Origin of the sequence: uncultured Parasphingorhabdus sp. (genome assembly GCF_963677535.2) — a bacterium.
Classification (GTDB): Bacteria; Pseudomonadota; Alphaproteobacteria; order Sphingomonadales; family Sphingomonadaceae; genus Parasphingorhabdus.
Window position 1 is genome coordinate 1 of sequence record NZ_CAXXUT010000003.1, and the last position, 57,671, is coordinate 57,671.

Consider the following 57,671-nt stretch of genomic DNA (forward strand, 5'->3'; position numbering starts at 1 on the left):
CACGCCAGCCATCAGGAACAGATTCTCGATGCGGATGCCGGGCGCGCCGGACATGCGGTTCTCGATCAGCTCGGCGCCCTCGGGCACGCGGGCCATGCGCAGCCGGCCTTCGTTGAGGCCGCCGCGGGTGGCGTAATATTTCTCCAGGATCGCGCGCGCCGTGGGGTGGATCACGACTTCGACGCCCAGAGCCTTCGCAATCGCGTCGACGGTGATATCGTCATGGGTCGGGCCGATGCCGCCGGTGGTGAACAGATAGTCGTTGCGGGCGCGCAATATGTTCACCGCCTCGGCGATATGGTCCATGTCGTCGGCGACCACCCGGACCTCGGCAAGGCGGATGCCCTGGACGTTGAGCCAGCTGGCAATCTGCGCGATATTCTTGTCCTGGGTGCGGCCGGAGAGGATTTCATCACCGATCACGATCAGCGCGGCGGTCCAGATTTTTTCTTTGCTCATACCGCTGCTATAGAGCGATGCCGGGCGCTTTGGGAATATGTTATTTGGTGCTGCCTGTCGCCGGCGCCCGATAGTCGGAGAGCGGCGGGCGGGCGATCTTGTCGAGCGGCACGTGCAGCCACACCGGCTCGCTGCCCAGCCGCGCGTTGAAGCGGGTGTTGAAGGTGAACGGATCGGGTGCGGCGGAAAAAAGATCGGGGCCATAGAGCGGCTCGACCGCGTCCGGCGCATAGCCCATCAGACCGAGCAGGGTCGGAAAGATGCGATAATGCGAGCTCCTGTCCCGGCCCGCTGCCGCCGCCTCTGCCCAGCGCGCACGCGGCTCCCCGTCAGCCACGCCGCCGATCACCACCAGCGGCACAACGCCTTCCTCGATCTGCGGCGCGGGCGTGCAATGGGTCGCCTCGCCGCCACCACCGCGCTCGTGGAAGCTCTGGCCATGGTCGGAGGTGTAGAGGAGCGTCGCGCCATCCGGTCCCATTGACGGCCCGGCCTGCGCGAACAGCCGGTCGAAAAAGCCGCCGACGCTCCACAGCAGCGTGTTGCGATAGCTGTTGCGATAGAGCCGCCAGTTGGCCGCGCGGCCGTCCATCCCGTCCCGCCCCGCCATATCGCTGACATCGGGCATCAGCCCGCGCTTGAGCATCGGCTGATATTTTGCGTGACTCAACGGGAACTTGTCACTGACCGGAAAATGACCACCGACCTTGTTGACCAGAATCAGCTGCGGCTCGCCGTCCTTGAGATAGGCCGCGAGCCGGTCGGCCACCGCATGGTCGCGGTTGACCACCGGCACATCGGCAAATTGCTCCCAGACATCGATCTGCGCGCGTTCGGCATCGTCCATCCGGTTCTGGTAGCGGCCGCCGGTGCGCTGGGCGTCGAGATAGACGGTGCCGAGCCCGGCGCGCCTGGCATAGGCCCAGATCGAGGGACCGCTGCGCACGGTCTCGCGATAATTGTCGCGGGTGCCGCCAAAGCGCAGGGTAACATTGCTGCCGACGCTGCAATGGTTGATCGCGGTCGCCAGCCCGAAATTGTGGACCGGAACATCGCCCGCCGCGCCGTCCGTGCCCAGCCCGGAATAGACACCGTGCGCGCTGTTGATATCGAGATAGGCGCCGGCGATGCTCTCGTCGATGATCAGCACGATATCGCCGCCCGCCTCCCTGCCCTCAGGCTGCAGTGTCACCGCGCGGCGCGGGCTGCGGTCGGTGGTCGCCGTGTCATAGGCATAGAGCAGCGCCAGGCTGGCGCCGCTGTGCGAGGACGGCAGGCCGCTGCTCCCCTCGCCACCGCGGAAGAACAGCAACACCGACAGGCCCAGCATCACCGGCAGCGCCGCCCATCGCGCGCCGCTTGCCCAAAGACCGCCCCCGGCCGCCGGCTGCAGCCCGACGGCGAACAACAACAGCGCCGCCCGGCCCGTCGCCAGCGCCAGCACCCCGCCCTGCTGCGCCACGGCGCTACCGATATCGCCGGCGCTTTCGACCATCGTGACGAAGCTCTCGTAATCCATGAAATCGCCGACCGCCCATTGATAGCCGTCAACCAGCAGCGACCCGGCCGCCAGCAGCAGCGCCAGCGGCCAGCGCAGCCAGCCGTTCCGGACCAGGGCAAAGCCGGTCAGGCTGATCGTGCAGAGAACGAACAATCCGGCAAAGGCGACCAGCCCCGCCGGCTGGATCTCCGGACTCGCCAGCATCGCCAGCCGCCGCCAGATTTCCCCGGCTCCGGCCAGCAGGAACAGGCCCAGCAACAGATATTTTAGGCGGTTTTGCATCAGGCCCCTGAAATCATATTCATAACTGCGCCGGAGCCATAGACCGATCCGGTTAATATCATCCAAAAATCAGCCATATTGGGGTATCGCCAAACCGCGCCGCGATGCCTATATAGGCCGCATGACAGACTATATGACCGTAGAAGACACCACCCCGCAATCCCGCACCGGCGCGATCAAGCTGCACGGGCCGGAAGGTTTTGAAGGCATGCGCAAGGCCGGCCGGCTGGCCGCCGAGATACTCGACAGCCTCGTCCCCCATGTCGTGCCCGGCGTGACCACCGGCGCGCTCGACGACATGGTCCGGCAACAGGCGTTCGCCGCCGGCGCGGTCCCGGCGACGCTCGGCTATCGCGGTTTCACGCACAGCTGCTGCACCTCGATCAACCATGTTGTCTGCCACGGCATCCCCGGCGACAAGAAGCTCAACGAGGGCGATATCGTCAATATCGACGTGACCGTGATCGTCGACGGCTGGCACGGCGACACCAGCCGCATGTATCTAGTCGGCAAGACCCCGATCAAGGCGAGCAAGCTGGTCCAGGTCACCTATGAATGCCTGATGCTGGGCATCGAGCAGGCGAAGCCGGGCAACCGCATGGGCGATGTCGCCCACGCGATCCAGAGCCACGCCGAAGCCCACCGCTATTCGGTGGTCCGTGATTTCTGCGGCCATGGTCTGGGCCAGATGTTCCACGACGCCCCCGAAGTCGTCCACGCCGGCCGCCCCGGCACCGGCCCGGAACTGCGCCCCGGCATGTTCTTCACCATCGAGCCGATGATCAATATCGGCAAATATGCCTGCAAGATGCTGGATGACGGCTGGACAGCGGTCACCCGCGACCGGTCGCTAACCGCGCAGTTCGAGCATAGTATCGGGATTACCGAGGACGGGAACGAGATATTTACGAAGAGCCCGACCGGGCTGGATTGCCCGCCTTATTAGGTTTTGGGCTTGCTGAGAGGTGGCTTTAAAGGCGTTGGTGGATCCAAATAGCCATTGATCTAGACCCGGCACACTATTGCTGTTGTTGTCTACTCGACCAAAGCGATGAGCCTGCGAAACTCCGGAGTTTCCCTGACTCGGGGATCTGTCTCCCCGAGAACGCTTAGGGCGTCCGCAAGCCCAAAGGGTACCGTAATCCGATCGTCACCTGTGATCGCATCAAGTAACTGTATTGCCTCCATTGAATGCTGTTTGGCGTTGCTTTCTTCGGCGTCATTCTCGCGCGAAAGCCTATAGGTAACTTGCCGATGGGACTATTAATTGCCTTTCCGTTTGAAACCTCAGAAGTGACCTGGACCTCTCCAGCAATAGTTGTTTCACCAATGCTGCTTTTCGTGAATGTTGGAGCGGCGTTGAGAAATGGACGTAGGAACCCGTCAAAAATGCTCACTGCCTCAGTCGGCCTTACCCGGTATAAAACCGCTAGATTGGACTGGAGCCAGTCGGCCGAATAATAGCGAAGTTCAAGAGCTTGCTCATCGGTCAAACTTACAATGGTATGAGCAAACATCCGAAACGACAGGGTGGATGCGCAGATTGTCGAAACGCTGCGGCCCTGGCTTTTCAATGGTGCTCTAGATCCATGCTGTGCTGCGGGATGCGCACGACCAGCATCCCGTTCGGGGCATATCTGCAAGAAACGGCATGCGCTCGCTGGCGCCGCGTCTGCTCACCGCCCTGTCCTTTCCCCCCATCCATAATCTCTCCACAATGCGCGGCTAACCCGTCAATAGGGAGGCGACGCAGCAGAGCGGCAAATATGGATGGTGGAAAATACCCCAAGAATTCTCCCCCGAGAACCATCCCGCCGCTTCTCCCTTTGTTGCTCGCCTCCCACTCCCTCCCAATGCCGCCGCGGAATCTGTTACGGCGCACGGATCAATGTCGCGATCCGGCGACAATTTACGACAGTTTTTGCGGCGACGGGCGGACACCCCGCGCCTATCATGATCCCGTAACTACCCCCAACAAGAGGACATATTTATGAAAAAGACGATCTCCACCCTGTGCGCCCTGGCGCTTCTGGCCCCCGCCGGCGCGCTGGCCCAGAAGCAGGACCAGCGCAACGACCACGGCCAGAACACGCAGAGCCACAGCGCCCAGGATGGCCGGCAGAGCAGCCAGCAGTCCGGCCCCAACAGCCAGGCCGCTGGCAACAAGACCAGCAACAGCAAGACCAGCGGCAGCAACACCGGCAGCAGTCGCGCCACGGCTACGCCCCCGAAATCCGCCAGCTCCAGTCATGGTTTCTCGAAGGGCCAGCGGTTCGTTCGCTCCAAGGCGCCGAATTACCGGCGGATCGACTATCGCCAGCACCGCCAGCTGTCGGCACCGGCGAGCGGCTATGTCTGGGTGCGGGCCGGCAATGATGCCCTGCTCGTGCGGCTGAGCAACAATCTGATCGTGCGGATCGTAGCCAATATCTACTGAGTCGCGCGCAACAGTCCGGCGGGGCGCGGGTCGTCAGCACAGCGCCCCGCCGGAGACAATGCAGTGACGGCTACAGGATAACGGCGGAGAGCCCATCGCCAACTTACATTTATCCGATTAATGTAATTGAGTAAATGAATTGGAAATTTCCGGATCGGGGCGGTACAAGCGCTCCACCATCAGAAAGGAAATGACATGACATTGCATATTGGAGACACCGCCCCGGACTTCACCGTCGACACCCAGAATGGCGAAATCAGCCTGCACGACTGGGCCGGCGACAGCTGGGTATTTTTCTTCAGCCATCCGGCCGACTTCACCCCGGTCTGCACCACCGAAATGGGACGCACCGCGCAGCTCGCCGAACAGTTCGCCGCGCGCAACACCAAGCCGCTCGGCCTGTCCACCGATACCGCCGAGGAACATCGCAAGTGGATTGCCGATGTCAACGACACGCAGAATACCAATCTCACCTTTCCGATCGTCGCCGATGCGGACCTGTCAATCGCCAAGATGTACGACATGATCCACCCCGACGAAAGCGAGACCGCTGCGGTCCGGTCGGTGTTCATCATCGATCCCGACAAGAAGATTCGGCTGACCATGACCTATCCGATGAGCGTCGGACGGAATTTTGACGAGATCCTGCGGGTCATCGATGCGCTGCAGCTGAGCGACCGCAAGCGGATTGCGACGCCGGCCGACTGGCAGATCGGCAAGGAAGTGATCATCCCGCCATCGATCAGCAACGAAGAGGCAAAAGGCCTGTTCCCGCAAGGCTGGACCGAGCACCGGCCCTATCTGCGGACCACCGACGTCAGCTAATTGCGCTGACCTGCCCTCCCCGGACAGCGCGACGTCAGCCCGGCGGCCCCGCCTGGCCCATCACCCGGGCTGACGGCCGCCGGGCATGCTTGCCGCAAGAACGCGGCTTCGCAGCGCCGGCAAACTTATGGTTTACAGTCTGCAATATTTAGAATAAACCATTGAAAGGTCGCATATATTTGTTCAGGGGGAGCAAAGGATATGTCTAGCAGAAATCCAGCCGACGGATCGCCCGCCGACCGCCGCCAATCGGATCGCCGTGTCCGCGACGACCCGGACTATAAAGGACCGGAACGCCGCAATGACGAACGGCGCAAGGGGGAGCGCCGGCGCCACCAGCGCTAGGGCACAGGACCGGTCACAGCGCCCGTCGCACCGGCATCTTTCCCCACAAGACAGAATGAAAGCGGGGCAGACATAGCCACCCCGCGCTATCCGTCAGCCCTGCTCAGAGGCCGTCGAGGCCCTTGCTGACCAAGATGTTGACCGCAACACGACGGTTCTGCGCCTTGCCGCTGGCGGTGTCGTTGCTCGCCATCGGGTCGGCCTCGGACATGCCGGTCGGGGTCAGCATGCGATAGGGCTTCCAGCCGCAATTTTGCTGGATATAGTTGACCACGCGGCTGGCGCGTTTCTCGCTGAGTTGCTGGTTATAGTCATAGTCGCCGGTAGAGTCGGTATAGCCGACCACCAGGATCAGCGCGTTGTCCATGTCATCGGCTGCCGCCGTGGTTGCGCACAGGTCGGCCTTGCCATTTGCAGACAGCGCCGCCTTGCCAGTGTCGAAATAGACATTGGTCGTGCCCTTGACATTATACTGGTCAATATCGCTGACCCGGCTGCGCAGCGCTTCGGTTGCGGCAGTTTGCTCGGCAAATCCCTGGGCGGTGGCGTTGTGGATCATATTCGCGGTCTTGAGATCGCTGCCCTTCAGCTTGATCTGGCGCGCGACCAGATCATTGCCCAGCTGCACCGTCTTCACGGTAACCGGCAAGCCATTGAGCAGCGCCTCGCCGCCCAGACTTTCCCGGGCGATGCCGAACAGGCCTTTGCTGGCCCTGATCTCGGTCACTTCATTGAAACCGATGACCGTCCGCACGCCGTCTTCCGCGGTGACCTGCAACCGGTTGTCGCGGCGCGCCGAAATGACGCCTTCAATTTCGGGGCCTGCGGGCGCTTCTGCCATAGCCGTGGCAAAGTCGATTTCCTGCTGGCCGGAAACGACAATATCGCCGGGCGCTTCTTGCTGGGCCAGCACGCTGGCCGGGGTCAAGAAAGCAGCGGAAGCGAGCAGCAGGCTGGCGGTCGCTGGATGGAAATTCGTGCGCATGATTTTCTCCTTCGGTGGAATCTGTCCGGCCTCGCCGTGCCCGTGGCTTTCAGGCTGGCCGGACCTGGGATGATGGGATGCCGCCTGTCAATCTTCCTTTCGGTTTGCGGCATGATCGGGACGGCGCAGACGCCGCCTGTGAACAAGCAGCCGCCGGACTGGCGCGGCCATGCTGTCGCCTCGATGAACATGGCCGCCGGAATCGCCCTTTCTGCGGGCAGCCCGAGCGGGTCCTGCGGCGAGTCGTTATCGGCGGAGCGGCAAAAGCCATCGAAATGGTGCTGACCGCAACCGGCCCGGCCCGAGCCATTGAGTGAAAAATGCAGCGCGCATGTTTCGCCGGCGCCGGAGTCCCTTCCTTCTCCCAACCGATATGCTATCAGCAAATGATGAAGCCCGAACTCCATCCGCAAGAAGCCGAGCGGCTGCGCGAACTGCGCCGCTATGGCATACTCGACACCGAGCGCGAGCAGGCATTCGACGAGATCGTCGAGCTGACCGCGCAATTGTGCGACGCGCCGGTATCGGTAGTCAATTTCATCGACGAGGGAAGACAGTGGTTCAAGGCCGAGGTCGGTCTGGGCGTGCGATCGACACCAATCGACACCAGCCTGTGCGGCCATGTCATCCTGCAGGGTGATTTTGTCGAAATCCCAGACACGCTCGCCGATGAACGGATGGCCGACAATCCACTGTGCACCAGCGATCCCGGGTTCCGCTTCTACGCCGGAGCGATATTGCGAGCCGCCAACGGCCTGCCGCTGGGCACACTCTGCGTGCTCGACAACAAGCCGCGCGTGCTCAGCGACCAGCAGCGCAAGGTGATCCGGATCCTTTCGCATCAGGTGATGCGGGAGCTGGACCTGCGCCAGGCCTTGGAACGCGAACAGGTGCTGCGCCGCGAAATCGACCATCGGGTGAAAAATTCGCTGGCCTCGATCGGCTCGCTGTTTTCAATGAAGGCGCGCGTCGCGCCGGATGAAAAAGTGCGGCTGGCGCTCGAGGATGCAAGCCTGCGGATCCGCTCGCTCTCTTCGCTGCACGCCGAGTTGCACGATCTGGAACAGGGACAGCTGGTCGATCTTGCCTCGCTGTTCCGGCGCGTCAGCCTGGACCTCCAGCAATTGCTGCCCGAGGGGATATCGCTTGCGACCTCGGTCAGCGGTGATCACGCCACCCCGCATCTCGCCAACGGCCTGCTGCTGATTTTCAATGAGTTCGTATCGAACAGCGTCAAGCACGGCCTTTCGGCTGCCGGCGGTGCAATCGAATGCGAGATTGCGATAAAGAATGACCGCTGGTCCATTGTCTGCAAGGATAACGGATCAGCCGGACCGCAGGACGCTGAGCGGGCGGCGGCCAATTCGGGCCTGGGAACCAAGGTAATCAGTTCGCTGGCCACCTCGCTCGGCGCATCGATCGATTGGCGCGCCGAAGGGTCGGGTATGGAATTGCGGTTAGAGAGTAGTGACGGCTAGCGACAGCCGCGGTATCGGAACGGTGTTGGCACAGGCATGAACCGCCGCTTGTCACTCCATTGTCCTTGACCAGCCGCCCAAAGTTTAGCTAGTCAGTTAAATTGCACGGACGGCAGACCGTTCGGCGACTTTTAGGAGACGGGTTATGCGCAGGCTGGGATTTTTATTGGCTCCTCTATTGCTGGTGGCTTGCCAGAGTCAGACCAGCGATCCCGCAGCAAGCGACGCGGTCGTCAACGCCGACTGGGACAATATCGGCTTTGACGCCAAGGAACAGCGGCACAGCCCGCTCAGCCAGATCAACGACAGCAATGTAAGCGAACTCGGCATTGCCTGGTTCAAGGATCTGCCCGACGCCCGTGGACAGGAAGCGACCCCGGTCGTCGTCGATGGCAAGCTCTATATCTCCACCGCATGGTCGAAGGTCTTTGCCTATGACGCCAAGACCGGCGAGGAACTCTGGTCCTATGATCCCGGCGTGGCTGGCGAAAAAGCGGTCGATGCCTGTTGCGACGTGGTCAATCGCGGCGTTGCCATCAATCGCGGAAAATTGTTTTTCGGCACCATCGATGGCCGGCTGATCGCGCTTGACGCGAATACCGGCGCGCGACTCTGGGAAACCCAGACCACCGACAACAGCAAGCCCTATACGATCACCGGCGCCCCGCGGGTGGTCAAGAATATGGTCATCATCGGCAATGGCGGCGCGGAATTCGGCGTGCGCGGCTATGTTTCGGCCTATAATGTCCGCGACGGTCTGCTGAAATGGCGCTTCTACACGGTACCCAATCCGGAAGGAAAGCCGGACAATGCGGCCAGTGACGAGATTTTCGCCAAGGCGGCGAACAAGACCTGGAGTGATGGCGAATGGAAGGAATCCGGCGGCGGTGGCACGGTCTGGGACAGCATCGTCTATGACGAGGACCTCGACCAGCTCTATTTCGGCGTCGGCAATGGCAATCCGTGGAACCACGGGCTGCGCTCGGGCGGCGAAGGCGACAATCTGTTCCTCTCCTCGATTGTCGCGGTCGACCCCGACACCGGCAAATATCTCTGGCATTATCAGGAAACGCCGGCCGAGACCTGGGACTATACCGCGACCCAGCATATCATCCAGGCCGAGCTACCGATCGACGGCAAGATGCGCAAAGTGCTGTATCACGCACCGAAAAACGGCTTTTTCTTCGTTATCGACCGGCTCGACGGCACGCTGATCAGCGCCGAACCCTTTGTCGAGGGAATCAATTGGGCGGAAGGCTATGATCTCGCCACCGGCCGGCCGATCGAAAATCCCGCCGCCCGCTTCTACAAGACCAAGGAGCCGTTTGTCGCGATCCCCGGCGCGCTGGGCGCGCATAACTGGCATCCGATGAGCTATAATCCGAAGACCGGCCTTGTCTATATTCCGGCCCAGCAGATTCCGCAGGGTTATGAAGTTCCGGTTTCGGAGATTGACAAGAAACGCGAACGGCTGGGCTTCAACGTCGGAATCGGCTGGGCCATTGGCCAGTTGCCCGATGACAAGGATGTCTACAAGGCCGCGATTGCCGCAACCACCGGACGGCTGATCGCCTTCAACCCCAAAACCGGCAAGGTCGAATGGGGCGTCGATTATCCGGCGGCCTGGAACGGCGGCACGATGACGACCGCAGGCAATCTGGTCTTCCAGGGTACCAGCACCGGCTTCTTCAAGGCCTATTCGGCCGACAAGGGCACCGAATTGCTGAGCCTGCCGATGCAATCCGGCATCGTCAGCGCGCCCTCCACCTATATGATCGACGGCGAGCAATATGTCGCTTTCCTGACCAGCAAGGGCGGTGCCTTTCCGCTGGTCGCGGGCGTTGCCGGCGGGGTTACCCGCCAGCTACCGAATATTCCCCGGCTGGTGGTGTTGAAACTCGGCGGCAAGGCCGCCTTCCCGCCGCTCCCTGAAAAAGGCGAAGTGGTCTGGGATCCGCCGGTGCAGACCGGCACCCCGGAACAGATTGCCGCCGGTAAAGGCCTTTACGGACGCAATTGCCTCGTCTGCCACGGCGACAGCGCGATCGGCAACGGCTTCACGCCTGATCTGCGGGTCAGCGGCGTGTTGCCCGACACCCAGGCCTGGGCCTCGATTGTCACCGGCGGCGCGCTCAAGCAGCACGGCATGGTGGGCTTCGGATCACAGCTCAGCGACGCGCAGGTGGAAAATATCCGCCACTATGTCGTGAACCGGTCAATCTGGACGAAGGAAAACCTGCCCGAGATGACCGCGCCAACCCCGCGCTGATCTGGCGGCAATTGCCTGCCCAAATATTGGTCATGCATCGTGATAAATGCCTGTTTTTTGAGCAGCATTGTCAGTCGTCCGATAACAGATTAGCAACGTTATCAAGCATTCCGGCGATTCTGTTCGCGAATCGATTCTGGCATGGTAATTGAATAGCAACGGGCAATTGTGCCCGGCCAAGGCGGTCCACTCCTGTTCGGGGGAATTGTCAGGGTAGCGGTACACGGGAACGTAAAAATGAAAAAAATCGAAGCCATCATCAAGCCGTTCAAACTGGACGAGGTCAAAGAAGCACTGCACGAAGTCGGTGTGTCCGGAATTACCGTGACCGAGGCGAAAGGCTTTGGCCGGCAGAAAGGCCATACCGAACTTTATCGTGGCGCAGAATATGTCGTCGACTTCCTGCCCAAGGTGAAGCTGGAAGTCGTCGTTGACGATAATCTGGCCGACCGTACCGTCGAGGCGATTGCCGCAGCGGCCCAGACCGGTCGCATCGGCGACGGCAAGATTTTCGTCATTCCGGTTGAAGCGGCGCTGCGTATCCGGACGGGCGAGCGCGACAACGACGCCATCTGATCTTTCTTTAACAATCATCCAATCACCGAAAAACCAAGGGATTACAATATGGGCAATTCAGCATCCGACATTATGAAAATGATCAAGGAGCACGAAGTCGAATGGGTCGACGTGCGTTTCACCGACCCACGCGGCAAATGGCAGCATCTGTCGATGTGCGCCGAAGTCATTGACGAGGATGTTCTGGAAGAAGGCTTCATGTTTGACGGCTCTTCCATCGAGGGCTGGAAGGCGATCAACGAATCCGACATGATCCTGCGTCCCGACCTCGATGCGGTCTACATGGATCCGTTCTCCGCGACGCCGATGATGATTCTGGTCTGCAATATTGTCGAGCCCGGCGACGGATCCCTCTACAGCCGCGACCCGCGCTCGACCGCTGTCCGCGCCGAAGCCTATCTGAAATCGACCGGCATCGGTGACACCGTCTATGTCGGACCGGAGCCTGAATTCTTCATGTTCGACGATGTGAAATTCGAAGACGGCTATGACCGCTCCGGCTTCCGGATCGACGATATCGAGCTGCCGACCAACACCGGTCGCGATTATGATGTCGGCAACATGGGTCACCGGCCGCGCGCCAAGGGTGGCTATTTCCCGGTTGCGCCGGTTGACAGCTGCATGGACATTCGCGGCGAAATGGTTGCGACCATGCTGGAAATGGGCCTGCCGATGGACAAGCACCATCACGAAGTGGCCGCCGCACAGCACGAGCTGGGCATCACGTTCGGTACGCTGACCGAAACCGCCGACCGTACGCAGGTTTACAAATATGTCGTGCAGCAGGTTGCCCATGCCTATGGCAAGACCGCAACCTTCATGCCGAAGCCGATCAAGGAAGATAACGGCAGCGGCATGCACACCCATATGTCGATCTGGAAAGACGGCAAGCCCCTGTTCGCCGGCAATGAATATGCCGGCCTGTCGGAAATGTGCCTCTATTATATCGGCGGTGTGATCAAACATGCCAAGGCAATCAACGCCTTCTCCAACCCGACGACCAACAGCTACAAGCGTCTGGTCCCCGGTTTTGAAGCGCCGGTGCTGCTCGCTTATTCGAGCCGCAACCGTTCCGCATCCTGCCGTATTCCTTATGGCGCCGGCGACAAGGCGAAGCGCGTCGAATTCCGCTTTCCCGATGCACTTGCCAACCCCTATCTGTCGGCAGCAGCGCTGCTGATGGCGGGTCTTGACGGCATCGAGAACAAGATCCACCCGGGTGATGCCATGGACAAGAATCTCTATGATCTGCCACCGGCAGAGCTGGCCGAAGTTCCGACCGTTTGCGGTTCGCTGCGCGAAGCTCTGGAAGCGCTGGAGGCCGATCACGAATTCCTGCTCAAGGGCGATGTCTTCTCGAAAGACCAGATCGACGCCTATGCCGAGCTGAAATGGGAAGAAGTCAGCCGCTTCGAAACCACGCCGAGCCCGGTCGAGTTCGATATGTACTATAGCAGCTGATCTTTTCGATCAGACTGGAAATACAAGCCCGGGGCGTGAAATCGCTCCGGGCTTTTTTGTTACGGCATGAGCCGCGAGCGACGGCCCGTTTGCCTCCGGAAAATATGTGCGGACTTTGACATCGGGCAGCCGCTGACGGTGACCGGCTGCGCGTTTCTACCGGCGTGAGCCGCCGTTCAACGCCCCATCGCAATCCTCATAATTCTTCCACAATCCGGATTAATGAAGCCTGTTGAATCCCCCATTCAACATGACATCAGGATTGATCCCATTATGCGTATTATCAGAAGTACGACCTGTGCCCTGGCCATTGCAACAGCACTCGCCCACTTGCCCGCCCGCGCCGATACCACCATCGACAGCGAAACATCCGATCCGATCCTGACCTCGATAGACGGCGATATCATCATAACCGACGGCGGCATTCTCGCGATCGATTCGGGTGTGGCGATCACGGTGGACAGCGACAATGACGTGACCATCGAAGGGCTGGACGAAGACGATTCGACCGTCGTCGTCGGCGAGATCAACGTCGGCGACGCGGATGACGCGATCGCCATCCTGGTCGAGACCGGTACCAATGCGAATATTTCCAATGTCGGAACGATTACCGTGTTGGAAGATTTCGTTTCGGAGGATGAAGATGCAAATGCGATTGCCGATGGCCCGATTGCCTCTGCCAGCAACCGTTATGGTATCTACGTTGCCGGCGGTGGCACGGCGAGCGGATCGATCGACAATAGCGGTATCATCACCGTGGAAGGCCTGAACTCCGGCGGTATCGTGGTCGATTCCGCCTATGACGGCTCGATCACCAACACCGGTACGATCACCGTCATCGGCGACAATAGCTATGGCATCAAGGTCCAGGACGTTTCGGAAGACGTCACCGTGCGCGGCAATGTACAGGTGGCCGGCGAAGGCTCTGTGGCCTTTTCCTCGCAGGGCGATATTGACGGGGCGCTGACGTTCCAGGGCGCGGTCCGGCAACTGAGCAGCTATACCAATGACGATAGCGTGACCACAGCTCTGTCCCGGACGGACCTGAGATCCGGCGCGGCGGCGGTCGAAATCAGCGGCAATGTCGGTGGTGGTATCATGGTTGCAATCGCGCCCGATGATGATGACGAGGACAATGACGACGAGGATGGTGACGGCATAGAGGATACGCTGGAAGGCACCGGCTATATCGCTTCGACCGGCAACGGTCCGGCGATGCTGATCGGCGGCGCCGCCGACACCGTCATCGGCACGGTCGCGGACAGCGATGACGGCTATTCACTCGTGATCGACGGGTCGATCGTCAGCAGCGCCGGTTACAGTTCTACCGACTCATTCGGGCTGGTGATTGGTGGACAAGGCGGTTCAGTGGACGTTGCCGGCGGTATCGAACTGAATGGCACGCTGAGCGCCACCAGCTATGATTCCGCGGCCACCGCTCTGCTGATCAACGAGGATTCTGTCGTGGACCGCATTGCGGTTACCGGCTCTCTGTCTGCCAATCTCACGTCCACCGGCGAAGGCGAAGTCTATGCGATCAGGGATCTGTCCGGATCACTGACATCGATCGACAATTCCGGGTTCATAACGACCTCGGCGTCGAGCGAGGACATCCGGCAGGCGATCGCCGCGTCGAGCAACACCACCGGACTGACGATCATCCAGTATCTCAACGACGAGGATGCCGAAACCAAGGCGGATATCGAAGCGGAGCTCGAAGACGGCGAGACCGATGATACCATTTATACCGCGATCATCGGCGATATCGTAACCGGATCGGGGAATGACCTGATCAGTGCCAGCGCCGGCATCATTACCGGCGACACCTATTTCAACGCGGGCAATGATACGCTCACCCTGTCGGACGATGCCGTCTATACCGGCGACGTCTATTTCGGCACCGGCACCGGGCTCATGACCTTGTCCGGCGAATCCGCTTTCGTCGGCGATATCGACGGGGCCGGACAATCCGTGCTGGTAACCGTGAACGACAGCGCGGTCTATACCGGTACCGTGCAGAACGGATCGGGCGTGTCGGTCGTCGTCAACGGCGGAACATTCGGTATCGGCGCCGCCGAAACATCGACCTTTGACAGCCTGACCGTGGGTGCGGACGGTTCGCTCGGTGTCTATATTGACGGCGAGGAAGGCACCAGCTCGCTGTATAACGTGAACAGCGCCACCTTCGAAAGCGGCGCAAAAATCGCCACGACGATTTCCTCGCTCGAGCAAGCCGACGGAACCTATGTGGTGCTGACTGCATCGGAAATCACCGGCACCCCCGACTTTGATTCCGCAACGACGGAGCTACCCTTCATCTTTGCCGGCGAGACCAGCCTGTCCGGCAATGATCTGGTCCTCGACATCCGCCGGAAGGAAGCGGAAGAACTGGGGCTGAGCGGCGCGGGAACATCGGCCTATGACGCGATCATCACTGCGAGCGCGGCCGATGAGACGCTGGCAACGAGCTTCCTGCAGATCGAGGATGCCGAGACACTGCAAAACCAGATCGATCAGTTCCTGCCGGATCATTCCGGCGGTATTTTTGACTTTGCCACCCGCGGGTCGCGACTGGCCGCGCTGCATATCACGGATGATTCCTCCCTCTATGACGTCAGCAATGTCGGCGGATGGATCGAACCGATATTCTGGGGCAATGACAAAGACGCCGGCGATGCCGCGTCCTATAAAACCAGTGGCTGGGGCGTATCCATGGGTCTCGAACGCTGGTCAAAAATAGGAAATCTCGGGCTGTCCTATGCCTATACCAGCGGCGAGATCGAGAATAATGACGGCACGGGTATCGTCGACGCGTCGCAGCACGAACTTGGCGCATTCTGGCGGATGGATAGCGGACCGCTCTACGCGTTCAGCCGGATATCGGCCTCCTATCTCTCCCTGTCCAGCACCCGCACATTGACCGCGACAGCGGATGATACCGAGTATAGCGCCAGCACGACAGCCGACTGGAACGGCTGGATGCTTTCCGGCGCCGGGGGTGTTTCTTACGATCTGGATGTCGGCAGTCGGCTGACATTCCGCCCCAAGGCCACTTTTGATTATTATCGCCTGCACGAAGGCAGCTATGACGAAACCGGCGGCGGCGATAGTCTGAACCTGTATGTCGACGGCCGCACCAGCGACTCCCTAACCGCAGCCACGACCGTGGCCGCTGTCTATCGGCTCGGGAGCAAACGGAAGGATTTCACGCCCCTGACCTTTGAACTGGAGGGCGGGCGCCGGCACCATCTGGCCGGATCTCTTGGCACAACCACGGCCAGTTTTCTTGACGGCGAGGAGTTCAGCCTGACCGCCGACGGGCTGGACAGCAGCTGGCTGGGCGAAGCCCGCATATTGGCGGGCGGGCTGGACTTTACCTGGCAGCTGTCGGCCAGAGCCGAGAAAACGGAGGATGATGTCGGCTATTCCGCCCGCGCCTCGCTAAGCCTGGCATTCTAGGATCCCGCATCGGACAATCCGCCGCGCCTGTCATCATGCATTCACGATGCGCGCTGATGCGCCGGGCCTGCGCCGTCTGATCTTGCGATCTGCCGACCTCTCGGGGTCTATATTATCGGGAAGACCAGCCGGGGCGGCCGCGCGGCATGGCAAGCATATTTCGTGGCATGCTTCGTTTCGCCGCGCGCCGATCTGACGGGTGTCGCGCTTTCCATTCCATCCCCCGTTCCAATGGAAGCAGACCGGCTCAATAATCCTTGCTTACCCGCAAATTGGCGCTGCGCCGGCCGAGCGTCGAGATGCTAGAGAGGATCGATAGCCAGCGGGTGATCTGGAATTCGAGCTGGGTGGCGCTATAGCCCTTGCCGTCGGTGATCAGTTCCACATAGACGCGGCGGGTAATATATTTGCCCGCGGCAATCGAAGTACCGGAACCGGTATCGGTATCGGACGGAAGGATACGCAGGCGATCGAGCCCCACCGCCTTGCGCAATTGATTGATCGGATCGAGTCCGCCACCGCTGTTCAGCGAAGCCACGGCAGCAGCCAGCTGGACCGCCTCCGGGGCGGACAGGTCGGCAATCGAGGCGCCGAACAACACCCGCGACAGCAGTTCGTCTTCGGGCAGGGCCGGAATGCTGGTGAAGGCGATTTCCGGCTTGTTTCCGGTCCCCGTGACATTGATCGTGGCATTGAGACCGGTCAGATCGGCTTCGGCTTCGATATCCAGGGTCGGATTGACCGGCTGGTTGCCGACAAAGCGGATGACACCGCGCTCCAGAGTGAATCGCCGTCCGGCAAAGGTATAATTGCCGCTGATCAGATCGGCGGTGCCAACCATCGCGAAATTGTCGACCGGTCCGGAAATCCTGAGATCGGCCCCCCATTCACTGTCCAGCCCCAGCCCCTCGACCCGTAGACGGTTGGGTGCCCTGGCGGTCAGCGCAAATCGCCAAGGGCGGCTGCGGGTCACGACCGGCCGCTCGTCTGCCCGCCGGTTGATCTCGCGGGTCTTGATATCAGGCAGGCTGGCGGTTGCGCTGGCCCTGCCGAAACGGAAGAAGCTGCGATTAAGCAGCACATCGCCCGAGATCAGTCCGCCGTCGGCCGAGCTGCGGATCTTGATCGGCCCGGTTACCGTGGCGGCAAAATCATCCCGCGCAATCAGCGCCGCCTGCTCGGCATTGACGTCCATCGTGATGCCAATGCCCTCTCCCGGCGCCACGGCGAAATTGAAACTGCCGCTGCCGCTGACTGTACCGCCCCGCGCAGTATTGCCCGTCAATTTCGGCAGCACCAGGCGCGAACCGTCAAACTGGCCCACGGCCTTGATATCGGAAATGACCGTGCCGGTGAGCGGACTTTCGAGCCGCGCGCTGCTGGTACTGACCTGCCCCTTGATTTCGGGATTGGCGAGGCTGCCGCTGACGTCGGCGCTGGCTGCCACCGGTCCGGTCAGATCGAAGGTTTCGACACCGGTGAGACGCCACAGGCTTTCTGCACCGCCGTTGAAACGCGCCTGGGCGAACAACGGCCGGCGCATCAGTTCATCCTGCCAGTTGCCGCTGCCCAGACCGCTCACCCGTCCCTGGAACCGGCCAATGGTCTTGCCTTCAGGTGATTTGATGATTCCGCGTGCTGCAGCATTGCGGCTTGAGAGAGCCATGTTGAGACCGAGATCAACCGGTGTGGACGTCAGGATCAGGCCGGACCGTGTCAGCCCCTTCACCGTCAGCCTGGCTTCACCAACCGGCATCCGGCTGCCCGACTGTTCGAGCTTGACGGTGCCATTGACACTGCCGCCCAGTCCGAGATCGGGATAGCCTATGTCGACGAGCGACAGCGGCATCTTTGTCATCGACAGGTCCAGCCTCGACCGGCCGCTGCCCCAGCGACCGGACAGTCTGGCGCTGCCTCGGCCATAGTTGACCGTGGTTGCCGAAGCGGTCCAGCCATCGCCATCACGGCGTAATTCGAGCGGCTGCGCGAGACGAAGGGTGCGGCCTTCAAACTGGCCGGTTCCCGAAATCCGGTAGCGATCCGGACTGATATCGGCTTTCGCCTGAAACTCGAAGGTGCTGCCGCGCGTCCCGGCGATGGTGAAGGTCGCGCCGCCGCTGCCGTCGGTCAGCTTGGCATTGGCGGCCACCCGGCCGATCATCAATTCGCCGCGGCTAATCCCTTGCGCACGCAGGGTAGCGTCGATATCGGACTGGCCGTCGATCAGCACGATATCAGCATCGACCACGGCCGTCCGTATGTAGATCGGCGGATTGCCGTCGAACCGCGCATTTTCCGCTGTGAGACTGGCGCGGATCAGCTGTTGCCCTGCACCGGGGCGAAACAGGACATCGCCATTCACGCCGCCACCGCTGACGTCCAGCCTTCCGGCAAGGCCATTGGCGGTCGGCCTGATTATGCCGCTGGCCAGCGTGTCGGAGACCAGCAGGCGGTCTACCCGTACCGCTGTATCCTGACCCGGCGTGGTCAGGATCATCCCGTCACTGCTGAACGGCCCGAGCGTCGATCCACCGGACGCGATATAGGAAAAGCCGCCCTTGGACGGATCGAGCTGCAGGCTGACGGCAGAAAGCCCTGCCGCCGGCAACGGACTGTCTAGCAATAACGCGATCTTCGGCCGGTTCAGCGCACCGTCGAGCTTCAGATCAAAACGGCCATAGCTGTCCTGTTTTCCCGACCCCCGGAAGGCAAAGGTCGCCGCGCTGGTCTGACGCCCCGAACCGCGAAAGGAGATTTTCGGAGCAGACAGATTGAGATCGGTGAACCGCAGCAGTCCGTCCGGACCAAGCGCAAGACCGGTCTGCAACTGCGGCAGACCGCCAGCCAGCTCGCGCAAAAAGCCGATATCGAAGCGGCGCAACCGGGCATTGACCTGTCCATCCAGCGCGATTCCGGTGGATGCCGGCCCGATATTGATGGCGGCGATAATATCGGCGATCCCAAGGCCCTGCACCGCGAAACCGGGCGCGTTAGCGTCGACATTGATGGCAAAATCGCCGGTTGCGGGGCGCAATTCCAGATCCAGGGTGCCCTGCGCCGCATCGGTCGCAACCTTCGCCCGCTCCGCAAACAGCAGTTCCTTTTCATAGCGGAGCAATGCGTTCGCGCCGAAACCGGAGAGCAATTGCTTGAGCAATTCGCCATTGCCGATCACGGTTCCGACCGAAAGCGCGACGGGAATATCCCAGCCGCCGGTATCGCGCTGCCCCTCGCCTTCGCCGCGCACATTGGTCAGCAGCGTCTTGCCTAGTGCCAACTGCGGCGCGGTCAGCAGATATTGATAGCGCAACCGGGATATTTTGCCGTTCAGCAACGCTTTCAATTCGAAATCCTGCGCCTTCATATTGGCGGACAGCGCGGACGGATCAACCAACCGTGTTTCCAGACGCATCGCATCCAGACTGTTGCGGGCCAGATCGATCCCGCCGGTCGCGGTCAGAAACAGAGCAGCGGAACGCGCCTCGAGGTCCAGCGCCACCAGCCGGTCTGCGAGGCTGGCCGTACCCTTTATCCGGATTTCCGGCGATCCCAGCTTCTGTGCCAGTCCCCCCGGCAACGCCGCGGCGGTCAGCCTGCCGTCATAGGAGAATAGCCCTTCTTGTGCTTCGATCGTGGCTTGCGTCAACATCTCCTCGTTGCCGAGCGCGATCAGTTCGCCATTCCATTTCTGCCAGCTGCCATCGCCTTTCAGGGTCAGCGCCAGAGCGCGATCCATCCCGAGAGCATTGGCTATTACTCCACTGGCAGGAGCGATAATTTCCGCATCGATATCGAGTTTCTGCCGGCTCGGCTCGGCATTCAGCGCAAGCAGCAATTTGTCGCCGCTGCGCGTTGTCGCGGCATCGAGACGCAGCATCGCGCGACCGGCACGGATGTCGGCGGAGCCGGACAGGTCGGCAAATTGTTCGCTGCCGGCAATGGCTTTTCCGAGCGCAAGATTCTCGGCACGGAAAGCGCCGACATAGATGTCGAAACCAGGGAGCAAGGGATTGTCTTCCCCGCTATCGATCAGTTCGGGCAAACGGTCGAGCCGCGCTTTCAGGACCAGCGCATCGGCAATGTTCAGTTCGTTGAAAATCCAGGCCAGCGGATTCCAGTCGACCGCCACAGTACCGGCGGAGAAAAACGCACCCTCGGGATCAAGCAGCTGCAGCCCCTGCACCCTGGCCTTGCCGTAGATCGACCCGTCGATTTCCGCGATCCGGATGCGCAGACCATCGTCCGGTTCCAGTGCCTCAACCTGGTTGATGATGAAACGATGGCCCGAATCGCTATCCAGCCACATCGCCCCGCCGAACAATCCGAGCAAGACCAGCGCCGCGAGGCCGAGCAGGCTGCGCATCGACCAGCGCCAGATCAGTCGCCTGGGACCGGGCCTGTCATTGGACCCGGCCACCTAGAATGCCTGCCCGAGCGAAACATAGACCGCGATACGCGAATCTCCCGATCGCCTGTTTATCGGTGTACCGACGTCGATCCGGATCGGGCCGAAGTCGCTATAATAGCGGATGCCGAGACCGGCCCCATATTGCAGATTGGACAAATCCGGTGTGCTGCTGGTGTATACATTGCCGGCGTCGATGAACGGCACGACACCGAAATTGCCACCCAGAAGTCCGGTACGGACGCGCGCCTCGAGCGAAAATTCAACCAGCGAACGGCCGCCCACAGGATCATCATTGGCATCCAGTGGTCCGACGGTCTGGTAGCTATACCCGCGCACCGAGCCACCGCCACCGGAATAGAGCCGGCGCGAGGGAGCGATGCTGTTGGTACCGGCACCGGCAATCGTGCCGATACGCGTGCGGCCGGCCAGCACGATCTTGTCCGAGACCGGGAAATAGGCGCTGCCGTCGACCTGGCCGCGGATATAGAAGAAGCTGCCGCCCTGCAGCGATGCTTCAGGAGCGATACGGGCGCTTAGCCGGAATCCACGGGTTGGATCGAGCAGATTGTCGCTGGCATCATAGGTCACCAGTCCCGGCAGGGAGGCGATGAAATAGGTTTCCGGATCGGTCGCGCCAATGTCTCCGGTGACATCGGTTTCCCGCGATGCAATCAGTTCGAAACCGCCCGACCAGTTCCAGCGCTTCTGATAGATCAGATTGCTCTGCCGCTCGATATTCGCGGCGATCGACAGGGTTTCGGCATCATAGGCGGCGCTATCGACCAGACTCAGTGCCAACCGTCCGTTCAATATATTGTCGCGTCGGCGAAAATTGTTGCGGCGGTAGACAATGCTGCCCGATTGTTCCTCTGTGCCGAGCACGCCGGTTAGCCGGATCAGTCCTTCCGGCGGGAACAGATTCCGGTGCTCCCAGCTCACTTCGGCGCGGGCGCCCTCGCCTGTCCCGTAGCCCAGTTCGCCAGCCACGGTTCGCAAGGGTGCCGGCGTCAGTTTCACGGCTATATCCACCGCTTCGGGATCATCGGCCTTCACCGGTTCGATGGCGATGGTCGAGACCAGACCGGTAGCGACCAGCGCCCGGCGCAAATCCTCCAGATCGGAGGCCTGATAGAGATCGCCCGGATCGAAGCGGGCGATCATCTGGACATGGTCTGCATCAAACAGCGCGGTCGGCGCGAGATCGATCGAACCAAAATTATAACGCCCGCCCGGCGTCACCGCCACGGCGAGATCACCCAGCCGCGTCGCGTGATCGATTTCCAGTTCCGGTTCGGCAGTACTGGCGAAAGGATAGCCATTTTCCGCCATTGCGCCGTCGATCCGGCTGATCGCTTCCATGATCCTGTCGCTGTTGACGACATCGCCGGGCTGCAGTCCGAAACTTTCCCGGAAACTCGCTGGATCGGGCGCAACCGCCGTTTCGATTCCGGGCAAGGCAATGGCGTCCAGCTTATATTGCGGCCCAGCCTGCACCCTGATCACGACATTGACCCGCTCCGCTCCGTCGCGCTCGAAACGGGTCTGCACAACCGCGTCATAATAGCCTTCTATGCGCAGCAACCGCTCGACCAGATCGGCATCGCTTTGCGCGCGCCGCCGAATCTGCGCGAAATTGGCATCGTCGCCGCGATATTGTTCCAGCACCGATAAAATTTCGAAGCGCGTGTCAAAAGCTTCTCCGGTCTCTTCGGGCAACCCTTCAAAGCTGATCCCGTAGGCGGTTTCTGCCAGCGCATCGGTCGGTCGATATTCGTTGAGCGGCAATTGTTCTGCCAATAGTTCGGAAGCGGGCTGGATATCCTGGACGCCGGTTCCGTCTCCGGCGGGAGGGTTCGCAGCGCCGGCATCGGCGTTTCCGTCAGCCTGCGGTGCCGCTTCTTCCTCTAGGTCCGGCCATTCGACACCAAAATCCGGAAATTCGGTCAGCGGCTGATCGGGATCGAGCGGCACGTCAAAACCGGGCTCGTCCACCGCACCGCTGGCGGGCTGTTCTGCCGTTTGTGCATCGACCGGCCCGACGGGCAAACCCGTCAGCAACACAACCAGCATGCCAAGGCAGCGACAATATGCGGTCAGACCCATCACCAATCTCTTTAGCTGTGGTTGAATCGCGATGCCAACGAATAAGCGCCTTTTTCCGAAGGGCATTCGCTTTCGCTTGATATTCGGTCCGCCAGCATCAAGCCGCCAATTTCACAGATGATTTTAACCGTATATTAACCATGATCGGCAATATTCTGTCCGGTCAGCACCAGATGCTTTATCTGGTCGGTAATTGTTCAACAGGATCGTCAGAAATGTCCAATATGCGCGTTATTTTGCTCGAAGCGGCTCTGGTAGCCGGTGTCTTGATGACCGGATTGTCGGCATCCCAGATTGCCCGTGCGGCAACATCGTCCGATAATGGCGCAGAAGCGGCAACGGATCCGCGGTCGAATGTAAAAATCGACAGTTCGATCATGATCGAACGCACCACAATATCGGAGAATGGCGAGTCTGTGACCCAGCTTATCAGTCCCTCGACCACCAAGGTTGTTCCCGGCGACAAGCTGCTGATCACCAACAGCTATCGCAATATGGGCGACGAGGCTGTGACCGGCTTTGTGCTCAACAACCCGGTGCACCAGGCTGTTGCCTTCGTCGAGGCGCTTGAAGACTGGGCGCTGGTATCGGTTGACGGTGGCGAGAATTTCGGCACCCTGTCTAAGCTGAGCGTCGAAGATGATACACAGGGCTCCCGCCCCGCCGTGGCGGCTGATGTCACTCACATTCGCTGGGTGCTGCCATCGCCTATCGAACCCGGCGCCACCGGCGAACTGCGTTTTCGCGGCACCGTCAAATAGGCGAACAGACCGCTACGACCGGCCTTCACATTCCCAATGGACATCTGCAATATCAATCAGCCGGGCCAGCCTGATCAGCTCTGCTGCCAGCTTGTCTTGCCGCGTGGCTGACCGGCGCACGCCAGGTTCGGGCCAATGTTGCGTGACCCGCAAATGCCCCGCTGCCCGGTCCGCCTTGATCTCGATCCGGCCGACAAAGCGGTCGCGTTCCAGTAGCGGATAGACATAATAGCCCCATTGCCGCTGCGCGGCGGGCACGAACATTTCATTACGATAGTGGAAGCCAAACAGGGTCAGAAGGCGTTTGCGGTCACGGACAGCCGGGTCAAACGGATTGACGATCCGCAGCCGTGCGGTTGGTCGGGACAGCTTGGCCAGACGGACTTCGATATCGGCTGGTGCCAGGGCCTTGAGCCACTGGCCTTTGTGATTTTCCACCTCGACCGGCACAATGTCGCTGGCCGCAGCGGCCCAGGCCCGCGTTTCCTTTGCGTTCACAGCATCCCAGAAACGCTGAATTTCGCCGAGCGAGCCGAACGCCAGTCGGTCAAGCGCGTTGCGGCAGAGCCAGTCGATCTGGCCCTCGTCGTCATGGATTGGTTCACGATGATGCGGGGGAATCACCCGCTCGCTGAGATCATAATATTTGTTGAAATTGACGCGATGGGAGGTCGCCAGTTCGCCGGCATACCAGAGCTGATCCATCACCCTCTTGTGCGGCGGGCGATCCCACATCTGTTTCTCGCCGCTGACCTTGGTGTCAAAGGCCTGGGTCGACAGCGGGCCCTCTGCCGCAATGCGCGCCTTGATCTCCTCGGCGCCGATTTCGCGCGCTGCCTTTTTAAAGGAGGCATGGCCCGCCACCTTTGCGCCGAGCCGCCGGAACTGCCGCTGCCACATCGGGTAGAATTCCATCGGCAGGACCGAAGCATCGTGGGTGAAATGCTCGAAGACCGCCCTGTCCTCGCCGAGCAGCCGGTCGAGCATCGGCTCGCGGTAATTCTGGTTGCGGCTCCACAAGATGTGATGGTGGGCGCGGGTGACATTCTGGATCGTGTCGAGCTGGACATAGCCGAGGCGGCGGATCGTCTCCGGCAGGTCAAGAGGCCCGGTCGGCGCCTCCGCCAGTCCCTGCGCCTGCAGCCAGAGCCAGCGCGCCTGCCGGTTGCCGATGCGCAGCGCCACCGCGATCAGACCGCAGTGGTTTCGATATGCGCGACTTTCCGGTCCCGCCGGGTCGCCAATATGCAACCGACGACGATCATCGCCGCGCCGGCCACGGTGGTCAGCGTGATCGGCTCGCGGAAGAACAGCCAGCCGAAGATCGCCGCCCAGATGAAGGCGCTATATTCGAGATTGATCAGATTTTGCGCTTCGGCCCGCGCATAGCCCCAGGCGATGAACAGCGAGGAGATCAGCGAGAATATCGCTGCGGCCCCGATATAGGGCAGCGATTCCGCTTCCGGAACGACCGCAAAAAAGGGCGCGAGCAGCAGGAAGGACGACCCGACCACGAGATTCTGGGCAAAGCTGATCTCGATAGGGCCGGCGAGCAGCGCCTGTCGCCGCTGGATCACCAGATTGCCGGCATAGAGAACCGCTGACACAAGTATCGCACCGATGCCGAACAGCGCCTCTTTCTCGAACTCGCCGCTCGCCCTGCCCCATGCGATCACCAGCACCCCGGCAAAGCCCAGCGCGGAGGCGTAAATGGCGTTGCGGTGGATGGTCTCGCCAAGGAACACGGCGGCGAGATAGAGCGCGATAATCGGCGCGATGAAGGACAGCGCGATGGCTTCGGCCAGCGGCACCCGTGCCAGGCCCCAGAAGAACAGATAGGACATGAAGACGATGATGATGCCGCGCTGCAGATGGACCTTGCGGGCGGCCTTGCTCGGCATTCTCGGGCGGCGCACGAAGAAAACCACCGAAACGATCACCAACGCGAGCAGCACCCGCCAGAGGATCGCGTTATAGGCGCCAATCTCGATCGACAGGCTTTTCATCGCCACGTCCATCATCGCGAAGGTGAGCAGACCGAAGAGAACCGACCCCGCCGGCAGCAGGATCGGGCCGTTTTCTGGCGGGCTATTGGCGGATATAAGATCGGGCATATTATATTCCATCAGCCTGACGCTGTTGCCGCACGCGCTGCTGCGACAGGCTCGACGCGAACGGATGACAAGAGGCTCTGCTTATCGCCCGCCAACCGAAAATGGCAAGCGCGATCAGAGGCCCATTTGCCGGACCGCGAGATCGCGCATGATTTCTTCCGAGCCGCCGCCGATCGCCATCACCTTGACCTCGCGATAGAAACGTTCGACCGGATTGCCGCGCAGATAGCCGGCGCCGCCGAGTATCTGCATCGCTTCGCTGGCGCAGAACTCGAGATCCTTGGTGGCGCTGAACTTGGCCTTGCAAATCTGCGCGACCGGCATCTCGCCCTGATCGGCGAGCCAGCAGATCTGGTTGAGCCAGCCGTCGAGCCGGTCGACCCGCGCCGACATATCGGCAATCTTGTGGCGGATCACCTGGTGCCTGATCATCGGCTTGCCGAAGGTCTCGCGCTGCTGCGCATAATCTATCGAATATTCGAGCAAGACCCGCATCATGCCGAGAGACTGGGCGACCATGCCGAGCCGCTCGTAATTGAAATTGTGCATGATCTGGATGAAGCCACGCCCTTCCTCGCCGAGCATATTCTCCGCCGGGACGCGCACGTCGTCAAAATAGAGCGAGGCCTGATCGGAAGCCCACCATCCCATTTTCTTGTCGAGCGCGGCGCGCGAAAAACCCTCGGCGTCGGCGTCGACCAGAAACAGCGAAATGCCCTCCAACCCTTCGCCGCCGGTGCGCGCGCCGATGACATAATGGTCGGCGGTCATGCCGCCGGTGATGAAGGTCTTCGCCCCGTTGATCACCCAGTGATTGCCGTCCTGCCGCGCGGTGGTCTGCATATTGGCGACGTCGGAACCACCGCCGGGCTCGGTAATGCCAAGGCTGGAGCCTTTTTTGCCGAGCACGATATCCTTCAGGATGCGCTCCTTGATATCCTGCGAGGCCAGCTTGTGGATCGGGCCTATCGAGATCGACCGGCCACCGAGCGCCGCCAGCGTGCCGCCATTATGCGCTCTTGCCGCTTCCTCACCCCAGGCCGCGCGCATGAAAATATCGTCCATGCCGAGCCCGCCATATTTTTCGTCAACGCCAAAACCCCAGACGCCGAGCGCCCCGGCTTTTTCGTGAACCTCCCAAGGGATTTCGCCCGCTTCGTCCCACTCATTGGCGAACGGCTGCAATTCGGTCTCGGCAAAGCGCCGGCAGGTTTCGCGGAATTGGCGGCGCTCGTCATTGTCAAAGGGGCGTAGCATCTGTGTCTCTCCAGCGATTTAATCGTCTGGTTAAACTTCTATCGCTTCCAGCGCCGAACGCAAGGGAGATGGAAGAGAAACTGGCCGGCGGGAAACGCGGTCGACATAGACGTGGGTGAAGCTGCCGGCCGCGGAGGCAATATTCTCTTCGCCGCGAAACAGGCCGACGCCATAAGTCACGCTGCTGTTGCCGAGACGGTCGACGCGAATCCGCGCCATGACCTCGTCGGGAAAGGCGATCGGCGCGAAATAGTCGCAGCTCGTATTGACCACCAGACCGATGGTCTCGCCACCGGTAATGTCGAGCGCGCCCCGCTCGACCAGATAGCGGTTTACCGCGGTGTCGAACCAGAAATAATAGATGGCGTTATTGACGTGGCCATAAGGATCATTGTCATTCCAGCGCGTGGTGATCGCCGAGCCGGTGCGATAGTCGCTGCGAACCGGCGGCTGCGCCCGGGGGCTTTTACCAAGCGGCATCATAGATCCTTTGCGCGTCAGCCAGCGTGACCTCTCTGGGATTATTGTCGAGCAGACGCGTCTGTAGCATTGCCGCTTCTGCCAGTTCGGTCGTCGCATCCTGTGCGATACCGATCTCGCGGAGCTTGCGCGGTGCCTGGACTTTGACCGCCAGAGCCTCAAGATAGTCGATCAATTGCTGCGCCCGCGCTTCGCTGCTGTTCTCGCTGCCGCGCGGCAGGTCGAGCGCATCGGCCAGCTCGGCATAAAGCGGCGCGGCGGCTTCCAGATTAAATTGCATGACAAAAGGCATGACCAGCGCGTTGGAGAGGCCGTGCGGGATATGATAAATGCCGCCGAGCGGATAAGCGAGCGCGTGGATCGCGCCGACCGGACTATTGGCGAAAGCCTGCCCGGCGAGCATCGAACCGCGCAACATCGCCTCGCGCGCCTGCATGTTTTTCCCGTCGGAACAGGCGGTTTCGATATGCGTGGTGAGCAGTTTCAGCGCCTCGATCGCCAACATGTCGGAGACCGGGTTCTTGCCGTTGCGGCTGGTGTAGGATTCGACCGCGTGAACCATTGCATCGATGCCGGTCGCGGCGGTGACGCTGGCGGGGAGCCCGGTCGTCAGTGCCGGGTCGAGTAGCGCGACATCGGCAAAAAGATGCGGCGAGATGATGCCCGCCTTGGTGGTTTCGCCGGTGGTCAGGATCGAAATGGCGGTGACCTCCGATCCGGTGCCCGAAGTGGTCGGGATCAAGATGGTCGGCAGGCCCTTGCGCTCCAGCAGGCCGATACCATAGATATCGGAAAGCGGTTGCGCGCCATCCACCGCGAGCGCCGCAACCACCTTGGCGGTATCGAGCGAGCTGCCGCCGCCCAGTCCGATGACGATATCCGCGCCCGCGGCTTTTGCCACTTCTACAGCCTGCAGAACAATCGCCTCCGGCGGGTCGGCGACCACCGCGTCAAATATCGCGACATCAAATCCGGCTTGCCGCAATGTCTGTTCAACCGGCGCGATCAGCCCCGCCTGGACGATACCCTTGTCTGTGACGATCATTGGCTTTGATGCGCGCAAGGCGGTGATCTGTCCGGGAAGTTCGGCGAGGCAGCCGTCACCGAAGTGGAGCACCGGTACAGTCTGGAAGAGAAAGTTTTTCATAATGGCAATCCTTTGCACCAATGGTGCAGCCGCGCAATAAAAAGGGGCCGGAAAACCGGCCCCTGTCCATCTGGTGACTGTTCGTCACCGATATTTCTGTCAGCCTAGAATTTGCCGCGCAAGGTCAGGCCGTAGCTGCGGGGTTCCTGAACGAAGGCCGAGCGCGAACCGGACCGGAGCACGGTATTGAACGTCACACCGCGCGTTATTTCGTTGGTCAGGTTGGTCACGAAGGCCTCAATGCCCCAAGTGTCTTCCTGGCTACCGATACCAGCGCGCAGGTTGATCTTGATATTGCCATCCTGGGTGTCGAACGGAACCGGAATGTTCGCAGCGAGGTCGGCAGGATCAATGGCCTGGGTTGAAGTCCTGCGATCGCTTTCAAAACGCATCTGGGCATTGAGGAAATATTTCAGGTTGCTACCAATTTCATTGGTATAGGTAGCGCCAGCAATACCCACGAGATCCGGTGCGTTGGTCAGCGAATTGCCGCAAAGCGCGACAACGTTCGCCGCGGTCTGCGTACCGGCGCAATCGTCCGGATAATTGGCATCGGTGATCGTCAGAGCAGCGTTGACCGTGAAATGTTCGCTCGGACGGATCGTCGATTCGATTTCAACACCCTGTGTTTCCGCTTTCGGAACATTGAAGGTCTCAAACTGAGCCCCCGTGAATTCCAGAACCTGGAAGTTCTTGAATTCCTCACGGAAGGCAGCCACGTTCAATGTCACCGCATTGTCGAGGAATTTGGCTTTCAGTCCAATTTCATACGCGTTTACGGTTTCCGAAGCAAAGCGCGGATCGGCGCCGCCAGCTGCTGCTGTCGAGTCAAGGTTGAAGCCACCCGATTTATAACCATGGGTAAAGCTCGCATAGATATTGACCGGATCGGCAAAAGCATAAGAAACCTTGCCGGTGTAGATCAGTTCGTTGTCCTTGAACTTGCTATTAAACGTCCGAGGTGAAGGCAACACGGCGGCATATGGCGCATCGGCTGGCGAGGTGAAGGCAAAGCAACCCAGACCGAAGAACGCGTTCTGCAGAGCCGCAGGCAGGCCGCTCAAACCACCGCCGGGAGAAATCTGGCCGACAATTGCCGGGCAAACCGGGTTGTTGTTTCCGCCGCTAGCGAAGCTGCCATCCTTGCTTTCATCCGAATAGCGCAGACCAACGGTCAGCTCCAGGTCGTCGGTAACTTCAAGCGTGTTGTGCGTGAAGATCGACCAGCTTTTGCTGTTTTGCGCATAGAGATTGGTGTTGGTGATCGTCGACGGGTCAAAGCCGGTGATGTTCTGAAGCGGAGTAGCGCCAAAGAAAATCGGGCTCAATGGGTTCAGGCTGGCACCGCCGGTTGCACCGGCAAGGATTGCTCCTACGAGCCCGTCATAATCTGCGCCAAGCGCGAAAGACACGTCCTGAGCGATATCCTCCTTGGAATAATATCCGCCCACGAGCCAGTTCAAAGCCCCGCCAAACGCTTCACCCTGAACGCGCAGTTCGTGGGTCATGGTTTCGATTGACGTGCCGTTGTTGGTCACATTGAAGACATCAAGACCCGAGAAATCGGAATCATAAGCTTCGACCGCATCATACTCACGATAGGAACCGATATAGATCAAGTCGGCACTGTCACCCAAAGGCACTTCGATTTCACCGGTGATGCCCCATTGGTCAAATTTCGTCTGTGGAGCAAAACTGGCTGTCGCGATGCGGTTGTCGGCCGCGATTTCAGCATTTGTTGTGTCGAAAGGATCTGTCGGGACAACCGGCGCTGCCATGCCGCCACGGACACCCAGTCCCACGGCTGCGAACAGACCTGACGTTTCAAGTGGTGATTTCAGGACTTCGACGGCTGCGCAGCAACCAGCGGTGCTCTTGGCATAATCGCCTATCAGACGGCCGCGGATGCCGCTGTCAGTTTCAAAACCGAGCTGCGCACGAACCAGATATTGGTCGGTGCCGTTCGATTCGCCGACTTTGGCACCGGTCTGGTCGACCACGGTCACATAACCATCACGCTCGCGATAAGCGCCGGTGACGCGGAGAGCGAGATAGTCTTTCATGATCGGCACATTGACTGCGCCCTGAACGCTGTAGAGATCGCGATTGCCATAAGTGGCATTGGCGAAGCCGCCAAATTCGTTCAGATCGGGGCGGACATTGGTGATGTTCAACGCGCCGGCGGATGTGTTGCGACCGAACAGCGTACCCTGTGGGCCACGCAACACTTCGACGCGTTCGACGTCGACAAATTCGGAAAGCGCAACACCCGGACGGGACTGATAGGCACCGTCAATAAAAATACCGACAGCCGATTCAAAACCAATATTGTTGGATGTCGTACCGACACCACGTATCCGCAGCACCACGGAACCCGACGCCAACTGAGCGTTCGAGGTCGAGAAGCTGGAAGATACATTGGTGATCTGGCCAACATTGACGACTCCCTGGCGTTCCAGCTGGACCGGACTGACCGCGGTTACAGCGATGGGAATATCCTGAACATCTTCTGCGCGGCGGGTTGCCGTCACGATGATTACATTGTCGTCAAAGGTTTCGGCTTCCTGCGCTGCGTCCTGCGCAAAAGCGGGGGTGGTCATGGCCGTGCTACACAGTGCGGCCATGAGGATTTTGTTGATCATTTTCACATTTACTCTCCCGTTATACTCGCTGCCGCGTCCGCCAATTTCCTGGGGGGATGGCTTGTTTTTCTCGGCAGCTGCGTTTGCGTCAGTCGATTAATTGATCCATTAAATCAAGCGGTGACGGACAGCCACAGACCGATTTCGCGAAAATCGTTGCAATTATGTAACAATCATAGCGGATCGACGCGAGGGGAAGGCAGATTGAACGGCTCGGTGGCCAGGTGTAAGACCGAACAGGCCGGGCCCCCGCACATCGCTATCACGAAACGCCGGATATGGTGCAATCCTAGAACTGGCTGCGCAGGGTCAATCCGTAGCTGCGCGGTTCCTGGACGAAGACCGACTGCGAACCGGAGCGCAGAATCGTCGCAAAAGTGACGCCCCGCGTCACTTCGTTGGTCAGATTGGTCACAAAGGCCTCGATGCCCCAGCCCTTGTCCTGACTGCCGATACCCGCGCGCAGGTTGATCTTGATATTGCTGTCCTGGACGACAAACGGCAGCGGGGTTGCCGCGGCCAAATCCGTGGTATCAATGGCCTGGGTCGATGTCCGGCGATCACCTTCGAACCGGACCTGCCCGTTGAGGAAATATTCCAGATCGGTACCGATATCATTGCTGTAGGTAGCCCCGGCAATGCCGACAAAATCCGGCGCGTTGGTCAGCGAATTGCCACATAGCGCAACCACATTGGCTGTGGTCTGGCTACCGGCGCAATCTTCCGGATAATGGGCATCGGTATAGGTCAGCGCGGCGTTGACCGAGAAATGGTCACTGGGCCGCAACATCGTTTCGATCTCGACACCCTGAGTGACGGCTTTCGGGACATTGAAGGGCCGGAACTGCGTACCGATAAATTCGAGAATCTGGAAATTCGTGAACTGCTCCCGGAATGCCGCCAGGTTCAGCGTCACGCTGTCCTGCAGGAATTTTGCTTTCAGTCCCATTTCATAGGAATCAACTTCCTCCGACTGGAAGCGCGGATCGCTGCCCCCGGCGGTAGCGGTGGAATCAAGATTGAGTCCCCCCGATTTGTAGCCATGCGTGAAGCTGGCATAGATGTTGACCGGATCGGCAAATGCATAAGACAGTTTTCCGGTATAGATGAGTTCGCTGTCGCGGAACTTGCTGCTGAACGTGCGCGGTGTCGGCAGAACAGCTGCGAAGGGCGCATCGGCCGGAGCGGTCAGCGCGAAACAGCCGAAACCGAACAGCGCGTTCTGCAGGGAAGCCGGCAGTCCGCTCAGCGATCCGCCAGGAGAAATCTGCCCGACGATCGCCGGGCAAACGGAATTGCTGGTGCCGCCGCTGGCAAAGCTGCCTTCCTTGCTTTCATCCGAATAGCGCAGGCCTATGGTCAGCTTGAGCCCGTCGGCCACTTCCAGCTCATTATGGGTAAAGATCGACCAGCTCTCGCTATTTTGCGCGTACAGATTGGTGTTGGTGACGGTGGCCGGATCGAAACCCGTGATATTCTGCAGCGGCGTCACCCCCAGGAAGACCGGACCAAGCGGGTTCAGGGTAGCCCCGGCGGTTGCGCCCGCAAGCGTGGCACCAACCACCTGATCATAGTCCTCGCCCAGTGCCAGCGACAGGCTCTGGTCAATATCCTCGCGGGAATAGTATCCACCGACGAGCCAGTTCAGCGCGCCGTCGAACACATCGCCCTGAACCCGCAGCTCATGGGTCATGGTGTCGATCGCGGTGCGATTGTTGGTCACGTTGAACAGATCGAGGTCCGAGAAATCATTGTCGTAAGCCTCGGTCGCATCATATTCGCGATAGGAGCCGATATAGATCAGGTTTGCGCTGTCGCCGAGCGGTATTTCGATCTCGCCGGTGACACCCCATTGGTCAAAGCGCGTCTGAGGCGCAAAGCTGGCAGTGGAAATCAGATTGCCGGCAGCGATTTCCGCCGTGGTCGTATCGAACGGATTGACCGCGACGTCGGGCCCGGCCATGCCGCCACGCGGCCCCAGCCCGACAGCGGCGAACAGACCAGCGGTTTCGAGCGGTGATTGCAGCACTTCGATTGCAGCGCAGCAACCGGCCGTGCTCTTGGAATAGTCGGCGATCAGCCGTCCCTTGATCCCGCCATCGGTTCCGAAACCCAGCTGTCCGCGAACAAGATATTGGTCGGTGCCGTTTGAATCGCCGATCTTGCTGCCGCTGCCATCGACGACGGTTACAAAGCCGTCGCGTTCCCGATAGGCACCGGTGACACGCAGCGCCAGTTGCCCCTCGACGACCGGAACATTGACCGCGCCCTGCACCCCCATCAGGTCACGATTGCCATAAGTCGCATTGGCAAAGCCGCCGAACGCATCCAGATCGGGCCGGACATTGATAATATTGAGGGCGCCGGCGGAGGTATTCCGGCCGAAAAGCGTTCCCTGCGGGCCGCGCAGAACCTCGACCCGCTCGACATCGACCAGCTCGGAAAGCGCGACACCCGGGCGCGACTGATAGGCGCCGTCGATGAAAATGCCGACCGCCGATTCAAACCCGATATTGTTGGACGTCGTGCCGACGCCGCGGATTCTCAAAACCACCGACCCGGAGGCAAGCTGGGCGTTGGAGACCGAATAGCTGGCGGAGACATTGGTCAGTTGCCCGACATTGACGACCCCCTGACGTTCGAGCTCCGTTGGATTGATCGCGGTAACGGCGAGCGGAATATTCTGGACATCCTGCGAACGGCGGGTCGCCGTCACGATAATGACATTGTCATCGAAGGTCTCGGCTTCCTGCGCATTATCCTGCGCGTAGGCAGGAGTCGTCAGGGCGGTGGCGCAAAGCGCTGCCGCAAGCAGTTTGTTCACTTCGTTCACTAATCTTCTCCAGTTTGAAGCACGGTCGTCATTTTTGATTGCACAGAGAGTTTGGGGGATGACTGTTTCCCGCTTACTCCCATTTCCTTGACATAAGTTTACGATTGGCAATCAATCTGCTGAAGGGGGCGGGACAAAAAAAGGGGGCAGCAGCATCTGCGCCATGCCAACCTGATGATCTCTGCCCGAAATCGCTCTTGGCGACCTCCGTCATCGCCGCTAGAGGAAGGGGAAACATAAATTTAAGGACCTTCAATGCCCCAACTCATTCTGCTTCGCCACGGCCAGTCGCAATGGAATCTCGAAAACCGTTTCACCGGCTGGTGGGATGTCGATGTTACGGAAAAGGGCATTGAGGAAGCCAGAGCGGCTGGACAGCTGATGAAGGAACGCGGCATTGATCCGAATGTCTGTTTTACCAGCGTCCAGACCCGGGCGATCAAGACGCTCAATCTGGCGCTGGAGGAAATGGGGCGCCTGTGGCTACCGGTGGAAAAAAACTATCGGCTGAACGAGCGCCATTATGGCGGTCTGACCGGTCTCAACAAACAGGAAACCCGCGACAAGCATGGCGACGAGCAGGTTCATATCTGGCGGCGCAGCTTTGACACGCCACCACCACCCATGGCGTCGGACAGCCCCTATCAGATGTCGAGCGATCCGCGCTACAAGGGGATCGAAGTGCCTGCGACCGAAAGCCTGAAGGACACCATCGCGCGCGTTCTGCCTTACTGGAAAAGCCGGATCGCACCGGAATTGCAAAATGGCAAGAAAGTGCTGATCTCGGCCCATGGCAACAGCCTGCGCGCGCTGGTCAAGCATCTCTCGAAAATTCCCGATGACGAGATTACCGGTCTGGAAATTCCGACCGGCCAGCCGATCATCTATGAACTGGACGATGATCTGAACGAGATCGAGCGCTATTATCTTTCCGAACGATAGGCTGGGGGGCGATGGTCATGCGCCTTGGCCCGGCTTGTCTTTTTCCCGGTACATCGCGGCATCGGCGCGGGACATAAGGCCGTCGGCCGTGTCCTTGGGCCCGACGAAACAATAGCCTATCGACGCACCAAGATGCAGCTTTCTTCCTTTATGGACGAGATTTTCCCGCGCCAGTTTCTGGAGTAGAAAGCCGATTTTGTCCGCGACCTGATCGCCGTTCATATTGTCGAGCAACAGGCCGAATTCATCGCCGCCAATTCGCGCGACCACGTCGGTTGTGCGAATATTGGATTTTAGTATTTTCGCAAGGCGCACCAGCAACGCATCCCCGGCAGCGTGGCCATATTCGTCGTTGATCGTCTTCAGCTTGTCGACATCAAGAAACAGCACAGCACAATTGTGTCCATATCGCCGGCTTCGCGCGACGCGATCCTCCAGGCTTTCCACAAATAGGCGACGATTTGAAAGCCCGGTGAGTACGTCATTATAGGCGTGCTGCTTCATTTCGGCCAGCTGCCTCTGCAGAGAAACTATTTTCTGCTTCAATATATTACATTTGGCGCAATGTTGGTTACCGGATTCACGATGCTTTTGCATTTTATTTGATATCCCCAAATCCTGCTTCCATATATATTTATATCTATTTGCCAGCACAACCGGATTATTCGGACGACCAGCGGCAGATATCTTTTGTCGATATCCGGTTTTTCCTGCGCGGAATCATTGCGTCGCTCTCGCCAGGCGCCGGTGACAACGAAAATTGCTGACAACCACATGTGTCATTGCGTCTGCACGATTTCATGACTAAACCGCATTGCTTCCGTAGCATTTGTCAGGGACGAAAATGGCCGAAGCATCTCCTCCTGTTGGTATTATCATGGGCAGCCAGTCCGACTGGGCGACGATGAAGCTCGGCAGCGATATATTGGATCAGCTGCAGGTGCCCCATGAACAGAAGATCGTGTCGGCACACCGGACGCCCGGCCGGCTCGTTGACTATGCCACCTCGGCAGCGGATCGCGGACTCCAGGTAATTATCGCCGGCGCTGGCGGCGCCGCCCATCTGCCCGGCATGGTGGCCTCGATGACCCGGGTACCGGTGCTCGGCGTGCCTATCCAGTCGAAGGCTCTGAGCGGCATGGACAGCCTGCTCTCGATCGCGCAAATGCCTGCGGGTATCCCGGTCGGCACATTGGCGATCGGCGACGCGGGCGCGAAAAACGCGGCGTTGCTCGCAGCCGCCATTCTGGCCAACGGTGACCCGGCTCTGGCGCAGCGGCTGGATGCATGGCGCGCGGCCCAGACCGACGCCGTCGCCGACGAGCCGGAATAAGCAGACGCCATGAAGACACTCGCTCCCGGATCCACCATCGGTATATTGGGCGGCGGCCAGCTCGGCCGGATGCTGAGCGTAGCGGCGGCCCAGCTCGGCTATCGCTGCCATATCTATGCGCCCAATGCCGATAGCGTGGCAGCGGAAGTCTCGGCCGAATTCACCTGCGCCGAGGACGACGATGTGGCATCCCTCACCCGCTTTGCCGAAGCCTGCGACGTGCTCACCTTCGAATTTGAGAATGTTCCGGTGGACCCGCTCCACCAGATAGAAGACTGCGCCCCGTTGCACCCGCCGATCGCGGCACTGGATATCGCGCAGAACCGGGTTGCGGAGAAAAATTTCGCCCGCGACCATGGCGGCACAACGGCGCCTTTTGCCGAAGTGACCGACCGGGACGGGTTGGACAAGGCAATTGCCGAAATCGGCGCACCGGCGATCCTCAAGACAATCCGCATGGGCTATGACGGCAAGGGCCAGTCGCGGATCCGGCCCGGCGAGGATCTTGACCAGCATTGGGAAGCCGTGGCGCAGCAACCCTGCGTCGCCGAGGGCTTTGTCACCTTCGACCATGAATTTTCGGTGATATTGGTGCGCGCCCGGAATGGCGAGATCCGCTTCTGGGATACGCCGCACAATATCCATGTCGACGGCATATTGTCGGTTTCCAGCGCACCCGCTCCAACAGAGATTTTGGCACAGCAGGACGACGCCCGCGCGCTCGCCGCCAAAATGGCCGAGGCGATGGATTATGTCGGCGTGCTGACCTGCGAATTTTTCGCCACCAGCGATGGACCCGTCTTCAATGAAATGGCGCCGCGCGTCCACAACAGCGGCCACTGGACGATCGAGGGTGCGGTCACCAGCCAGTTCGAAAATCACATAAGGGCGATTTGCGGATTGCCGCTGGGCGACACCGGGCTGGCGGCGGAAAAGGTCGAGATGCACAATCTGATCGGCGCGCAAGCCGACGATTGGCAAAACCTGCTATCCGATGGTGCAAACCATCTTCATCTCTACGGCAAGGGCGAGAGCCGGCCGGGTCGCAAAATGGGTCATGTCACCAAATTATATTTCTAATTTGCAGTGCGCCGGAACTGCGCTAGGCATCGCCCATGAATCATCCTGAAATCATCCTCTTTCTTGCCCGCGCCGACAATGGAGTGATCGGCGATGGCGACCGCATTCCATGGCGTTTGCCGGAAGACCAGCGGCGTTTCAAAACGATGACCATGGGCAAGCCGATGATCATGGGCCGCAAGACTTTTGACAGCCTGCCCGGACTGTTGCCCGGACGGCGTCATATCGTCCTCACCCGGGATCCGGAATGGGAGGCCGATGACGCGGAAATCGCGGACAGTGTGGAAAGCGCGCTGAAAATCGCCAATTCACCGCATATAGCGGTGATCGGCGGCGCGGAAATCTACAAGGCCTTTCTTGACCGCGCAGACCGGATCGAACTGACAGAAGTGCATAGCGAGCCAAAGGGCGACATCAGCATACCAGCCTTTGACGATAATATCTGGGAAGAAGTGGCGCGCGAGGATCATGCCCCAAAAAATGAAAGGCCCGGCTTCAGCTTCGTCACCCTGAAGCGAAAACTTCCATGAAGAAATTCGCGCTGGCACTTCTGAGTATCGTCGTGATTGCTATCGTCGCCTTTCTGATTTTCGCGCCGGCCGAGTTCGAGAAGCAGACCAATATGGTCGACGGAAAGCCGCTACCGGCGATCCGCCCCGAGGCGCAGAAATTGCATGACAGCCTGATGATCGTCGACCTGCACGGCGACACCTTGCTGTGGAAGCGCAAGATTACCGACAGCGTGGATCGTGGCCATATCGATCTCGACCGGCTGCAGGCGGGCAATATCGGGCTGCAGATTTTCTCCAGCGTGACCAAGACGCCCAAGGGCCAGAATTACGACAGCAATCGCGGCGATACGGATAATATCACCCTGCTGGCGATCACCCAGATGCAGCCGGTGCGGACCTGGTTCTCGCTGCTCGAGCGGCAACTCTATCATGCGCAGAAGCTGGACCGCGCGGTAGCCGTGTCGGCGGGCGCGATGATGCCGATCAGCCAGCCCGGCCATCTTGACACGCTCGCGGCTGCGCGGAATCAATCAGACGGCCCGATTGGTGTGTTATTCTCCGCCGAAGGCCTGCAGACGCTGGAGGGCGAGCGGGCCAATCTGACAAAGCTCTACGCCGCGGGCATGCGCATGGCGGGGCTGGTGCATTTTTTCGACAACGAGCTGGCCGGATCGATGCATGGCATGGAAAAAGGCGGGCTTACCGATTTTGGCCGGACGATTGTCCGCGACATGGAAGACATGGGCATGATCGTCGATATCGCCCATAGCAGCCACGCGACCGTTGCCGACATTCTAAAGATGGCGCGGCGTCCTGTGGTCTCCAGCCATGGTGGTGTTCAGGCGGTGTGCGGGGTCAACCGCAATCTGACCGACGCAGAGATCAGGGGCGTGGCCGCGACCGGCGGGATCATTGGTCTGGGCTATTGGGACGGCGCGATGTGTGACACCAATCCCGCAACCGTGGCGAAAGCGGCGAAACATGTCCGCGATCTGGTCGGCATCGAGCATGTCGCGCTGGGCAGCGATTTTGACGGCGCGGTGACGACGCGCTTTGATACCAGCGGAGTGGTTCAGATCACCCAGGCGCTGATGGACGCCGGCTTCAGCGAAGCGGAAATCCGGGCGGTGATGGGGCTGAATGCGTTGCGGGTGATCAAGGCTGGACTGGTGCCATTGTCGAAGACCGCAGCCCCGGCGCAGGCCGGGGTCCAGCCCGGTGGTAATACCCGCACTTCGCGTGCGGGTTAGGCGTCAGCCTTCACTGACATGACGAATTTGTTGAATGATACGCAAAATCCCGCAATAGCGATTCGATGATCAGACTGAACGGAAAAGACCGGATCGAAGGCGAGCTGCGCGGGGCGATCATTGCGCTGGGCAATTTCGACGGCTTTCATTTCGGCCATCAGGCAGTCGCCGGCAAGGCGCTGAACTGGGCCCGGGACGAGGGTCGTCCGGCGATCATTGCGACTTTTGATCCGCATCCGGTGCGCTTTTTCAAGCCCGATGTGGCTCCCTTCCGGCTGACCAGTCTCGATCAGCGCCAGCGGCTGTTCGCCGATGCGGGCGCGAGTGCGATGCTGGTCTTCGCATTTGACGCGGGTCTGGCAGCCACCACGGCAGAGGATTTCATCGCCAAGCTGCTGGTCGAGCGCTTTGGCGCAGCCGGCGTGGTCACCGGAGCGGATTTCACCTTTGGCAAGGGCGCGAAAGGCAATATCGACGTATTACGCGAAGTCGGCGCGGCGCATGGACTGAAAAGCGAAGCGGTCAGCGCGGTCAGCGACAGCGACGACGTCATCTCCTCGAGCCGCATCCGCGCGGCGCTGAAAGAGGGCCATTGCGAGGAAGCGAACCGGCTGCTCACCCGCCCGTTTGCGATACAGGGCGAGGTCATCCACGGCGACAAGAATGGCCGGATATTGGGCTATCCGACCGCCAATATCGATATCGGTCAATATCTGCGTCCCAAATATGGCATCTATGCGGTCAAGGGGCGCCTGCCCGACGGCCGCGTGCTGAACGGCGCGGCCAATCTGGGCATACGCCCCAGCTTCGACCCGCCCAAGGAATTGCTCGAGCCTTTTTTCTTTGATTTCAGCGAGGATCTTTACGGCCAGACGATCGAGGTCGAACTGCACCATTTCCTGCGCGGCGAGCAGAAGTTCGATGATCTCGCCGCGCTGAAGGTCCAGATGGAAAAGGATTGCGACAAGGCGAAAGCCTTGCTGGCGTGAGCCACCGTTCGTCATTGCAAGCGCAGCGAAGCAATCCGTAACGCCACTCCCCCGCACTGGATTGCCACGGGCTTCCAGCCCTCGCAATGACGGGTAGATTGCAAGGCTCGCGCGTGGCACAAATCCCGCTTGCACCCAAGGCCCGCGTCCCCTAATCCCCGCGATCATGACCGATCCCAAAGCAGATTATAAAGACACGGTTTTCCTGCCGAAAACCGATTTCCCGATGAAGGCTGGCCTTGCGAACAAGGAACCGGCGATTTTGGAACGCTGGGAGAAGATTGGTCTCTATGAAAAGCTGCGCGAAGCCCGCGCCGGCCGCGAGAAATTCATCCTGCATGACGGCCCGCCTTATGCCAATGGCAATATCCATATCGGCCACAGCCTCAACAAGACGCTGAAAGATCTGGTCGTCCGATCGCAGAGCCTGCTCGGCAAGGACGCGCCTTATGTGCCCGGCTGGGATTGCCACGGCTTGCCGATCGAGTGGAAGATCGAGGAACAATATCGCAAGAAAAAGCGGAACAAGGACGAGGTTCCGGCCAGCGAATTCCGCGCCGAATGCCGCGACTATGCGGATAAATGGGTCAATGTGCAGCGCGAGGAGTTCAAGCGGCTCGGCGTGATGGGCCAGTGGGACAAGCCCTATCTGACGATGGACTATGACGCCGAAGCGGCGATTGTCGCCGAGCTGCTGAAATTCGCAGAAGCCGGCCAGCTCTATCGCGGCGCCAAGCCGGTGATGTGGTCGCCGGTCGAGAAAACCGCGCTGGCCGAAGCCGAGGTGGAATATGAGGATATTGTCTCGACGCAGATTGATGTGGCGTTCGAGATTGTCGAAGCGCCGAATGCGCCGGAACTGGTCGGTGCCCACGCGGTTATCTGGACGACGACGCCTTGGACGATACCGGTTAATCAGGCGTTGGCTTATGGGGCGGATGTTGAATATGTCTTGGTAGGCGAGCATCAAGGGCCAAAATATCTGGTTGCCAAAGCTTTGGTAGAATCCGGTGCATTGTATGGCCGTTTCCTAGCTCAAGAGGCGACCGAAATCTTCTGGCAAGGCAAAGGCTCTCAACTCGCCGGAGCCACCGCCAAACACCCGATGGCCGACAAATTCCCGGACAGCGAATTTTACACCAAGCCGCGCCCGTTCCTGGATGGTTCGCATTTTGTCACCACCGATGCCGGTACTGGCCTCGTCCATATGTCACCCGATCATGGCGAGGATGATTTCGATCTCTGCAAGGCCAATGGCATCAATCCGGTGTTCGCGGTCGATGCCGATGGCGTCTATCGCGAGGACTGGGGCTGGCTGCCGCGCGGTGACGAGCGCGCCGGCGGAGTGATCAACAAGAATTTCAACGGTCCGGACGGACCGATCTGTTCGGACCTGCGCGAAGCGGGTGCGCTGTTGTCGGCCAGCGCCGATTTCAAGCATAGCTATCCGCACAGCTGGCGCTCGAAAGCGAAGATTATTTACCGCTGCACACCGCAATGGTTTGTGCCGATGGACTCCCCCCTCCCGCTTGCGGGAGGGGCCGGGGGTGGGCCAGAAGATGGTCCAAACCCACCCCTAACCCCTCCCGCAAGCGGGAGGGGGACCTTGCGCGAAGTCGCGCTGGACGAAATCCGCAACAAGGTCCGCTTCGTGCCGGAACGTGGGCGGCGCCGTCTCGAATCGATGGTCGAGGGCCGTCCCGACTGGGTGCTCTCCCGCCAGCGCGCCTGGGGCGTGCCGATTGCGCTTTATGTCGACCGCAAGAGCGGCGAATATCTCAATGATCCGGCGGTCAATGCGCGGATCATCGCAGCGTTCAGGACCGGCGGGGCCGATGCCTGGTTCAATGCCGATCATCAGGAATTTCTCGGCAACGCCTATGCGCTCGAGGATTATGAAGTGATCACCGATATTCTCGACGTCTGGTTCGACAGCGGCTGCACCCATGCGTTCGTGCTGGAAAGCGGCAAATGGCCGGAGCAACAGAGCCCGGCCGATCTCTATCTGGAAGGCAGCGATCAGCATCGCGGCTGGTTCCAGTCGAGCCTGCTGGAAAGCTGTGGCACCAGAGGCCGCGCGCCCTACAAGGCGGTGCTGACCCACGGCATGACGCTCGACAAGAACGGCAAGAAAATGTCGAAGTCGCTCGGCAACACGCTTGATCCGAAGAAGATCATCGATGTGCAGGGCGCGGATATCTTGCGGCTGTGGGCGGCGAGCGTCGATTTTACCGAGGATCACCGGATCGGCGATGAAATCCTGAAAGGGGTTTCGGACAGCTACCGCAAATTGCGCAATACCTTCCGCTATATGCTCGGCGGGCTTGGCGACTTCACCGATGCCGAGCGCGTGGCGGTGGCAGATATGCCGGAACTGGAACGCTATATCCTGACGCGATTGGCGCAAGTGAATGATGAACTGAAGCAGCATATCGATGATTTTGCCTTCGGACCATATATGCGTACTTTGACAGCATTTGCACAGGATGACCTAAGCGCTTTCTACTTCGATATCCGCAAGGACTGCCTCTACTGCGACGTCAATCCTGCGACGGGTGTTCAATCAGACAAACGTGCCGCCTATCGAACCGTGATGGATATCTTGTTCCACGCCCTTACCCGCTATATCGCGCCGGTGCTTGTGTTTACTGCTGAAGAAATCTGGCAAAATCGGTTCCCGGATGAGACTGACTCAATCCATTTAAAAGAATGGCCCAAGTTTGATTTCGATCTGCGCGATTCCAAAGTCTTCTTGAAGTGGGCAGACGTTCGGCCAATTCGGCGAGCGATTACTGAGGCTGTGGAGCCTTTAAGGCGCGACAAAAAAATTCGGTCCAGTCTTGAGGCTGAAGTTGTTGTCCCGATTTCTGGTGGCGGTAGCTTTGAGAGAGATATTCGTGCGTTAGACCTTACCGAAATTTGTATGGTTGCCAAAGTCGACTTTGTAGAAGCAGAGGCAGATGTGCTTATAGGTGAAATCGCCGTCACCAAGACCGACAACCACAAATGTGGCCGCTGCTGGCGGTTGCTGCCGGAAGTAGAAGAAGATGGCGCCTTGTGCGACCGTTGTGCGGAGGTGTTGGCGTGATCGCTGCTCTCTCGCTCGTCATCCTGAAGCGGAAGCTCGTCATCCTGAACTCGTTTCAGGATCTCCCGCGGCAGAGCGCCAAGCCCGGCGGGATCCTGAAACAAGTTCAGAATGACGACTCCCTCTCTCACCATTGCGCTGCTCGGAACGGAATTTGATATGACCGATAGCAAGCAAGTCAAATACTACCGCCGTATCGGCCTGGTCATCGCCTTTCTGATCTTCATCCTCGATCAGGCGAGCAAATTTGTCGTGATGCAATTGCTGCAGCTGCCGTCCAGAGGCCAGATCGAACTGATCCCCTTTTTCAACCTGACCTGGGCGGAAAATTACGGGGTGTCGATGGGATTTCTGACGGCGTCGTCCGAATTCCAGCGCTGGGCCCTGGTCGCGCTGACCGGACTGATCGGTTTTGCGGTCTTCATCTGGATGAACCGCGAAAAGGCAAAATGGGACATTATCGCTTTGTCCATGGTCCTCGGCGGGGCGTTGGGCAATATCGTCGACCGCGCGCGGCTCGGCTATGTCGCCGACTTTGCCGATCTGCATATCGGAGATTTTCGGCCGTTTCTGATTTTCAATCTTGCCGACGCCTCTATCAGCATCGGTGTGGTGATCCTGCTTGCACGCGCGCTGTTAATCCGCGAAAAGAAGGCCGAGTGAAAAGACGACGTTCAGCTTGACGAAAGTTGACCTGTGACAGGAGCGCGCTATCAGGCTCCGTAAGAGATTTTTGAGGGACAATAAAATGCGTAAATCGACCGTCGCCATCAGCCTTGTTTCGCTGGCCAGCCTGACCGCCTGCGGTTCAAGCGGGCTGTTCGACCGCGAGCGGCCGGATGAATTCGCAGTTTCGCGCCAGCCACCGCTAGTCATTCCGCCCGATTTCACGCTCACCCCGCCCCAGCCAGGCCAGCCGCGCCCGCAAACCGGTGGTTTGCAGCAACAGACGCTGGAAGCCCTGTTCGGCGGACCACAGGCGCGCAGCGTGACCGAAAATGCGGTTGTCGGCCTGGCCGGTGAGTCCGATGCCGGGATTCGTTCTTCGGTCGGCGATCCGGATACTTATACCGTCGACAAGGGCAGCGTCACCCGCGACATCATCGCCGCTCCCGAAGGCGACGGCCAGAACGCCCAGGCCGCTACGCCGGATTGATGCTGGGGCTCCGCCCTTGAGGCGGAGCTTTTTGACGACCTGTCACGCTTTATAATACAGGGCTCCTTATCAAGTGCGGAGCACAGTGGTGAAGTGATTGTTCCCCTGCGCAGGCAGGGGTCCATCTGTCGCCCTACCAACTTCATATCCGGGCAGCGAAAACAGCGCACTGCTGAATCGCGCGCTTGAACGCTCCAACCGTTGTCATGACCTAGATTTCAGGAGATAGGCCCCTGCCTTCGCAGGGGCACACCGCCCTCTCCCGTAAAGGAGAGGAAATGTTCAACCAGGAACCGAGATTACCTTCGTTCTTGCATTGCCGCCCCGCACAATCTCCAGCGATGTCCTGGGCAGCCCGAGCGCTTTTGACAGCAGTCTCAACACGGCGGCGTTGGCCTTGCCGTTCTCCGGCGTAGCGGTGACGCGGACCAGCAGCACGCCGGCGGGCCCCGTTGCGCCCGGCAGGCTGATGCTATTCTCACTTGCATTGGGCGTGACTTTCACCGTCAGTTCGCCACTCTCTATGAACGAGAACATCTCGGACCGGGGCGGGAATGATGTCTTTCTTGCCATTGTCTAACTATTTCCCTTCTCCCATGAGCGAGAAGGATAGGGAGCCTTATGCGCGAAGTGGATTAGGCGGACTTGGATGAGGGTGTTTTTCAATCTGAAGCGCAATACACCCTCACCCAGCTGCGACTAGCAAACAAGTTTGCAAGTCTGCGCGACCCTCTCCCTTAAGGGAGAGGGAAGAACACCTAGTGCCGGAAATGCCGCATCCCCGTGAACAGCATCGCCAGACCCGCTTCGTCGGCCGCCGCAATCACTTCGTCATCGCGGATCGAACCGCCGGGCTGGATCACTGCGGTTGCGCCCGCCTCGACAGCAGCCAGCAGGCCGTCGGCGAAGGGAAAGAAAGCATCCGAGGCAACCGCCGAACCGATGGTCCGGGCTTCGTTCCAGCCGGCTTTTTCCGCTGCATCCTTGGCTTTCCACGCGGCAATGCGCGCCGATTCGAGCCGGTTCATCTGCCCGGCGCCGACGCCCGCTGTGGAGCCATCCTTGGCGTAAACAATGGCGTTGGATTTGACATGTTTGGCGACGGTCCAGGCGAACAGGCAATCGGCCATTTCCTGCTCGGTCGGCTGGCGCTTGGTGACGCACTTCAGATCAGTCTGGGAAATCTGGCCATTGTCGCGCGACTGCAGCAGGAAGCCGCCGGCGATCGATTTAAAGCCCATGCCGGTGCGGGCCGGGTCGGGCAACTCGCCGGTGAGTAGCAGGCGCAGGTTTGTCTTCTTGGCGAAAATCGCCTTGGCTTCCTCATTGGCACCGGGTGCGCATACAACTTCGGTAAAGATGCCGGTCATCGCTTCCGCGGCCGGGCCATCGAGCGGCCGGTTAACCGCGATGATGCCGCCAAAGGCCGAAACGCTGTCGCAAGCGAGCGCGGCCTTATAGGCGTCGAGGATATTGTCGGCGCTCGCCACTCCGCAAGGATTGGCGTGTTTGACGATCACCACGGTCGGCGGACCGTTGCGGAATTCGCTGACCAGTTCGAGAGCGGCATCGGCGTCATTATAATTATTATAGCTGAGCGCCTTGCCCTGCAGCTGCTCTGCCTGGGCAATCCCGCTCGCGGACGGGCCGTCGGGCAAATAGAGCGCCGCGCTCTGGTGCGGATTCTCGCCATAGCGCAGCTCGACCGGGCGGCTCATGGTGACCGGCAGCACATCCGGAAACATTTTGCCCTGATCGGCAAAGCCGAACCATTGCGCGATCATGCTGTCATAGCTGGCGGTGGCGGCGAAGGCCTTGGCGGCCATATTCTTGCGGAAGGCCAGCGAGGTGCCGCCATCGTTCTGCTGCAATTCCTCAAGCAATGTCGCATAGTCGGACGGGTCGGTAACAATCGTCACAAAATCGTGATTCTTCGCCGCGCTGCGCACCATCGAAGGCCCGCCGATATCGATATTCTCGATAATCTCGTCGCGTTCCGCTCCTTTGGCGACGGTCTGGGCGAAGGGGTAGAGATTGACGATCACCAGATCGATCCCGGCGATATCATGTTCTTCCATCGAAGCGACATGGCCGGCATCATCGCGCCGGGCGAGCAGGCCGCCGTGGACCTTGGGGTGGAGGGTCTTGACCCGGCCGTCCATCATTTCGGGGAACTGGGTGACATCGCTGATATCGGCAACCTCGAGACCCGCTTCGCGCAAGGCCTTGGCCGTACCGCCGGTCGAGATCAGCGCGACACCCATCGCCGCCAGCTGCTTGCCGAGATCGGCGAGGCCGCTCTTGTCCGAAACCGACAAAAGCGCGCGTTTGATTTTGATATTCTCTGTCATTCTTACCCCATATGTTTGAGCAGCCAGCCGGTGGCGCCGCCGCCCCTGCCCACTGCTCCGGAAATCACCATCTGCATGACATCATGGCCTATGCCCATGCCGTCGACCCAGACGCTCTCTTCCAGTTTGATTTCTCCGCTGGTCGAGCGGAATTGCCACAAATTCCCGTCCTTCAGACGCAACAAGACGCCCTTTCCTTCCGAGATCAGGTCGGTTTCTATATCAGGCCCGAGATGGAAGCGCAGCGCATATTCGATATCATTTTTGCGCCGCCTCCGTTTTCTGCCATCCGGGATTAGCATATCCTCGCCGCGCAGCTCCAGCCCGTCCGAGCGGACCAGCAGCAACCGTTTGTGGAGCAAGCCAAAGCGCCGAACATAGCCATCGTGGCTGGCCTCCAGCCGGGTGGCATTTTCGACGTCGCGGCGGAACAGTTCGACTTCGCTGACGCCGCGGCCGAGCTTGCCGTCCGGAAGGATCGAGGTGCTGTTGCTGTCGGCGATACATAGGGTGCTGTGAGCAGCAGTGGTGCGCAACCCGCGCGCGAGCGCCGCCGGGATGGTTGCCCCAACCAGCCCCGCCCCGCCGCAATTGCTGATGATCCGGCAGTCGCCGTTGGAAAATTCAAAGGCCAGTGTCGAGGCGCAGCCGGCCACCGCCATGCGCGCGATCGGCGGCGGCGCGGCGTCGAGAACCAGCACGGAACGACCGGATGAGACCCGCTGATAGCCCCATTCATGCGCCTGCCGTAGCGGTCTGGCCCGAACACCGCTGGCTTCCACCACTTGCGCGATCTGCCCCGCCGCGGTGGCGCCGCTGCCCTGCCAGTTGCCGAGGGTTCCGTCAAAATGGGTGAGCGCGGTGAGCGGCGGTACTGCCTTGTTGAGCGCTTCCTCAAGAAAGGCCGGGGCGTCTTCCTTGCGCGCAATATAGACCTGTTTCAGCATCGACAGCAGGATGACCGCATCGATCTGGTTGAGCGGCGAACGCGAGACAGAACCGCCGTCGGCAAAGAAAAATTCACCCATCGCCTTTTCCAGCCCTGCTTCTCCGACGATCTGGCGGACCCGTCCCTCGGGCAGCAGCAGCGATGCCGCAACGACACCGCTCCACGCAACCAGCCTGCCGAGGCTGCTGTTGGCCTTGTCCGCGGTCCGGTCGAGATGACGGGCGGTGCGAGCGATATTGTTGAGCAGCTTGGAGCGGTAGATCAGATCCCGCGAGGACAGGATGAGCGGCGCATGACTGGCCCAGATCAGCAATCGCCAGCCGCAATTGTCGGGCCGCCAGGCCGGCTGGCGAATCGTGTCGCCATTGGCATCGAGCCACTGGTTCATCAGCATTTCCGCCACCGGCACTGCCTGATCGCGGGACGCCGCCGTGTCGAGATCGCGCAGCCACTGGAAGCGGTGGACATAATCCTCGAATTGCGGCGGCAGCTTCAGTTCGGCAAAATCGATCTTCTCGTGTTTTTTCTTGAGGCCACGAAAGAGAAAGAAACCGGCGCGCACCGCCATGCCCTGGACCCGGTCGCCCTCGACCGGATCGACCGGCACCGCCAGCAGCCGCAGGGGCAGTTTTCCCGAAAGACGGAGCCGGTGCAGCGGCATCCGCCAGGTCATCCGGTAATAGAGCATTGTCGCTTGCTGGGCGAGCGACTGGCCGCGGTCGCGGTCGTGGCGCAATGTGAGGCTACGGCCTTCGCCTATCGTATCATTCTCATCTTCAATTTCTGGCTGTTCCGGGTCGCCGTCACCCAGATCCAGCCGGTCGGATCTGCTGGTGGTCATTCACCCCTCAAGCCGCGAATATTGGCGGCATATTGATCCGGGCCGCCGCGGAAGGTTGCGGTGCCGGCAACCAGCGTATCGGCCCCCGCTGCAATCGCTCTCGGTGCGGTCTTGAGATCAATACCGCCGTCGACTTCCAGCCGGATATCCCTGCCGGTGGCGTCGATCCGCTTGCGGATTGCCTCGATCTTGCGCAATTGGCTGTCGATGAAGCTCTGGCCTCCGAAGCCCGGGTTGACACTCATCACCAGAATCAGATCGAGATCGTCAATCAGATAGTCGAGAATATCCAGCGGAGTTGTGGGATTGAGCACCAGACCGGCCTGCTTGCCGAGCGACTGGATCGTCTGCACCGTACGGTGCGGGTGTGGGCCGGCTTCCGGATGGAAGGAAATGATGTCCGCGCCCGCCTCGGCAAAATCCTCGAGAAACTGGTCGACCGGCGATATCATCAGATGGACGTCGAATGGTTTGGCACTATGCGGTCGCAGCGCTTTGACGACCGCCGGCCCGATGGTGATATTGGGAACGAAATGGCCATCCATCACATCGACGTGCACCCAGTCACAGCCGGCCTTGTCGATGGCCTGCACCTCTTCGCCCAGCCGGGCGAAATCGGCAGAAAGGATGGAGGGGGCAATACGAATGCTGTCGGACATGGCGCTTCCTTAAACTATGCCCGGCAGTAGAATTTTTGAACCGGGCAAGCAAGACGCTATTATGGCAGTGCCACAGTCCCTTGTGGACAGATTGGGGACAGGTTCACAATATATAGAAAATCAGCTTTTGCGAACCAGCCGGGCAATGAAGAACCCATCCACATGGCCCTGTTCGGCGAGCGTATCGGGCAGCGTCCGGACACAGCCGGATTCGGCTGGCGCGACACCCGCGGGCAGCTCTTCGGCACGGACGGGATCGATAGCAAATTCGTCGTGGCGCTCGAGAAAGGCCTCGATCTGCTCCTCGCCCTCTTCCGGCTCGAGCGAGCAAACGGCGTAAACCAGCAGCCCACCAGGCTTCACCCAAGCGGCTGTGCGGTCGAGCAAGGCGCGCTGCACTTCGGCGCGGTCCTCGATCTGGCGGGAGCCGATGCAGTGCAGCACATCCGGGTGACGCCGGTAGATGCCGGTGGCGCTGCACGGCGCATCGAGCAGGACCGCGTCGGCGGGCTCCGCCGGCTCCCACCGCATCAGATCGGCGATGATTTGCTCGGCCTGCAACCGGGTGCGTTTCAGATTGTCCTGAAAGCGCTCCATTCTTTTGGCGCTATTGTCGACCGAGACGGTTTTCCAGCCGGCGCTGGCCAGCTGCATGGTCTTGCCGCCGGGGGCTGCGCAAAGGTCGAGAACCGTGCTCCCCTCGCCCTCCCCGAGCAGACGCGCAGGGATAGAGGCAGCGAGATCCTGTACCCAGAAAGCGCCGTCATCAAAGCCGTCGAGCGCCGTAACTGGAACAGTTGGAAGCATCCTGAGATGTTTCGGGGCAAGCTTTTCACCCTCCAGCGTGCCGATATCACCGGACCGGAAGCTGAGGTCGAGCGGCGCAGGCTGTGCCCAGGCCCGGCACGCGGCATTGGCCACATCTTCACCCCATTTGCTGGTCCAGCGGTCCAGCGTTTCCCCGGGAATTTCCGGATATTCCGGCAGTTTCAGCTTGCCCGATTCGATCCCGCGCATGACGGTCGAAAAGACACCGTGCACCAGCCGGCGCGGGCCGCCATGGACCAGCGGCAGGGCGGTCGAAATCGCGGCATGTTGCGGCGTGTCGAGGATCAGCACCTGCGCCAGCGCGATGCGCAGCGCCATCCGCGCCTTCGCGTCGTCGGCCAGCCGGTTGCGGGTCGCGCTGTCGATCATCGCGTCGAGCGCGCTCATCCAGCGCAGCACATTGGCGGCGATATTATGCGCCAGCGCCTTGTCCGACGGATTGGACAATTTGCCCGTAGCCGCAGGCATCGCCTGATCCAGCGTCTCGCCGCGCCGGCAGACGGCGTCGAGCAGGCGAATGGCGGACTGTCGCGTAGCGAGGCCGGGGACTTTATTGTTGGGCTGGTTCATGTTCATTCCGCGATAATTGGGCTTGCAGAACCCGGATGGTTCGCTCTGCCCCACCGCATAGACCTTCCCGCGTTTCGATCAAGCTTTTGGGTCGAGCGCAGCCGCACCGATAGAACGCAATGATGAATAGACGAAGCTAGAAATCGGCGATGAGCGCGAGTCCGTCCATCCTTGTCGGAACATCACGATACACCTTGTCCATGAGGTTGTGATCTACATCACTCTCCCGCTCGCGAGTCACGCTAGGTCGACATCTGGATTGGTTCAGGGGGCCTGCAACGATGACTATCTCGCTCAACGCGGCTGCGCTGCGTTCGACCGCAAGCGTGCCGCGAGAAAATTATCGGGAAAGGCAACGGATGGACCGATCCGCAATCTCGCCGATGCCAAATCAGTGAACAAACCACGTCCGTTGCCGGAATCTGGCGCGTTGCCAGCAAAGGCGGCACTTCATTCAAAAAAACAGGAACCACATATGAAAAATTCAATTGCGACCTTGACAGTTTTTGCCAGCGCTCTGGCTCTCAGTGCGTGCGGTAGCAGCAACGAAACTTCGGAAGCTTCGGAAACTGCCGCAACGGAAGAAACTGCGGAAGCAGCGACCTCGGAAGCTTGTAGCCAGGACGACATGATGGCCAAAGCCACGAAACTGGGCGAGAAAATGCAGGCTCTGGCGAGCGATCCGGAAGCGATGCAGGAAATGACCGGCAAGATGCAGGAAGTTCAGGAAAAGTTGCAAAAGGGCGCGGCGGACGGAAGCTACGGTATTGCTGAAGCTTGCGCCGTCTATGACGAGATGCTGGCCGAGTAGATCATATCAGGCGATCTGACAGGGCGGGCCAGCAGGGTTCCTCTGCCCTGCATTCGCTGAACACGGGAAAAGGGCCGGATTTCTCCGGCCCTTTTCTATGCGTGCAGAGAGCAGCAGCCAGACAATGCGATCGGCCTGTTTAGCGCGCCGCCCCGATAGACGGTATGGGCGCCCACCGATCGACGCTGATTGAATATGCCGATCAATGTGATCGCCATAATTATCCGGAAAGCCCGCGATTGGCTGTTGAATAGTGGTCCGCCACAACATATTTCAAGCATCTCAAACAGAAGGACAATTGCACGTCGAAACTGGCATGCAACAAACGCTCAAACGAAAGAAAAGGACCACCAATGGCTACCATTAACAGCAAGATTTTGCCTTTCTCCACCGAAGCATTTTATCGCGGTGAATTCGTCAACGTGACGGAAGAAGATGTCGCCGGCAAATGGGCCGTATTCTTCTTCTACCCTGCGGACTTTACCTTTGTATGCCCGACGGAACTGGAAGATCTGGCCAACCAGTATGACGCGCTGCAAGCCATGGGCGTTGAAGTTTACTCTGTCTCGACTGACACGCATTTCAGCCACAAGGCATGGCACGCAAGCTCCGACGCGATCGGCAAGATCAACTTCTATATGCTTGGCGACCAGAATCACACGATCAGCAACAATTTCGGCGTATTGCGGGAAGGCCAGGGCCTTTCGGACCGTGCGACTTTCGTTGTCGATCCCGACGGCGTCATCCAGGTCATGGAAATCACCTGCGAAGGCGTTGGCCGGAACGCGGCTGAACTGGTCCGCAAGATCAAGGCAGCGCAATATGTTCGCGCCAATCCCGGTGAAGTTTGCCCGGCAAAATGGGAAGAAGGCGAAAAAACACTCGCCCCTTCGATCGAGCTCGTCGGCAAAATCTAACCGCGACCCAATACCAACGAAAAATGCAGTGACCGGCTTCGTGCCGGTCACGCTCCCCCTTGGCTTCGACCTAATGCCAGCGAGCCTATAGCCCTGCCCTGGTCATATGAGAGAAATATCATGCCCATCATCGATCAATCCACCGCCGATCAGCTGAAAGCCTATCTGGTCAACCTGCGCCGCCCGATCCGGCTGGTCGCCACTCTGGACGACAGCGCGAAATCGGCCGAGATGAAAGAATTGCTCGAGACGATCGCCCCGATGTCCGATCTTGTGGAAGCGGATCTTAACGGGACATCAAAGCGCGTACCCTCCTTCCTGATTTCCGCGGACGACGGCAAATCCGAAGTCGAATTTGCCGGCCTGCCGCTGGGGCATGAATTTTCCTCGCTGATCCTCGCCTTGCTTCACGTCGGCGGCCATCCGCCGAAAGAGGATGAGGAGCTGCTTGAAAGCGTCGCATCGCTGGAAGGCGAATATCATTTCGAGACCTTCTTCTCGCTTTCCTGCCAGAATTGCCCGGACGTGATTCAGGCGCTCAACATCATGGCTGCGCGCAATCCCAATGTCAGCCATGTTGCGATTGACGGCGCGCTGTTCCAGGACGAAGTGGAGGAGCGCAAGGTCATGGCGGTGCCAACCGTCTTTCTGAACGGCGAGCCCTTTGGTTCGGGCCGGATGAATCTGGCTGAAATCATGGCCAAGGTCGACACCGGCGCTGCCGAGAAAGCAGCCAGCAAACTGTCGGCCAAAGAGCCTTATGATGTTCTGGTAGTCGGCGGCGGTCCCGCCGGCGCGGCTGCGGCCATCTACACGGCGCGCAAAGGCATCCGCACCGCCATCATCGCCGAACAGTTCGGTGGCCAGTTGATGGATACGATGGGGATCGAGAATTTCATCTCCGTGCCTTATACCGAAGGCCCCAAGCTGACCGCGGAACTGCAGCGGCATGTGAACGAATATGATCTGGAAGTGTTCAGCCAGCAGCGCGTCGCGGATCTGGCCCGCCCGGGCAGTGAAGGCGATCTGTTCGCGCTCACAACCGAGAGCGGCGGGTCGCTGAAGGCAAAGTCGGTCATTCTGGCAACCGGTGCGCGGTGGAAAACCATCGGCGTGCCCGGCGAAGCGGAATATCGCAACAAGGGCGTGGCCTATTGCCCGCATTGCGACGGGCCCCTGTATAAAGGCAAGCGCGTCGCGGTCATCGGCGGCGGCAACTCCGGCGTGGAAGCGGCGATCGACCTGGCGGGCATCGTCAGCCATGTCACCCTGATCGAGTTTGACAATGCAATGCGCGCCGATGCCGTGCTGCAGAAGAAAATGAACAGCCTGCCCAATGTGACCGCCATCGTTTCGGCGCAAACGACCGAAATTACAGGCGACGGCGAGAAGGTCACCGGCCTGCGCTACAAGGATCGCAACAGCGGTGAAGAGCATGACGTCGCGCTGGAAGGTGTGTTTGTCCAGATCGGTCTGATGCCGAACAGCGAATGGCTCGGCGACGTGGTGAAGAGATCTCCATACGGCGAGATCGAGATCGATCACCGCTGCGAAACGTCCGTTCCCGGTATCTTTGCGGCAGGCGACGTTACCACTGTTCCTTACAAGCAGATCGTCATCTCGATGGGCGAAGGGGCAAAAGCCGCGCTGTCCGCCTTTGACTATCTCATCCGGGCGGACGGCTAAGCCGGAGAATCGTTTCTCCGGCTTCCCGCCGACTGCTATCGCGTTGGGTCCAGCGCGCTCGGCTTGTGCCGGCGCTCGCTATCGCCGGTTGCCGCGGGCCGGTCCGACCACCCGCTGCCGCCGCCGTGCGCCATCGCCTCCAGCGCCGCGATCCGGTCTTCGGTGGCAGGGTGGGTGGAGAACATCTGGCGGACGCCGCCGGGCACAATATAGAGCTGGGATGCGGCCGGATTGCGCTCTGCAACCGGGTTGGGAATGCGGGCGGCCTGGCCGGAAATCTTGGCCAGAGCGGAAGCCAGCGACAGGGGCTTGCCGCTGATCTGCGCGGCGGCGGCATCGGCACCGAATTCGCGGGTACGACTGATCGCCATCTGCACGATCATCGCGGCAAAAGGCGCGATCAGCACGGCCATGAGACCGGCAACGCCGGCGTTGCGGTCACGGAAGAACATACCGAAATTGGCCAGCATCGAGACAGCGCCGGCGATCGTCGCGACCATCGTCATGATCAAGGTATCACGGTTCTTCACATGGCCCAGTTCGTGTGCCATCACGCCTTCGATTTCGTCGTGGCTGAGCATCTGCAGCAGGCCGGTGGTCGCCGCCACCGCCGAATGTTCGGGGTCCCGGCCAGTGGCAAATGCGTTGGGCTGGGCCTGGTCGACAATATAGACTTTCGGCATCGGCAATCCGGCCCGTTTCGACAAATCTTCTACCATTCTGTAGAATTCGGGGTGACTTTTGCCATCAATCTCTACCGCATTGTGCATTTTCAGGACGATTTTGTCGGCGTTCCAGTAGGTGAACAGGTTCATCCCCGCTGCCACCATCAGGGCGATGATCGCCCCGCCGCTGCCGCCCAGCGAATAGCCCAAGACCATGAACAGCGCGGTCAGCGCTGCCAGCAGCATGGTTGTCTTCATGAAATTCATCGTCTCTACTCGCTTGAATATGATCTTTATGGTCTCAATATAGGGTCTGCAGCGGCACGATTCAATTTGGCGGACGAGCGAAAATATGACCGATAGCGATAGAAAACCCGGCGAACGCCCTGCCCATGTCAAGGCGCCCGCCTATCTCACCCCGAGCGAGCCGGTGCCGGAACCCGATCCGCTGGAAAAGGCCGACGAAATTGCCGCCGACAAGGGCCCCACCCGCTATGGCGACTGGGAGCACAAAGGTATCGCGGTCGATTTCTGACGGGCCGCGGGGCTGCCCCCGGACGCTGCATCCCGTCCCCTTCGCCATTTAACCCTTTGCCCCACCGCGCTTTTATGGAAGGATTGCTGGCCGAAGACGGATGCGGAGCGGGAGCGATAATGTGAGCAAGGACAAGCCGGGCGCGGAGGGTGCCGAAACCATCGCCCCGGAAAACAGAAATGTCCCGACCGATGTCGCGCCGGACGCTGCCACCGAGGCGGGCAATATCGATATCAGCTTCTCGCCGGGGCTAGCTTCCTTCCTGAAAAGCAACAATATCTCCATCGGCTTTACCTCCTACCAGACCGGACGGCTCTATCTGATCGGCCATGGTCCGGACGGCAAGCTGGCGCTGCACGAAGCGGTCTATCCGCAGGCGATGGGAGTGACCGGCGATGCCAGCCGCATCTATCTCGGCACGCTGACCCAGATCGTCCGGATGGAAAATGTTCTGGCTTCCGGCCAGACCGCCAACGAGGTGCACGACAAGGTCTATGTGCCGCGCAATCTGCAGACAACGGGCAATGTCGACATTCACGAAATCGGGATACAAGAGAACGGACGGATCCTGTTCGTCAACACCCGCTTCAACTGCCTGTGCGAGCCCAGCCTGACGCACAGTTTCAGGCCGGTGTGGAAGCCCGATTTCATCAGCGAGATTATCGCCGAGGACCGCTGCCATCTCAACGGCGTGGCGATGGTTGGCGGCCGGCCAAAATATGTCAGCGCCGCCGCACGCTCGGACACTGCGGGCGGCTGGCGGGATCACCGGGACGATGGCGGCCTGATCATCGATGTCGAAAGCCATGCCATCATCGCCGAAGGCTTGTCGATGCCGCACAGCCCGCGCTTCCACGACGGAAGGGTCTGGCTGCTGAATTCGGGCAGCGGTGAACTGGGCTGGCTGGACCCGGCCGATAACAGCTTCGTGCCGCTGGCCTTTTTCCCGGGCTTCTTGCGCGGCCTCGCCTTCCACGGAGACCATGCCTTCGTCACCCTGTCGAAACCGCGCAAAGGCCATTTCGAGGGACTGGCGCTCGATGAACGGCTTGAGAATGAAAGCGAACCAGCCTGGTGCGGCCTACAGATTGTTTCGCAGGCAACCGGCGTGCCAGCGCAATGGCTGCGTTTCGATGGTGCGATTACCGAATTGTTCGATGTCTGTGTCTTGCCGGGGGTCAGGAACCCGATCACCCTCGGCCCGAATTCAGTCGAGATCCGCGATTTTCTCACGGTCGAACCGCCAGCAGGCTAATGCCCGCAGCGCCGCCTCGGGCAATTGATGCTGATAAAGGGCACAGTCCTGATCGCAGAAAAGGTCTGGCTGCGCCTATTGACCCGCCTGGGTTACATGATGCGGAAGACCGAGAATGACAGAGGATGAGTGCATTAAGCAAACTATCACCGTAATTGCAGATCAACAACGCCTGATGCAATCCGACCGACAGCGCCCGCCACGAGAGCTGTGCCGCCAAACAGCAGCCCCCCCCTGCTCCAGTAGGAGCAGTTATCAACCTTAAGCCAGCGGCACCAATAGCCACACCATCAGCGACGTCTCCGGTGGTTTCCGCATAATTGGCGATCGTCTCCCACATATTTCCATTTCCAGGACACGGCGTTTCATTTTGCGGCGAATAATTATTCAGCCAATCCATTTCCACGCGAAGCGCCGCACTTCGGACACCGAGGTTTGACTGGTTTGAGCAAGTGCACTCCGCTGATATTCCAAGTGCGTAAGGCTGCATCGCAGTAGTAGTAGCTCACGCCGCAATACTTGCATCGTAGAGCAAAGACGCCCCATACAAACGGCAGCGTCGCCGCAAGTGAGATACCCATCCCGACGACGCCACCATAGCCCGAGTAGACCACGGCCAAGAATATCAATCCGGTGACCCAGAAACCACCCTGAACAACTCGTGCGGCGACGAACTTATCGACCACGGCACGCTCCCGTAAGATCAGGCGTGGGCGGAGTGCTATACTTACCAGATACGCCGCCCCATGCACCTAACTGAGGCCCAAGCTTGCATGCTCTTCCTCCGGCTCATCAGTCTTTAGCACCGCATTTTTGACAGGATGCTTTAAAGGGCCAATATGAAAATATGTAGTCGAAGTATCTCTCCCCACATGCGCCGCACTTCCAAAAGACGGTCATAAGGATGAGGGCCACTTGACCCACAAAGACGCTCGCAACCCCAGCAATTATCAAAAGGACAAGGGCTGAAGCAAATTCAGTCGCATGTAATCCTACAATTAGAGCAGCTGTAAGTACAAGAATTGGTGCCCCAAAAATAGCGAGCGTTACCCACAGCCGTGCTTGTTCATGACTCATCACTCGCACTCCAAGTCAGCAATCGTGAAGGTCTCATTTCTCGTCTCGCCAAAGCCGAGATACCCGCCTAGCGAACCCACATTAGAACCCTTTCCTTGAGCTCCCCCAATGAGGGCAGCACCTGGAGAGAAAGCGGCTACGATGCCGGATTCATAGGTTATTCCGTCTGTCGGCTCGGGAGAAGACTGCCCGGCAACCGAAGGGCCGATGATACCAGCGCCGAAACCTGCGATGAGAGATGTGCTAATGGATATCCTCCCGGCGTCCGATGCTCGCACGCTCGAACTTCCGACGAACAGAAAGCCTAGACCGCCCCCGCCTCTCAAGCCTAGCCGCAAACCGTCACTTGGCAAAG

The 57,671-nt window shown here is 59.9% G+C and carries 45 protein-coding genes (1 of these 45 running past the window's edge); 25 read left to right on the plus strand and 20 right to left on the minus strand.

The genetic code is table 11. The features are described 5' to 3' along the window. Window positions 1–459, minus strand: a 459-nt coding sequence (locus ACHZCJ_RS06995) for a competence/damage-inducible protein A (RefSeq protein ID WP_321325083.1), incomplete at its 3' end; no start/stop codon positions are given. 40 nt (window positions 460–499) lie between these two features. Further along, window positions 500–2,242 carry a sulfatase-like hydrolase/transferase gene (locus ACHZCJ_RS07000; protein ID WP_321325085.1) on the minus strand — a complete coding sequence of 581 codons (1,743 nt, stop codon included), beginning with the start codon at window positions 2,240–2,242 and terminating at the stop codon, window positions 500–502. 121 nt (window positions 2,243–2,363) lie between these two features. Here ACHZCJ_RS07000 and map point away from each other — a divergent pair, with 121 nt between their 5' ends. From map to ACHZCJ_RS07020, 4 genes are all read left to right on the plus strand, one after another. Then, window positions 2,364–3,188 carry a type I methionyl aminopeptidase gene (map, locus tag ACHZCJ_RS07005; protein ID WP_159640491.1) on the plus strand — a complete coding sequence of 275 codons (825 nt, stop codon included), beginning with the start codon at window positions 2,364–2,366 and terminating at the stop codon, window positions 3,186–3,188. Between the two features lie 1,044 nt (window positions 3,189–4,232). Then, window positions 4,233–4,679 (plus strand): RcnB family protein, encoded by a 447-nt coding sequence (locus ACHZCJ_RS07010; protein WP_321325088.1) that lies wholly within the window; start codon window positions 4,233–4,235, stop codon window positions 4,677–4,679. Between the two features lie 195 nt (window positions 4,680–4,874). Beyond that, window positions 4,875–5,504: a peroxiredoxin gene (locus tag ACHZCJ_RS07015; RefSeq protein WP_159640485.1), complete on the plus strand. Its 630-nt coding sequence runs from the start codon at window positions 4,875–4,877 to the stop codon at window positions 5,502–5,504. A 201-nt stretch (window positions 5,505–5,705) separates the two neighbouring features. Continuing rightward, window positions 5,706–5,849 (plus strand): hypothetical protein, encoded by a 144-nt coding sequence (locus tag ACHZCJ_RS07020; RefSeq protein WP_321325090.1) that lies wholly within the window; start codon window positions 5,706–5,708, stop codon window positions 5,847–5,849. 103 nt (window positions 5,850–5,952) lie between these two features. On the opposite strand, the gene ACHZCJ_RS07025 is transcribed toward ACHZCJ_RS07020, so the two are convergent. Continuing rightward, a complete protein-coding gene (locus tag ACHZCJ_RS07025) occupies window positions 5,953–6,834 on the minus strand; it encodes an OmpA family protein (protein WP_321325092.1) in 882 nt (293 codons plus the stop codon). Between ACHZCJ_RS07025 and ACHZCJ_RS07030 the strand changes: the two genes are divergently transcribed. From ACHZCJ_RS07030 to ACHZCJ_RS07055, 6 genes are all read left to right on the plus strand, one after another. After that, window positions 6,817–7,119, plus strand: coding sequence for a hypothetical protein (locus ACHZCJ_RS07030; RefSeq protein WP_321325094.1), 303 nt, complete (start codon window positions 6,817–6,819; stop codon window positions 7,117–7,119). The two genes, ACHZCJ_RS07025 and ACHZCJ_RS07030, sit on opposite strands and share 18 nt — an antisense overlap. 101 nt (window positions 7,120–7,220) lie before the next feature. Continuing rightward, entirely contained in the window at window positions 7,221–8,312 is a 1,092-nt protein-coding gene (locus ACHZCJ_RS07035; RefSeq protein WP_394700064.1) for a sensor histidine kinase, read from the plus strand. Window positions 8,313–8,457: 145 nt separating this feature from the next. Beyond that, window positions 8,458–10,581, plus strand: coding sequence for a PQQ-dependent dehydrogenase, methanol/ethanol family (locus tag ACHZCJ_RS07040; protein WP_321325098.1), 2,124 nt, complete (start codon window positions 8,458–8,460; stop codon window positions 10,579–10,581). A 237-nt stretch (window positions 10,582–10,818) separates the two neighbouring features. Continuing rightward, window positions 10,819–11,157 carry a P-II family nitrogen regulator gene (locus ACHZCJ_RS07045; RefSeq protein ID WP_159640473.1) on the plus strand — a complete coding sequence of 113 codons (339 nt, stop codon included), beginning with the start codon at window positions 10,819–10,821 and terminating at the stop codon, window positions 11,155–11,157. Window positions 11,158–11,205: 48 nt separating this feature from the next. Next, a complete protein-coding gene (gene glnA, locus ACHZCJ_RS07050; RefSeq protein WP_159640470.1) occupies window positions 11,206–12,618 on the plus strand; it encodes a type I glutamate--ammonia ligase in 1,413 nt (470 codons plus the stop codon). Window positions 12,619–12,891: 273 nt separating this feature from the next. Next, entirely contained in the window at window positions 12,892–16,077 is a 3,186-nt protein-coding gene (locus ACHZCJ_RS07055) for an autotransporter domain-containing protein (protein WP_321325104.1), read from the plus strand. A 247-nt stretch (window positions 16,078–16,324) separates the two neighbouring features. Here ACHZCJ_RS07055 and ACHZCJ_RS07060 read toward each other — a convergent pair whose 3' ends face one another. Together ACHZCJ_RS07060 and ACHZCJ_RS07065 are read right to left on the minus strand one after the other, a co-directional pair. Next, window positions 16,325–20,494 (minus strand): translocation/assembly module TamB domain-containing protein, encoded by a 4,170-nt coding sequence (locus ACHZCJ_RS07060; protein ID WP_321325106.1) that lies wholly within the window; start codon window positions 20,492–20,494, stop codon window positions 16,325–16,327. Beyond that, the gene (locus ACHZCJ_RS07065; protein WP_321325107.1) at window positions 20,495–22,588 is read right to left on the minus strand and encodes a BamA/TamA family outer membrane protein; all 2,094 of its coding nucleotides are present in this window, start codon (window positions 22,586–22,588) and stop codon (window positions 20,495–20,497) included. 215 nt (window positions 22,589–22,803) lie between these two features. On the opposite strand from ACHZCJ_RS07065, the gene ACHZCJ_RS07070 reads away from it, so the two are divergent. Then, window positions 22,804–23,349, plus strand: coding sequence for a hypothetical protein (locus ACHZCJ_RS07070; protein WP_159640461.1), 546 nt, complete (start codon window positions 22,804–22,806; stop codon window positions 23,347–23,349). Window positions 23,350–23,361: 12 nt separating this feature from the next. Here ACHZCJ_RS07070 and ACHZCJ_RS07075 read toward each other — a convergent pair whose 3' ends face one another. From ACHZCJ_RS07075 to ACHZCJ_RS07105, 7 genes are all read right to left on the minus strand, one after another. Then, complete coding sequence (locus tag ACHZCJ_RS07075; RefSeq protein ID WP_394700065.1) at window positions 23,362–24,534, minus strand: winged helix-turn-helix domain-containing protein; 1,173 nt, start codon at window positions 24,532–24,534, stop codon at window positions 23,362–23,364. A gap of 5 nt (window positions 24,535–24,539) precedes the next feature. After that, a complete protein-coding gene (locus ACHZCJ_RS07080) occupies window positions 24,540–25,463 on the minus strand; it encodes a DMT family transporter (RefSeq protein ID WP_321325113.1) in 924 nt (307 codons plus the stop codon). 114 nt (window positions 25,464–25,577) lie between these two features. Beyond that, window positions 25,578–26,720 carry an acyl-CoA dehydrogenase family protein gene (locus ACHZCJ_RS07085; RefSeq protein WP_321325115.1) on the minus strand — a complete coding sequence of 381 codons (1,143 nt, stop codon included), beginning with the start codon at window positions 26,718–26,720 and terminating at the stop codon, window positions 25,578–25,580. A 30-nt stretch (window positions 26,721–26,750) separates the two neighbouring features. After that, entirely contained in the window at window positions 26,751–27,200 is a 450-nt protein-coding gene (locus ACHZCJ_RS07090; protein ID WP_321325117.1) for a thioesterase family protein, read from the minus strand. Continuing rightward, entirely contained in the window at window positions 27,187–28,347 is a 1,161-nt protein-coding gene (locus ACHZCJ_RS07095) for an iron-containing alcohol dehydrogenase (protein ID WP_321325119.1), read from the minus strand. Before ACHZCJ_RS07095 ends, ACHZCJ_RS07090 begins: the two co-directional genes overlap by 14 nt. Before the next feature lie 104 nt (window positions 28,348–28,451). Beyond that, the gene (locus tag ACHZCJ_RS07100) at window positions 28,452–30,989 is read right to left on the minus strand and encodes a TonB-dependent receptor (protein WP_321327741.1); all 2,538 of its coding nucleotides are present in this window, start codon (window positions 30,987–30,989) and stop codon (window positions 28,452–28,454) included. A 289-nt stretch (window positions 30,990–31,278) separates the two neighbouring features. After that, entirely contained in the window at window positions 31,279–33,822 is a 2,544-nt protein-coding gene (locus ACHZCJ_RS07105) for a TonB-dependent receptor (RefSeq protein ID WP_321325121.1), read from the minus strand. Window positions 33,823–34,077: 255 nt separating this feature from the next. On the opposite strand from ACHZCJ_RS07105, the gene gpmA reads away from it, so the two are divergent. Next, complete coding sequence (gene gpmA, locus ACHZCJ_RS07110; protein ID WP_321325123.1) at window positions 34,078–34,764, plus strand: 2,3-diphosphoglycerate-dependent phosphoglycerate mutase; 687 nt, start codon at window positions 34,078–34,080, stop codon at window positions 34,762–34,764. A 15-nt stretch (window positions 34,765–34,779) separates the two neighbouring features. Here gpmA and ACHZCJ_RS07115 read toward each other — a convergent pair whose 3' ends face one another. Next, window positions 34,780–35,268: a GGDEF domain-containing protein gene (locus ACHZCJ_RS07115; RefSeq protein WP_321325126.1), complete on the minus strand. Its 489-nt coding sequence runs from the start codon at window positions 35,266–35,268 to the stop codon at window positions 34,780–34,782. Window positions 35,269–35,608: 340 nt separating this feature from the next. Between ACHZCJ_RS07115 and purE the strand changes: the two genes are divergently transcribed. The 8 genes from purE to ACHZCJ_RS07155 all read left to right on the plus strand — a co-directional run bounded on the left by purE (window position 35,609) and on the right by ACHZCJ_RS07155 (window position 44,172). Continuing rightward, entirely contained in the window at window positions 35,609–36,097 is a 489-nt protein-coding gene (gene purE / locus ACHZCJ_RS07120) for a 5-(carboxyamino)imidazole ribonucleotide mutase (protein ID WP_159640434.1), read from the plus strand. A gap of 9 nt (window positions 36,098–36,106) precedes the next feature. Further along, window positions 36,107–37,177, plus strand: coding sequence for a 5-(carboxyamino)imidazole ribonucleotide synthase (locus tag ACHZCJ_RS07125; RefSeq protein ID WP_321325128.1), 1,071 nt, complete (start codon window positions 36,107–36,109; stop codon window positions 37,175–37,177). A 35-nt stretch (window positions 37,178–37,212) separates the two neighbouring features. Further along, window positions 37,213–37,707 carry a dihydrofolate reductase gene (locus tag ACHZCJ_RS07130; RefSeq protein WP_321325130.1) on the plus strand — a complete coding sequence of 165 codons (495 nt, stop codon included), beginning with the start codon at window positions 37,213–37,215 and terminating at the stop codon, window positions 37,705–37,707. Beyond that, complete coding sequence (locus ACHZCJ_RS07135) at window positions 37,704–38,939, plus strand: dipeptidase (protein ID WP_321325132.1); 1,236 nt, start codon at window positions 37,704–37,706, stop codon at window positions 38,937–38,939. The genes ACHZCJ_RS07130 and ACHZCJ_RS07135 overlap by 4 nt, the downstream gene beginning before the upstream one ends. Before the next feature lie 65 nt (window positions 38,940–39,004). Beyond that, window positions 39,005–39,928: a bifunctional riboflavin kinase/FAD synthetase gene (locus ACHZCJ_RS07140; RefSeq protein WP_321325133.1), complete on the plus strand. Its 924-nt coding sequence runs from the start codon at window positions 39,005–39,007 to the stop codon at window positions 39,926–39,928. Between the two features lie 166 nt (window positions 39,929–40,094). Beyond that, window positions 40,095–43,016 carry an isoleucine--tRNA ligase gene (ileS, locus tag ACHZCJ_RS07145; protein WP_321325135.1) on the plus strand — a complete coding sequence of 974 codons (2,922 nt, stop codon included), beginning with the start codon at window positions 40,095–40,097 and terminating at the stop codon, window positions 43,014–43,016. A 159-nt stretch (window positions 43,017–43,175) separates the two neighbouring features. Further along, on the plus strand, window positions 43,176–43,679 hold the full coding sequence (gene lspA, locus ACHZCJ_RS07150; RefSeq protein WP_159640416.1) for a signal peptidase II: 504 nt from the start codon (window positions 43,176–43,178) through the stop codon (window positions 43,677–43,679). 85 nt (window positions 43,680–43,764) lie between these two features. Then, entirely contained in the window at window positions 43,765–44,172 is a 408-nt protein-coding gene (locus ACHZCJ_RS07155; protein WP_159640413.1) for a DUF3035 domain-containing protein, read from the plus strand. Window positions 44,173–44,454: 282 nt separating this feature from the next. On the opposite strand, the gene ACHZCJ_RS07160 is transcribed toward ACHZCJ_RS07155, so the two are convergent. The 5 genes from ACHZCJ_RS07160 to ACHZCJ_RS07180 all read right to left on the minus strand — a co-directional run bounded on the left by ACHZCJ_RS07160 (window position 44,455) and on the right by ACHZCJ_RS07180 (window position 50,370). Next, window positions 44,455–44,745 (minus strand): DUF167 domain-containing protein, encoded by a 291-nt coding sequence (locus ACHZCJ_RS07160; protein WP_159640410.1) that lies wholly within the window; start codon window positions 44,743–44,745, stop codon window positions 44,455–44,457. A 185-nt stretch (window positions 44,746–44,930) separates the two neighbouring features. Then, complete coding sequence (gene purH / locus ACHZCJ_RS07165) at window positions 44,931–46,523, minus strand: bifunctional phosphoribosylaminoimidazolecarboxamide formyltransferase/IMP cyclohydrolase (RefSeq protein WP_321325140.1); 1,593 nt, start codon at window positions 46,521–46,523, stop codon at window positions 44,931–44,933. 2 nt (window positions 46,524–46,525) lie between these two features. Continuing rightward, on the minus strand, window positions 46,526–48,313 hold the full coding sequence (locus ACHZCJ_RS07170; RefSeq protein WP_159640404.1) for a heparinase II/III family protein: 1,788 nt from the start codon (window positions 48,311–48,313) through the stop codon (window positions 46,526–46,528). Further along, on the minus strand, window positions 48,310–48,972 hold the full coding sequence (gene rpe / locus ACHZCJ_RS07175) for a ribulose-phosphate 3-epimerase (RefSeq protein WP_321325143.1): 663 nt from the start codon (window positions 48,970–48,972) through the stop codon (window positions 48,310–48,312). The genes ACHZCJ_RS07170 and rpe overlap by 4 nt, the downstream gene beginning before the upstream one ends. Before the next feature lie 120 nt (window positions 48,973–49,092). Beyond that, window positions 49,093–50,370: an RsmB/NOP family class I SAM-dependent RNA methyltransferase gene (locus tag ACHZCJ_RS07180; RefSeq protein WP_321325145.1), complete on the minus strand. Its 1,278-nt coding sequence runs from the start codon at window positions 50,368–50,370 to the stop codon at window positions 49,093–49,095. Between the two features lie 475 nt (window positions 50,371–50,845). Between ACHZCJ_RS07180 and ACHZCJ_RS07185 the strand changes: the two genes are divergently transcribed. The 3 genes from ACHZCJ_RS07185 to ahpF all read left to right on the plus strand — a co-directional run bounded on the left by ACHZCJ_RS07185 (window position 50,846) and on the right by ahpF (window position 53,784). After that, window positions 50,846–51,181 carry a hypothetical protein gene (locus tag ACHZCJ_RS07185; RefSeq protein ID WP_321325147.1) on the plus strand — a complete coding sequence of 112 codons (336 nt, stop codon included), beginning with the start codon at window positions 50,846–50,848 and terminating at the stop codon, window positions 51,179–51,181. 353 nt (window positions 51,182–51,534) lie between these two features. Then, entirely contained in the window at window positions 51,535–52,098 is a 564-nt protein-coding gene (ahpC, locus tag ACHZCJ_RS07190; RefSeq protein WP_159640392.1) for an alkyl hydroperoxide reductase subunit C, read from the plus strand. 120 nt (window positions 52,099–52,218) lie between these two features. Continuing rightward, window positions 52,219–53,784 (plus strand): alkyl hydroperoxide reductase subunit F, encoded by a 1,566-nt coding sequence (gene ahpF / locus ACHZCJ_RS07195; protein WP_394700066.1) that lies wholly within the window; start codon window positions 52,219–52,221, stop codon window positions 53,782–53,784. A gap of 35 nt (window positions 53,785–53,819) precedes the next feature. Here the strand turns inward: ahpF and ACHZCJ_RS07200 are convergent, their stop codons facing one another. Further along, a complete protein-coding gene (locus tag ACHZCJ_RS07200) occupies window positions 53,820–54,716 on the minus strand; it encodes a M48 family metalloprotease (RefSeq protein WP_321325150.1) in 897 nt (298 codons plus the stop codon). A gap of 85 nt (window positions 54,717–54,801) precedes the next feature. Here ACHZCJ_RS07200 and ACHZCJ_RS07205 point away from each other — a divergent pair, with 85 nt between their 5' ends. Together ACHZCJ_RS07205 and ACHZCJ_RS07210 are read left to right on the plus strand one after the other, a co-directional pair. Then, on the plus strand, window positions 54,802–54,984 hold the full coding sequence (locus ACHZCJ_RS07205) for a DUF1674 domain-containing protein (RefSeq protein ID WP_159640383.1): 183 nt from the start codon (window positions 54,802–54,804) through the stop codon (window positions 54,982–54,984). 121 nt (window positions 54,985–55,105) lie between these two features. Then, the gene (locus tag ACHZCJ_RS07210) at window positions 55,106–56,239 is read left to right on the plus strand and encodes a TIGR03032 family protein (RefSeq protein ID WP_321325153.1); all 1,134 of its coding nucleotides are present in this window, start codon (window positions 55,106–55,108) and stop codon (window positions 56,237–56,239) included. A gap of 1,076 nt (window positions 56,240–57,315) precedes the next feature. Here ACHZCJ_RS07210 and ACHZCJ_RS07215 read toward each other — a convergent pair. Continuing rightward, window positions 57,316–57,671: the 3' portion of a hypothetical protein gene (locus ACHZCJ_RS07215; protein ID WP_321325155.1), read on the minus strand. 247 nt of this gene lie beyond the right edge of the window; only the last 356 of its 603 coding nucleotides appear in the window; the start codon falls outside the window, past its right edge; it ends in the stop codon at window positions 57,316–57,318.

Coding starts and splice junctions, on each gene's coding strand:
- ACHZCJ_RS07000 (WP_321325085.1), bottom strand. CDS start 2,242: ATGCAAAACCGCCTAAAATATCTGTTGCTGGGCCTGTTCCTGCTGGCC.
- map (WP_159640491.1), top strand. CDS start 2,364: ATGACAGACTATATGACCGTAGAAGACACCACCCCGCAATCCCGCACC.
- ACHZCJ_RS07010 (WP_321325088.1), top strand. CDS start 4,233: ATGAAAAAGACGATCTCCACCCTGTGCGCCCTGGCGCTTCTGGCCCCC.
- ACHZCJ_RS07015 (WP_159640485.1), top strand. CDS start 4,875: ATGACATTGCATATTGGAGACACCGCCCCGGACTTCACCGTCGACACC.
- ACHZCJ_RS07020 (WP_321325090.1), top strand. CDS start 5,706: ATGTCTAGCAGAAATCCAGCCGACGGATCGCCCGCCGACCGCCGCCAA.
- ACHZCJ_RS07030 (WP_321325094.1), top strand. CDS start 6,817: ATGGAAATTCGTGCGCATGATTTTCTCCTTCGGTGGAATCTGTCCGGC.
- ACHZCJ_RS07025 (WP_321325092.1), bottom strand. CDS start 6,834: ATGCGCACGAATTTCCATCCAGCGACCGCCAGCCTGCTGCTCGCTTCC.
- ACHZCJ_RS07035 (WP_394700064.1), top strand. CDS start 7,221: ATGATGAAGCCCGAACTCCATCCGCAAGAAGCCGAGCGGCTGCGCGAA.
- ACHZCJ_RS07040 (WP_321325098.1), top strand. CDS start 8,458: ATGCGCAGGCTGGGATTTTTATTGGCTCCTCTATTGCTGGTGGCTTGC.
- ACHZCJ_RS07045 (WP_159640473.1), top strand. CDS start 10,819: ATGAAAAAAATCGAAGCCATCATCAAGCCGTTCAAACTGGACGAGGTC.
- glnA (WP_159640470.1), top strand. CDS start 11,206: ATGGGCAATTCAGCATCCGACATTATGAAAATGATCAAGGAGCACGAA.
- ACHZCJ_RS07055 (WP_321325104.1), top strand. CDS start 12,892: ATGCGTATTATCAGAAGTACGACCTGTGCCCTGGCCATTGCAACAGCA.
- ACHZCJ_RS07065 (WP_321325107.1), bottom strand. CDS start 22,588: ATGGGTCTGACCGCATATTGTCGCTGCCTTGGCATGCTGGTTGTGTTG.
- ACHZCJ_RS07070 (WP_159640461.1), top strand. CDS start 22,804: ATGTCCAATATGCGCGTTATTTTGCTCGAAGCGGCTCTGGTAGCCGGT.
- ACHZCJ_RS07080 (WP_321325113.1), bottom strand. CDS start 25,463: ATGCCCGATCTTATATCCGCCAATAGCCCGCCAGAAAACGGCCCGATC.
- ACHZCJ_RS07085 (WP_321325115.1), bottom strand. CDS start 26,720: ATGCTACGCCCCTTTGACAATGACGAGCGCCGCCAATTCCGCGAAACC.
- ACHZCJ_RS07090 (WP_321325117.1), bottom strand. CDS start 27,200: ATGCCGCTTGGTAAAAGCCCCCGGGCGCAGCCGCCGGTTCGCAGCGAC.
- ACHZCJ_RS07095 (WP_321325119.1), bottom strand. CDS start 28,347: ATGAAAAACTTTCTCTTCCAGACTGTACCGGTGCTCCACTTCGGTGAC.
- ACHZCJ_RS07100 (WP_321327741.1), bottom strand. CDS start 30,989: ATGATCAACAAAATCCTCATGGCCGCACTGTGTAGCACGGCCATGACC.
- gpmA (WP_321325123.1), top strand. CDS start 34,078: ATGCCCCAACTCATTCTGCTTCGCCACGGCCAGTCGCAATGGAATCTC.
- ACHZCJ_RS07115 (WP_321325126.1), bottom strand. CDS start 35,268: ATGAAGCAGCACGCCTATAATGACGTACTCACCGGGCTTTCAAATCGT.
- purE (WP_159640434.1), top strand. CDS start 35,609: ATGGCCGAAGCATCTCCTCCTGTTGGTATTATCATGGGCAGCCAGTCC.
- ACHZCJ_RS07125 (WP_321325128.1), top strand. CDS start 36,107: ATGAAGACACTCGCTCCCGGATCCACCATCGGTATATTGGGCGGCGGC.
- ACHZCJ_RS07130 (WP_321325130.1), top strand. CDS start 37,213: ATGAATCATCCTGAAATCATCCTCTTTCTTGCCCGCGCCGACAATGGA.
- ACHZCJ_RS07135 (WP_321325132.1), top strand. CDS start 37,704: ATGAAGAAATTCGCGCTGGCACTTCTGAGTATCGTCGTGATTGCTATC.
- ACHZCJ_RS07140 (WP_321325133.1), top strand. CDS start 39,005: ATGATCAGACTGAACGGAAAAGACCGGATCGAAGGCGAGCTGCGCGGG.
- ileS (WP_321325135.1), top strand. CDS start 40,095: ATGACCGATCCCAAAGCAGATTATAAAGACACGGTTTTCCTGCCGAAA.
- lspA (WP_159640416.1), top strand. CDS start 43,176: ATGACCGATAGCAAGCAAGTCAAATACTACCGCCGTATCGGCCTGGTC.
- ACHZCJ_RS07155 (WP_159640413.1), top strand. CDS start 43,765: ATGCGTAAATCGACCGTCGCCATCAGCCTTGTTTCGCTGGCCAGCCTG.
- ACHZCJ_RS07160 (WP_159640410.1), bottom strand. CDS start 44,745: ATGGCAAGAAAGACATCATTCCCGCCCCGGTCCGAGATGTTCTCGTTC.
- purH (WP_321325140.1), bottom strand. CDS start 46,523: ATGACAGAGAATATCAAAATCAAACGCGCGCTTTTGTCGGTTTCGGAC.
- ACHZCJ_RS07170 (WP_159640404.1), bottom strand. CDS start 48,313: ATGACCACCAGCAGATCCGACCGGCTGGATCTGGGTGACGGCGACCCG.
- rpe (WP_321325143.1), bottom strand. CDS start 48,972: ATGTCCGACAGCATTCGTATTGCCCCCTCCATCCTTTCTGCCGATTTC.
- ACHZCJ_RS07180 (WP_321325145.1), bottom strand. CDS start 50,370: ATGAACCAGCCCAACAATAAAGTCCCCGGCCTCGCTACGCGACAGTCC.
- ACHZCJ_RS07185 (WP_321325147.1), top strand. CDS start 50,846: ATGAAAAATTCAATTGCGACCTTGACAGTTTTTGCCAGCGCTCTGGCT.
- ahpC (WP_159640392.1), top strand. CDS start 51,535: ATGGCTACCATTAACAGCAAGATTTTGCCTTTCTCCACCGAAGCATTT.
- ahpF (WP_394700066.1), top strand. CDS start 52,219: ATGCCCATCATCGATCAATCCACCGCCGATCAGCTGAAAGCCTATCTG.
- ACHZCJ_RS07200 (WP_321325150.1), bottom strand. CDS start 54,716: ATGAATTTCATGAAGACAACCATGCTGCTGGCAGCGCTGACCGCGCTG.
- ACHZCJ_RS07205 (WP_159640383.1), top strand. CDS start 54,802: ATGACCGATAGCGATAGAAAACCCGGCGAACGCCCTGCCCATGTCAAG.